The organism is Streptomyces sp. CA-146814 (assembly GCF_050942385.1).
In the GTDB taxonomy this organism is placed as follows: Bacteria; Actinomycetota; Actinomycetes; order Streptomycetales; family Streptomycetaceae; genus Streptomyces.
This window is the reverse complement of the sequence record NZ_CP192068.1, coordinates 4411611-4469281: the sequence shown is the minus strand read 5'-3', so window position 1 is coordinate 4469281 and position 57671 is coordinate 4411611. Positions and strand designations below refer to the sequence as shown.

The window sequence follows — 57671 nt, the reverse complement described above, 5'->3', positions numbered from 1 at the left end:
ACCCTGTCGAGTCCTGACGGAACGTCTACTGTTTGCCTGGTCCATGTAGTGCACAGGGGGTCGCATGCAAGGCGAAGACAGGTCCGGGGCGGGAGCCGGTGGCGACGGCCGTGGTGTTCCGGAGGACCGCTGGGCGGGCGAGGGCCTCCAGCGCGCGGACTCCGGGACCGCACAGGAATGGCCCAGGACACCGCCACGCGACCGCCCGCAGGGCCGCCCGCAGGTGGTGATCGAGGGCCGCTACGAGTTGCTGGAACCGATCGGCAGCGGCGGTATGGGCGAGGTGTGGCGGGCCCACGACCGGCGGCTGCGCCGCTTCGTCGCCGTGAAGGGCCTGCTCGACCGGAACGCGATGACCGCCGGAACCCAGGCCGCCGCGATGCAGCGGGCGCGCCGGGAGGCGGAGGCGATCGCCAAGATCGAGCACCCGAACGTGGTGACCGTCCACGACCAGGTCGAGACCGACAACCAGGTCTGGATCGTGATGAAGCTGCTCGAAGCCAGGTCCTTGGCGGATCTCCTGAGGTCCGAGCAGGTGCTCGCCGTCCCCAGGGCCGCGGACATCGGCCTCCAGATCCTCCAGGGCCTGCGGGCGGTGCACGCGGCGTCGGTCGTCCACCGCGATGTGAAGCCCGGCAACGTGCTGGTGCGGGACGACGGGCTGGCGATCCTGGTGGACTTCGGGATCGCCACGTTCGAGGGCGCGGCGCAGGTGACCCGGTCCGGCAGCGTGATCGGCACGCCCGCGTACCTGGCACCCGAACTCTTCACGCCCGGCTCCCCCGGCCCCACCCCGGCGTCCGACCTGTGGGCGCTGGGCATCACGCTGTACGAGATGGCCGAGGGCAAGGTCCCCTTCGCCGGCGGCGAGGTGTGGGAGGTCCAGGAGAACATCCGGCAGACCCCCGACCCGGCCCTCCGGTACGCCGGCCCGCTCGCCCCGGTGATCCAGGGCCTCCTCTTCCCGGACCCGGCCGAGCGGCTGGACGCGGCGACGGCGGAGGCGATGCTGCGGGAGGTGCTGGGCGCCCCGCTCGCCCGGAACGCGACGGCGGCGGGCGCGGCGACGCACTCACCGACGGCGGTCTCGGAACCGGCGCCCGACCCCTCTCCGAAGCCCCTCGGCCCACAAGCCCCGGCGCCTCAGGCAGCGGACGGACACCCGGTGCGTCGCCGCCCCTGGCTCAAGGCGGCGACGGCGGTGGTGTGCGTGGCCCTGCTGGGCACGGCGGGCTGGCTGGTGGCGCAGGGCGTCGGCGACGACAGCACGGGCAAGAGCGGCACCACCACAGCGGGTTCGGGCGGCCGGGGCGGTGGCACCACCGAAACGGAGAAGTGGAAGGCCGCCAACCCCCTCCTCAAGATCGGCGTCAAGGACGACCAGCCGGGCCTGAGCAAGTACGACAAGAAGACGAAAAAATACTCCGGTTACGACATAGACCTGGCCTATGCGATCGCCGGTCACCTGGGGTACGACCGCGACGAGGTCGCCTTCACCACGGTCCCGACCGACTACCGGAGCACCGCCCTCCGGACGAAGGGCGTGGACCTCGTCATCGCCTCGTACAGCATCACGCCCGAACGGAAGAGCGCGTCACCCGGCGGGGACAGCGTCGACTTCGCGGGCCCGTACTACGAGGCGAGCCGGAGCTTCCTGGTCCGCCAGAAGTCCAGCAAGTACACGATCAACGACTCCAGCGACCTGCGCCGCCTGGGCGTCGAGGTGTGCACGGCGAGGGAGTCGACGTACGAGACGGAGCTGCCGAAACGGGGCTTCACGATGACGGAGTCCCAGCCCAACACGTACCAGGACTGCCTGGACCAGCTGCTGGACGTGACGTCGGACGTCTACGCGGTGGCCTCGGACGACATCATCCTCGCCGGCTACGAGAAGGCGAACCCGGGCAAGGTGCGGCGCCTGGAGAACATCCAGGGCGCGGAGGGCTACGGCGTGGCGATGCGCCCCGGCTCCACGGGCCTGAAACGCGAGGTGTGCTCGGCGCTGCGAAAGATCCTTGCCGGGAAGGTCTGGGAGGACATGTACGAGAAGAACCTGTCGGCCCTGATGAACAACAGGACCCCACCGGGCCGACCGGACCTGACGGAGTGCAAGGGGTACTGAGACTTCCGGGCGTACGGGGGCGGGTCCACGGACCCGGGGCCAGGGTTACGGGTTACGGAGCCCGGCTCACGAGCCCGGGTCACGGATCCGCCCTCACCGCCCCGCCCTCACCGCTCCGGAAACCGCTCCCCGCACCGGCTGCAGAAGACCGGCGCGGAATCCTCGGACAACCGCCCGCACTCCGGGCAGACCCGGTCGAGCATGCAGGGCCCTTCGCCACCCTCGTACGCGGACACCGCGCTCGGCGCCTTGATGGCGAGGCCGGGCCGTCGGCGGTGGACGGTGAGATACGTGAGCCCGTCCACCCCCGCGACAAGAGCCCGCCGCGAGGTCCGAGGCAGCCAGAGAACGGTACGCGGCCCCAACACCAGCTCCCCGCCCGCCACCCGCACAAGCCCCCCGCCCTCCAGCACGACGAGCAGCACATCGAGCACGTCCTCCTGATGCTCCCCGACCTCCGCCCCACCCGGCAGCCGCACCAGATTCGCGTCCAACTCCCGCCCCTGCTCGGCAAGATGCCACAACGCCCCGCGCTGGTCAGGGGCGGCGGAGGCGAGGATGTCGTCCAGTACGGCGAGGATCCGAGGAGTCGCGTTCACGGCGGCCAGGTTACGCCTGGCCGTACGCGAAAATCGGTCCACCGAGAGCCAAGGGGCCGATACTCGGAGCACCTCCAAAACCCCAGTAGGCACCCAGAAAATCACCATGGGAAGGAATCCGGCCTTCACACAACTACTGGCCGCCGCGCCACCGAACGTGCGCGGCGCGACGCCCAGTACCATCGGCCATCCCGTAGGGAATCAAACGGGGCACCTAGCTCCAGGTCCCCCAGACCCCGGTTGCCGCCAACAGCAACAGAACCGGCAACGGCACAAGGGCCAAATCGAACCAGGTGAAGTCCGGAGAGCGGGTCGATGGCACACTGCCCTCGACCACCGCTCCCTTCTTCAGCACACGTCGCATCTGCGACGCAGCCCGTTCGGTCTGCCCGCGGTCCAGCATCGAGGCCGAGAAGGCGAATACGGACACCTCATGGCCGTCCGTCATCAGAACAGTCATTCCGCCTTCTGTGGAGATCATGCGGATGTCTCTCGCGTTGACCCAACTGCGCCCCGCCAGCCCGACAACGAAGAGCCCCTCAGCGTGTACCTCGATGCACGGCCTCCCTATAGCCCGCCAGATGAGGCGAAGCCCGCAGAGGAACATTGCCGCGATGACGGCCGCGTCCGACGACGAGTACTGTCCGCCGTATGCCGTGACCACATACACGGACAGAGGCCCCCCCACCACCACGAGCGAAATTCCCGCTATCCGCCCACTTTTTCGCCGAAGGGTAACCACGGGCTGCTTACGCGGTCGCCGCACGGGTCGAATCGTGTTGATCATCAACAAGCACCCGCTGCGCCACCGCTGAAGCCGCCGGCGCCGCATCCCGCCCAGGCCAAACCCGTGTTGGTACTCATGTTCATGGCTGTCTGCCTCGAATCCAGCACGCCCCTCGGAGCGGCCGGGCGTACATCACCTCGCCAAACCGGCGGGCGCGCCCCAGCGGGACCACGAACGAACGCACTGCCGCTCCAGCTACCGGCCAGGAACCTACCAGCTGCACCACCGGCGGCGACCCAGGCCGTCTGCTTGATGAGCTTGTTCTTGTCGAACTTCCCATTGATGACATCGGCACCGTTGTCCAGGATGACCAGAGCGACTCCTGCCGCCAGGCAGGCTCCGGCGGACGCCGCCACACACACTGCAAAGGCTGCTATCTGCGCGTAGCCGCGCCAATGTTCCCCGACGTGGCTGACCACCTTCCCACCACTATTGTTCCAGGCGGCTCCCCAGCGACCCTTCATGATGTTGCCAAAGATGCCGTCTTCCTTGCGCTGCTGAGCCGCCGCCTCTCGCGCACGCTTGTCTGCTGCCTTCTTCGCCTGCACCTTGAAGTCGGCTGCACGCTTCTGGGCGTGGTTGTCGTTGACCATGTAGGTGCTGGGGCTCGCCTTATAGGCCTTGTAGCGCTTCTTTGGCTCAGCGCCCCGCTTCGGGGTCTCCTTCCACACCCACTTGCCGCTCTTGAGTGTGTAGCTGGCGTACATCCCCCGGTCGGAGGCCCAGCGCTCGTCGCCCTTGACGTTGCCGACGGTGTCGTCGGGGCGTAGGCCCGTCGGGTCGGACTTGGTCAGGGGGCTGTTGTGGGCGTAGCTGTAGGCGTTCATCTGCGCCGGGTCACCGAAGTCGATGATCGGGTCGACGGAGACGAAGCGGCCCAGGACGGGGTCGTATTCGCGGGCGCCCAGGTGGGTGAGGCCGGTGGGGTCGTTGGTTCCGCCGACGAAGCCGCGGGGGCCGAAGACCGATGACTGGGCCGACCGGAGCTGGCCGAAGGGCAGTTGCTTCCTTCGCGTCAGGGCCAGGCTGCCGACCGCGATCGCCGTCATCGCCGTGCCCTGGTGGTCGTTGATCAGGTAGGCGATGGAGTTGCCGTTGCGGACAGCGACGGTCTCACCGTTGTGGGTGTAGTAACGGGTCGCGGTCTTGGTGCCGTTCGCCCCAAGCTTCAGTTCGTCTCCGTTGGGGAGGGTGAGGGTGCTGGAGCCGTCCCCGTTCTTGGCGATGATCCGGTTGCCGTCGGCGTCGTAGGTGTAGGCGGTCTCCTTGCCGGCCTCGGTGAGGGTGGCGAGCTGGCCCTCAGGGGTCCAGGTCAGGTCCTGGACCGTGGTGCCGATGGTCCGCTTGGTGGTGTTGCCCGCGTCGTCGTACTGGAAGGTACTGGTGCGCCCATCGGCCGGGCCGCCGGTGATTGATGCCTGCTGCACCGCGTGAGGACGCTTGGTCCCCGGGGACGGGTGCGTGTAGGTGGTCGTGGCGTCCGAGCCGCCGGCCGTGGTGGCGTGCTCGACCTGCTTCGAGCGGTTGCCGATCTTGTCGTAGCTGTAGCTGTGCCAGTACGCGTCCGGGCCGCCGACCGTCGACGCCGAAGGCACCGCCGCGCAGTCCGTCTTCGCCGTCCAGGCCTCGGAGAGCCGGCCCAGCGGGTCGTTGGTGAAGCACTGGGTGTCGGTGGACTTCTGTGCGTCCTGGCCGCTGACGTTGGTCACGCCGGTGACGTTGCCCGCCGGGTCGTAGGCGTACGTGGTGTCATCGACCCGCTGGGGAACGACGTCCCGGTCGGTGGTCTGCCGGGTCACCTGACCCGTGTGCTCGTCGTACAGCAGGGTCTTGTAGACCTTCTTACCGAGATCGGCGCTGAACTCGAGGCGGGTGGGGCGGGAGAAGACGTCGTACAGCGTGTTGGCGACCAGGGCGTCATACTGCCCGCTGGTGCGGAAGGCCAGGTCGTTGCTGTTGTAGTTCGTGGTCACCCGCTCGACCGGGATGTCGCCCACGGCAGGGTTGAGGGTCCAGAGCAGCGCCCCGGTCTCCTCGTTGTAGCCGTAGGTCCAGGTGTAGGTGCCCGCAAGGCCGCCCGCAGCGGCCGGAACCGTGGTGCTGGTCGACGTCGGCTGGTAGCGGTCGTTGAACCCGCCGGTGGCGGTGGTGTACTCGGCGCTGCCGATGTAGCGCGTGCTCTTGGTCAGTTGCCCCTTGGCCAGGGTGTCGTAGGTCCACTTGGAAAGGAGCTCGGTGCCCTGCCTGACCTCGTCCTTGCGGCCGAGCACGTCGTACTTCGTGGTGAGGGTGATACCCCGGTCGTCGGTCGTGGTGGTGGGGAGGCCGAGGTCGTCGTACTCGGTGAGTGTGGTGCCCTTGTCCGGGTCGATGGTCTTCGTCTTCTGGCCCCGGCTGTCGAAGGTGTAGGTCCAGGTGTTCCCGTCGGGGTCGATGACCGAGGACGGCTCGTCGTACTTGCCGTACACGTACCGGGTCTTCTCCGACGTGGTGCGTGCGGCGTCCGTGTACTGCAGGAGCTCGGTCGTGCGTCCGCGTGCGTCCGTCACCGTCGTGGTGGCCGTGCCGCCCTTGGGCGGGATGACCGTGGTGCGGTCACCCTCGTAGACCGTCTTCGTCCGCCACTGTTCGTCACCGAACTTCACGGACAGGGCGTCCGTGACGCGTCCCATTCCGTCGAAGAGGCTCTGTGTCGCGGTCGGGACCGTGTTCACCGCGGCCGAATTCAACGTTGCCGACGGCGCGTCCGTCGCGTAGTACGGCGCATACGTCTGCCACGGCCGGCCATGGGTGTCGTAGTGGGTCTCCGTCATGATCCGGTGCTGCGTGCCGATGGCCGGGGCCTGTGTCTGGCGCTCGCGCAGCAGTCCGTCGTAGAGCGTGTAGGTGGTGCGGTACTCGCCGTTCTGCTTGAGGGTCTTGGTGGTGACGGCGTTCGTCTCGGTCCGGGAGATCCGGTAGCTGTATTCGGCGGAGGGCTTGGCCGGGTTGGCAGCCTTGGTCCAGCCCGGCTCCCATACCTTCAGTAGCCGGCCCAGGCCGTCATGGACGGCATCGGTGCGCTTGCCGTTGGCGTCGACCGCGGCGGTGACCACACCCCGGACCGGGTCGTGCGTGGTGGTGGCCACGTGGTCCTTGGCGTTGGTCACGGTGACCGTGGTCGGTGCCTGGAGGGTTGCGGGGGTGTAGCCGGTCCGCGTGGTGGTGACCTTCAGCGCGTCGGTGGAGGTCTTCTCCCGGCCGTGCTGGTCGTAGGTGTGGGTCGCGGTGGTGAGGTACCCGGTGCCCTTGGCGTCCTGCTCGTCCAGGCGCGTCACATCGCCCCGGATCGGCGGGGTGGTCAGGGCGGTCGCGCCGTCGTAGTAGTAGCGCTCGGCCGAGACCAGGTCGGCCGGCAGGGCCGGCGTGGTGCCGCAGGGCTTGGCCACGGTCCGGGACTCGGAGATCGTGGTGAGGATGTTGAGCGTGGTGTTGCGGACGTAGGTGTTGGTGGTGCACTCCTCGTCACCGGACTTGGCCGTGTCGCCGAGCGAGGACTCCGTCAGCACCTGGCCGACCGGGTCGAAGGTGCGCTCCAGGCGCGTGGTGCGCCAGCCCGCTCCGACGGCGGTGCGGGTCTGCTCGATCTTCCCGCCTGTGGCGTACGCGTGGAGCGCGGGCAGCCCTTCGGCCCGGGTCTCGGTGGCGGTCGCGGCCGAGCGCCACGGCTCGTAGCTGGTGGTGGTCTCGAGCTTGCCGCCGTCGCCGTTGTAGGTGGCCTCCTCACGGGTCATGCCGGCGAAGGCCTCCCGGTCGGCGACGGCGATCCCTTCGGTGTCCTTGACCGAGGCCCCGTCGATACCGCGGAAGTAGCGGTACTCCTTCAGGGTCCGCTTGTCGGGTGCCGCACCCGTGCGGACCTGGACGCGGCCGTACCCCTTGCGGTCGCCGTACGTCAGGTGCTTGGCCACGGTGAACTCGTCGTCCTTCGACTTGGCCCAGGCCATGCCGTCGAGGTACGCGTAGTCGGTCCGCTTGGCAGGGGCGCCGCCGGTGACGTCGGTCTCCAGGACCTGGGTGACGACATAGGAGTGGAACCAGTCGAGATACGGCTCGTAGTTCGCCCCGGGAGCCTCTGGCGGGGACCACTTCACCGGATAGCACCGCCGGTTGTTGGACGTGGGGGTGGGGATGCTGCCCGCTGTGCAGTCGGTCGGCGAGTAGGTGACCCCGATCCGTCCGCCGGTCTCGGTGTTGATCCCGTAGACGCGGTAGCGCCAGAACGGCGGCACCGGGTCCGGCTTGCCGCCGGTGGTGGCACCTTCCACACGGTTGGGCCGTGTCTGCCCCAGGAAGGTCACCGCGGGGAGGGTGACGGAGCCGGTGCCGCCGTGACCGGTGCGCGTGATCGACGCCAGCCACAGGGCCGGGTCACTGCCGTCGCCCGGCGAGGGGAACTGGTGGGTGAAGGCCCAGGAGTCGACCGGCTTGAAGGCCGTGCCGATGAGGACCGACGTGTCGATCTTCGTCAGGCGCTTGCGGCTCCAGAAGGAGGGCGAGTAGCGGTCCTTGCACTCCGTGCCCGAGGCGCAGTAGCGGTCGAAGGGAACGTCGGGCCAGTTCTTGGCCTTGGCCTTGTCGAACGTTGCGCAGTCGCTCAGGCAGCGCTCGCTGTTGGTGAACTCCACCTTGGCAGCCGGCTGGGCGTAGAAGTTGCCGTCACGCAGGCCGTACTCGATCCGCTTGAGGTAGCCGCCTCGCGTGTAGGGAGTCGCGGTGGAGGCACCGGTGCTGGGGTTGACGTTGCGACCGTAGTAGTTGGTCTCCTTCTCCCAGTAGTACGACATGGCGTCGCCGTGCGGGTCGATGACCGCGTCGAGGTTCCACCGCCAGGCCTGCTGGCACCAGGCGTCCTTGAACGCCGCCGCATAGCACGGCTCGCCGGTCTGGTTGCCGAAGACCGGAACCGTCCACGCGGAGTTCGTCTCCTCCTTACCTGCGGCCCAGCCGGATGGACGGTTGTAGCCGAAGTAGTAGCGCGTGCCGTCCGGGGTCGTGATCCGCCAGTACTCTCCGTCGTTGTCGCCGTTGGGTCGCGCGGTGCTGGCTAGCTTCGCGACCTTGGTGCCGTCGTCACCTTCCAGCCGCCACTGGCCGGTGGTGTCGTCCTTGATGAGGGTGTTGGAGCGACCGCCGAGGTTGATGACGGCGTTGTCCTTCTTCCAGCACAGGTCCCCGACCTTGGCTGTGGTCGTACTGTTTTCGGTGTCATCGGTGCAGGCGATGTACTGGCGCTCGATGTAGCCCGGCTCCATCGACCAGCCGTCGCCGACGCTGTTCGCCTGGTTGTTCGTCGAGGCGGTACGCCCGTCGACCGCCTGGGAGGAGTAGCCGAGCTTCAGCTCCGGGACGGCGGAACCGGCGACGGCCGGAACGTCTATCGGGTAGGTCCAGGAGAACCCGCCGTTCGAACCACCGGCGGACCAGGAGGAGGACGGGGAGAGCGAAGTGGCCGCGAAGTTGCCCGACGGGCCGGCCGCCGCGGCGGTGGCGGCCAGGAGGACGGTACCGCCCGAGACCGCCTGCACTCCCGCCGACCGCGCCACCGGAACGGCACCCGCAGCCTGCGAGCCGGAGGCGGGGGCAGCCGCGGGCAGGGGAACCGAGGCCTTCAGCGTGCCCTCGCGAGCATCGTTGCTCGTGGTGAGGGACTCACCCGTGGCACAGCCCTTTCCCCCTGGTGTGGTCAACGCACAGGCAGGAAGCTTCCTCAAGGTGAGGCGGGACGCCCAGTCGCCGCCGTAGGCGTCTCGGAAACCGGAGTAGTCGACCTCGACGTCCACGCTCCCTTCGGCCCCGGCAGCGGGACGCAGGGCGAGCACAACACCCTCGACACCCAGCGACTCGGTGGTGGCCCGGTCCAGGACCTGGACCTGGACCTTCTGCGGCCCCGTGGCCCGGGGCTTGCCGGAAACGGAGGACAGGGCCGACGCCTTGGCCGAAGCCGCCGTCCCCGGTGTGGTGAGGCCCACGCTGACGGGCAGCGAACCGGCCTTCACCGGGGCTCCGTTCTCCCGGAGTGCGGGAGTCGCGGTGCCGGGCTCAGGCCAGGTGACCTTGGGCGACTTCCACGGATGCTGGGCCGCCTGGTCGGGCTTCGACGACAGCTGCTTCGCCACCTCCCGGGTCGGCACCGGGTCCGGCTTCTCCAGCTTCAGCAGATCCAGGTCGGCGGCGGCCGCAATCGGCCCACCGAGCAGTCCCGACAACAGGAACGCGGCCAGGCCGGCGGCTATCAGCCGCACCCGTCTCCTCACGCGTCCGGTAATGACGCCCCCACCCGAGAACATGCGCAGAACTCCCCACCCGTTGGCAAAATTTGGCAGACGAGCACGCAAGTTAGCAGGACTTTCACACCGTCAGCACACAGAATTCATAACGATTCGAGGCCTTTCAGCCGCCGACCAAAGGGAGAGGATGCTCAGTTCATTGTTATATGCACCGAAATGAGAAGAATAAGAGGCTTTAAATAGGCAACCTGACGCCTCATCAATGGTGCAAACTTTCGCCACACTTCCCTCACGTTCTAGGGTGCGAGTCGAACAGACCTGGGAGGGGACTTTTTGATGGAACTTTTGCGAAGCAAAACCAGATGGAGAACAAGGGGCGGCGTCACGGGAGCGGCGGCCCTCGCCGCCGTCCTGACACTCGGGGTGCCTCAGCACCTGCCGGAAGCCGCTGCCGCGGAATCCTCGACCGCTCCGCAGCCCACGGCGCCCAAGGCTGACGCTGAGGCCCTGGCGCAGACCGAGGCGGCGGAGAGCGGCCGGCCCGTGGAGGTGCTCGCCCAGCGCACCGAGGTGTCGCAGGTGTTCGCCAACCCCGACGGCACCTTCACCCAGGACACTTACGCGCTGCCCCAGTTCGTACAGCAGGACAGTCGACTCGTACCGATCGACACCACCCTCAAGGCGAACGCCGACGGCTCGCTGTCGCCGAAGGCCACAGAGGTGGACGTGCGGCTCTCCGGCGGCGGCGAGGGGCCGCTGGCGACCGTTGTACGCGACGGGCGCAGCATGTCCTGGACCTGGCCGCAGCCGCTGCCCGCGCCCGCTGTCGACGGCGACACCCTGACGTTCGGGGATGTCCTGACGGATGTCGACCTGAAGATCAAGGCGGGCCCGGCCGGCTTCTCCAGCCTCCTGGTCGTCAAGACCGCCGAGGCGGCGGCCGATCCGGCGCTGAAGCAGGTCCACTTCGGCCTGGACACCAGTGGCCTGGCAGTGAGCACCGACGCCCACGGCAACCTCACGGCGGTCAACCCGGCCGGCGAAGAGGTCTTCACCGCACCGACCCCGCTGATGTGGGACAGCACCACTGCCGCCGCGCCTGCCGCACCCGCGGCCCGCTCGGCCCGCAGCGCCCCCACCGGCCCGCCGCCGCCCTCCGACGAGTTCGAACCCGGTTACGGTGCGCAGCAGGCGGTCATGGGATTGGCGGTCGAGGACGGGAAGCTGAGCCTCACGCCGGATGAGGAACTCCTGACGGGTCGGGACACCCAGTACCCGGTGCTGCTGGACCCGGCGGTGTCCGGCTCCCGTCACTCTTGGACCATCGCCTACAAGAAGCACCCGAAGACCTCGTTCTTCAACGGCGCCAACTGGGACAAGGGCACCACAACCGCCCGCGTGGGATACGAGAACGAGACCGACGGGCTGGCCAGGTCGTTCTTCCGCATGAACACCGCCAACCTGTGGTCCACCAAGAAGCTGGTCTCCTCCTCGACGTTCCGGATCAAGAACACCTGGTCCTGGTCGTGCACGAACCGGACGCTCGAGGTGTGGGAGACCGGGGCGATCACCGCGTCCACCACGTGGGCCGAGCAGCCCGACTGGCGCACGAAGCTGGACTCGGTCAACGAGTCCCTGGGCTGGGGACCGAACTGTCCCGGGGGCAATCTCGCCTTCGACGTGACCGCCGGCGCGAAGGACGTCATCGCCAACAAGGGGCACACGCTCACCTTGGGCATGCGGGCGAGCAGTGAGAGCGACGTCTTCGCGTGGAAGAAGTTCGACGCCAATTCGGCCGTGCTGTCGACGACGTACAACACCGTGCCCAACGTGCCGAACACCCTGGACACGATTCCCAGTTCCGGCGGGTGCGACACGGTCGCTCCGTACACCACGATCGGCAACACCGACGTCACGCTCACCGCGAAGGTCTCCGACCCTGACGGCGGCACGGTCCGTGCCCAGTTCCGGCTGTGGGGCAGCAACAACCTCTCCGGCGGAGCCGAGATCTTCAACCAGATCGTCTCCGCCACCTCAGGGACCGTGGCCAAGGTCAAGATCCCCAAAGCCACCTTGCAGAAGTACCTGACGGCGGCCAAAGGCAACTTCGGCTGGAGGGTGCAGGCTCTCGACACGACCGCCGGTTCCGCCTGGGCTCCCGATGCGGCCACGTGCCGGTTCAACTTCGATCCCACCCGGCCCAGCACACCGCCCACCATCAGCTCACAGCAGTTCCCCGACGGATCCGACGGCTGGCCCGCCGTCACCGGACAAGCCCGAACCGCAGGAACGTTCATCCTCGGCAACGGGGGAGTCAATGATGTGAAGTCGTACGAGTACTGGACCGATTGGGACCACACCGTCCGCACCGTCACGCCCAGTACCGACCTCGACGGGGACGGCAGGATCGACGCCAAGCTCGTCCTGACCCCGACCTCAGCCGGATCACAGCGGCTCCACGTCCGCAGCCTCGACGCCGCACAGAACCGCTCCGACCGAGCCGCCTACCTCTTCTACGCCAACGGACTCTCCATCCCCGACAAGGCCGGCGACCTCAACGGGGACAACAACGCCGACCTCTACGGCGTACGCAGCAACGGCGAACTGTGGCTGTACCCCGGCCAGGGCAACGGATACGTCGGAACCGGCACCACCGCGAGCAACAGCGACTTCTCCGGAGCCAGCATCACCCGTCGTGGCGACTGGACCGGCGACGGCTTCGAGGACCTCATCGCGGCCATCCCGGGAGAAGACGGCAAGGCCCTCCAGCTCTACCCGAACAACGGCGTCGGCTGGGCCTGCACCGCGCAGGACGAACAGGCCGACGGGCACTCGCGTGCCTGCTTGTACGAGCGTCAGGAACTCGACGTCTACGACCGGGCCAACAACCACTGGAAGAACGCCGACCAGATCCTCGCCATCGGCGACGTCGACGGCCCCTTGGACACCGACAACGACGGCATCGTGGATGTCGCCGGCTACCCCGACCTCCTCGTCAAGGAGGGCAACTTCCTCTGGCTCTACTTCGGCTCCAAGTCGTTCTACCTGGATTCCGCCCGCGCCCCCGTCCTCGTCGGTAACGGGTCCTGGTCGAACTACGACCTGGCAGCACCGGGCGACCACTCCGGCAACGATCGCGTCGACCTCATCGCACGCCACAAGACCAACGGCGAACTCCGGCTCTATGAAGGCCGCGGACCTCTAGGTGAAGGACTCGGCAATTCCCACACCGTGATCGGAAGCGGGTGGACCAGCGCCCACCGGCCGCTGCTCACCGCTTTCCCCGATGCCGGCTCGGACAAGAAGGCCGACATCTTCGCCACCGGAAGTGACGGAAAGCTCTACTTCCACGCCAACCTCACCGGCAGCGGCGTAGTCGTCGGAAGCAGCGGATGGCTCGGATTCCAGTCCCTCAGCTGACGAAAGACAGCGCGGTGCACAGGGGCGCCCTCCGTCACCCCGACGGCGGGCGCCCCCGCTCCCGTAAGGTGGCTCGTTCACGAATTCACGCAAGGGGAGGCACCCGGTGGACCGCGTAACGCCGCCCGACGACCTGTACCCGCCGATCGAGCCGTACGACAGCGGCCTGCTGAACGTCGGGGACGGCAACCTCGTGTACTGGGAGGTGTGCGGGAATCCGGGCGGCAAGCCGGCGCTCGTGGTGCACGGTGGGCCCGGGTCCGGGTGTACGCCGCGTGCCCGCCGGTCCTTCGACCCGGAGCGCTACCGCGTCGTCCACTTCGACCAGCGCGGGTGCGGTCGCTCGACGCCCCACGCGAGCGACCCCGCGACGGACCTGCGGCACAACACCACGCACCACCTCGTCGCCGACATGGAACGCCTGCGGGAGCACCTCTCCATCGACAACTGGCTGTTGTACGGGGGTTCCTGGGGCTCCACGCTGCTTCTGGCGTACGCGCAGGCGCATCCGGAGCGGGTCACCGAGGCCGTCATCGCCTCGGTCACCACGACCCGGCGCAGCGAGATCGACTGGCTCTACCGGGGCGCGGGCCACCTCTTCCCCGAGGCCTGGCACGCCTTCCGTGCGGCCGTTCCCGAAGCCGCCGGGCCGGACGAGGTGGTCGCCGCCTACGCCCGTCGCACGGAGAGCCCGGACCCGGAGGTGCGGGAGCGGGCCACCGCCGCCTGGTGCGCCTGGGAGGACGCGGTCCTCTCGCTGGAGGCGAACCCGGGCCCGGCCCCGTACAGCAGCCGCCCGGGCCGTGCTCAGCAGGCCCTCGTACGGATCTGTGCCCACTACTTCTCCCACGGCGCCTGGCTGCGGGAGAACCAGCTCATCGACGAGGCCCACCGCCTGGCCGGCATCCCCGCCGCCCTCATCCACGGCCGCTTCGACCTCGGCAGCCCCCTGATCACCGCCTGGGAGCTCGACCGGGCCTGGCCGGAGGCCGAGTTGGCCGTCATCGAGGACGCGGGACACCTCGGCGGGCCCGCGACCCGGCGGGCGGTGCTGGCGGCGCTGGACCGGTTCGCGCAGTAGCCGCCCACAGCCTGTGGACAGCGCGATCGGCCGCCCCCCCTCCGCAGGGCGGCGGCCGATCGGCTCACGTCACGAGGCGCATCACCCGGCACATCACCAGGCGAAGGCCTCCGGCGACGGGCCCGGGCCCGGGAAGATCTCGTCCAGGCCGGTCAGGACCGCCTCCGGGAGTTCCAGCTCCAGCGCGCGCAGGGCGCTCTCCAGCTGCTCCGCGGTGCGCGGGCCGACGATCGGGCCCGTGACGCCGGGGCGGGTCAGCAGCCAGGCCAGGGCCGCCTCGCCGGGCTCCAGGCCGTGCTTCTCCAGCAGATCCTCGTACGCCTGCACCTGCGAGCGGACCGTGCTGTTGGCCAGGGCGTCGGCCGAGCGCCCCGAGGCGCGGCGGCCGTCCTTGGCCTCCTTCTTGATGACGCCGCCCAGCAGACCGCCGTGGAGCGGCGACCACGGGATGACCCCGAGGCCGTACTCCTGCGCGGCCGGGATGACCTCCATCTCGGCGCGGCGCTCGGCGAGGTTGTAGATGCACTGCTCGCTGACCAGGCCGAGCGAACCGCGCCTGGCCGCCTGCTCGTTGGCCTGGGCGATCTTGTAGCCGGGGAAGTTCGAGGAACCCGCGTACAGGATCTTGCCCTGCTGGACCAGGACGTCGATCGCCTGCCAGATCTCCTCGAACGGGGTGTCCCGGTCGACGTGGTGGAACTGGTAGACGTCGATGTGTTCCGTCTGGAGCCGCTTGAGCGAGGCGTCGACCGCGCGCCGGATGTTCACGGCGGAGAGCTTGTCGTGGTTGGGCCAGGCGTCGCCGTCGGGCGCCATGTTCCCGTACATCTTGGTGGCCAGGACCACCTTGTCGCGCCGACCGCCGCCCTGCGCGAACCAGGTGCCGAGGATCTCCTCGGTGCGCCCCTTGTTCTCGCCCCAGCCGTAGACGTTGGCGGTGTCGAAGAAGTTCAGACCCGCGCCGATGGCGGAGTCCATGATCGCGTGACTGTCCGACTCGTTGGTCTGCGGGCCGAAGTTCATCGTCCCGAGCACGAGTCGGCTGACCTTGAGTCCGGTGCGTCCGAGCTGTGTGTACTTCATGACGCCCCAGCCAACTCCTTCGAGTCCACTCCAGGCAAGCAGCCGTTCCGGACGACACGTCGGCCGGAGCGCCAGGGGCCCTCCTCAGCGGCAGCCCTCCAGCGTGATCACCAGCGTCCGCAGCAGCCGGTTCAGCTCCTCGCAGTCCGCCGCGGGCGGCGAGGCGGTCGATCCGGTTCGTCAGCGCGGCGGAGCTGACCACGACGTTGGCGGCGAGCTCCTTGGGCGTGAGCGGGCGGTCGCTGCGGCGCAGCGCGGCGAGGGGTCGACACCCCGCACACCGCCGCGCGCCGCACCGCCCGCCTCAGGCGCCGAAGGCGGCCGCCACGGCGACGACGAGGAACATGAGCACAAGCACGGCCGCCATGATGCGGTTTCTGGTCTTCGGGTCCACCCTTCGAGCGTAACCGCACCACCGGCCGGTCCCGAGCCCGGGCCCGTACCACCTCCCGGTCCTCGGCAGGCGTAGGCGGAGTCCGGGCGTGTCCCGGAGGCCAGGCCTATCGTTGTGCTACGCGGCTGCCGCACGCCCGTGCGGCAGCGGGGAGGAGCGGCACGATGACCGTCGTAGACACCGACAGGATCGACATGGCCGACATCAGCGACGAGTTCACTCTGGACGAGATGTTCGAGTGGCTTGAGCCCACCCCCGAGGGATTCAAGGTCGAGATCGTCGAGGGGACCGTCCACATGTCGCCGCAGCGGGACACGCACTGGCGCATCATTCTGGCCATCATCAAGCAGCTGCTGCCTCGGTTCGCCGAGGACCGGTTGCTCTCGGACGTACGCATCGACTTCGGCGAAGGCAACGGCTTCGCCCCCGACATCGTGAAGCTCTTCGACAAGGCGGCCAAGGACAGCCGCGGCCGCTGGCTCCCCGAGCACGTCGAGTTCGTCGGCGAGGTCATCTCCAAGGGCACGGCCGCGGCCGACTACGGGCCCAAGAAGGACGCCTACGCGGCCGCCGGGGTCCCCCTCTTCCTCATCGTCGATCCGTACGTGGGCCGCTGCCTCCTCCACTCGGAGCCGAAGGACGGCGGCTACCACAAGAAGCTCGTCGTCGACTTCGGCCTCGACGTCGATCTCACCGACACCTCCATGGACCTGGTCCTGAAGACCGACGCCTTCCCGCGCGACTGACCCGGACACGCGAAAGGCGCCCTCCCCCGATCGCTCCGGGGGGAGGGCGCCTTTCTCGTGCCCCTACGCAGCCGTCGCCAGCTGCTCGCGCGGTACGAAGCGCACGTGCGGCCGGCCCGGGCGGAGGTCGACCTTCAGGCGGAGGCCGCCCACGCGGGCCAGCGCGAAGCCGACGGCCAGCGCGGCGATCACCGAGATCGCGCCGCCGGACGCGAAGCCGACGCGGGCGCCGTACGTGTCGCTGATCCAGCCGACGATCGGCGCGCCCACCGGCGTACCACCGGCGAAGACCATCATGTAGAGGCTCATCACCCGGCCCCGCATCTCCGGGTCGGCGGCCATCTGGACGCTCGTGTTCGCGGTGATGTTCGTCGTCAGGCCCAGCATGCCGATCGGGACCAGGAGCAGGGAGAACAGCCAGACCGACGGGGACAGGGAAGCGGCGATCTCCAGCAGCCCGAACGCCGTGCCCGCCGCCACCAGCATCCGCAGCCGTGTGGAGCGGCGGCGGGCCGAGAGCAGCGCGCCGGCCAGCGAACCGGCGGCCATCAGGATGTTGAAGAACGAGTACATGCCGGCGCCGCCGTCGAAGATCTCATCGGCGTAGGCGGTGAGCCAGATCGGGAAGTTGAAGCCGAACGTGCCGACGAAGCCGACCAGGACGATCGGCCAGATCAGCTCCGGACGGCCACGGACGTACCGCAGGCCCTCGCGCAGCTGGCCCTTGGCGCGGGGCACGCGTACCGAGGCGTGGAGTTCGCTCGTCCGCATCATCAGCAGGCCGATGAGCGGTGCCAGGAAGGAGAGGCCGTTGAGCAGGAACGCCCAGCCGCTGCCGACCGTGGTGATCAGGACACCCGCGACGGCGGGGCCGATGAGGCGGGCGGACTGGAAGTTCGCCGAGTTCAGGCTGACCGCGTTGCGCAGCTGCGCGGGGCCGACCATCTCGGAGACGAACGACTGGCGGGCCGGGTTGTCGACGACGGTCACCATGCCGAGAAGGAAGGCGACCAGGTAGACGTGCCAGACCTCGACGACGCCGGAGAGGGTCAGGACGGCCAGCGCGATACCGCACAGGCCGAGCATGGCCTGGCTGACGAGCAGGATCTGCCGCTTCGGGAGGCGGTCGGCGATGACACCGCCGTACAGGCCGAAGAGCAGCATCGGAAGGAACTGGAGGGCCGTGGTGATACCCACGGCGGTCGCGGAACCCGTCAGGCTCAGGACGAGCCAGTCCTGCGTGATGCGGGACATCCAGGTACCGGTGTTGGAGATCACGGCGCCCGTGGCGAACAGGCGGTAGTTACGGATCTTCAGCGACGAGAAGGTCCCGCCGGTCGTGCTCTCGTGGGTGGAAGTCGGTGCGGGGGCGGAGTCTGCTCCGGGTCCCGTACTCAAAAGGGTTCATCTCCTCAGGCGTCTGCGGCGTGCGGTCCGACGAGGACGTGACGACGGGCGCTCCGGCGGTGATCGTCCGGGTCCGGTGATGTGCCGGTCCCGGCTGCGATCGCCTTCCCCGGACCGGCTGTCTCATCCGGTACGGGGACGACGTCACCGCCGTCGCGCCCGCGGGGTCACAGGTGGGCGAGCTTCTCCAGCACGGGCGCGGCGGCCCGCAGCGTCTCCCACTCGTCCTCGTCCAGGCCCTCGGCGAGGTGGGCCAGCCAGGCGTTCCGCTTGGTGCGGCTCTCCGCGAGCATGGCCTCGGCCTGCTCGGTCTGGCTGACCATCTTCTGCCGACGGTCATCGGGGTGCGGTTCCAGCCTGACGAGTCCCTTCGCCTCCAGCAGCGCGACGATGCGGGTCATCGACGGAGGCTGCACGTGCTCCTTGCGGGCCAGCTCACCGGGGGTGGCCGAGCCGCAGCGGGCCAGGGTGCCGAGCACCGACATCTCGGTCGGGCTCAGCGATTCGTCGACGCGCTGGTGCTTCAGGCGCCGGCCCAGCAGCATCACGGCTGAGCGGAGGGAGCTCACGGCGGCGGCACTCTCGCCGTCGTGGATCAGGTCAGGCATGTTTGTTAGCGTAACTCATTACCCAAACTAAATACCACCCGAGGGTACGCCCGCGAGAAACAGCTCACCCGAACGAGTGAGACGGAAGCGGAAAGTGACGCGAAAAGCGCCCCCGGGCGGCGACCCTGCTCGGTATGGGATCGACAGTGCTCAGCCTGCGGATAGACGGTGAGCTGCTCGACCGGCTCCGGCAGCACGCCGCGAAACGCGGAATGAGCGTCCAGGACTATGTGGTCCGGACGCTCATTCGCGACGACTTCGACGAACGCTTCAAGGCGGCCGTCGACGAGACGGAGAAGTTCTACGGGCCGACGGGCCCGACCGTGACCAGAGACCCGATCACGTGAGGCCGAGCGCCGGCATCGCGTAGTAGAAGACGAAGACCGCCGACACCACGTACATCGCGATCGGGACCTCACGGCCCCGGCCCGCCGCAAGACGCAGCACGGAGAAGGCGACGAAGCCGATGCCGATGCCGTTGGTGATCGAGTACGTGAACGGCATCATCACCATCGCCAGGAACGCCGGGACCGCGAGCGTGTAGTCGCTCCAGTCGATGTCCCGTACGGACCCCGCGATGATCAGGAAGCCGACCGCCAGCAGGGCGGGCGTGGCCGCCTGCGACGGGACCATGGTCGCCAGCGGTGTGAGGAACAGCGCCACCGAGAAGAGCAGACCGGTCACGACGCTCGCCAGTCCGGTGCGGGCGCCCTCTCCGACGCCCGCGGTGGACTCCACGAAGCAGGTGGTGGCGGAGGAGGAGCTCGCACCGCCGGCCGCGACCGCGATGCCGTCCACGAACAGCACCTTGTTGATGCCGGGGAAGTTGCCGTTCTCGTCCATCAGCTTCGCCTCGTCGCCGACGCCCAGGATGGTGCCCATCGCGTCGAAGAAGCAGGACAGCAGCACGGTGAAGACGAAGAGGATGCCGGTCAGCAGGCCGACCTTCCCGAACCCGCCGAAGAGGCTGACCTCGCCGAGCAGCCCGAAGTCCGGCGCGGAGACCGGGTTGCCCGGCCACGACGGCGTCGTCAGGCCCCAGGCGCCCTCCGGCAGGCCCGCCACCGCGTCGATGACCAGGGCGACCACCGTCATGGCGATGATCGAGATCAGGATCGCGCCGGGCACCTTGCGCACGATCAGCGCCAGCGTGAGCAGCGCGCCCAGCACGAAGACCAGGATCGGCCAGCCGGTGAGGTGGCCGTCGCCGCCGAGCTGAAGCGGCACGGTGGTCATGGCCGTGTCCGGGATGCGCGAGACGAAACCGGAGTCGACCAGGCCGATCAGCAGGATGAAGAGGCCGATGCCGATCGCGATGCCCTTGCGGAGCGAGCGCGGTACGGCGTTCATCACGCGCTCCCGCAGCCCGGTCGCGACCAGCAGCATGACCACGATGCCCGCGAGGACGACCATGCCCATCGCGTCCGGCCAGCTCATCCGGGGGGCGAGCTGGAGCGCGACGACGGTGTTGACGCCGAGCCCGGCGGCGAGCGCGATCGGCACATTGCCGATGACGCCCATCAGGAGCGTGGAGAAGGCCGCCGAGAGCACGGTGGCGGTGACCAGCTGGCCGTTGTCGAGCTGGTTGCCGTACATGTCCTTCGCGCTGCCCAGGATGATCGGGTTGAGCACGATGATGTACGCCATCGCGAAGAACGTGGCGAACCCGCCGCGCAGTTCGCGGCCGACGGTCGACCCCCGCTCGGAGATCTTGAAGAACCGGTCCACGCCGCCGGTGGGCTGTGGAGCCGAGGGCTGCGGGGAGTCGACCGGAGCGGTGGCCGAGGGGGGCATGGGTGACCTCAGTCGTACGTAGGGAGGTGAAGGAAAAGGGCGAAAGGTGATCGAAATTGGATGTTCGAACGAACAAATCGAGCCAGCCCCAAGCGAATTCAGTATGAATACATAAGGCGAAGATCGCTATCTCCGCGCGTAGACCCGCGTGGCGCCTCGGGTCGACCGGCCCGCGCACCCCCGATCGGGTGGGCCCATACACTGAACTCATGGAGAAGTGGACACCGAAGCACGAGGCGCCCGAGCCCCTGGAGGGCCCCGTCGTCTCCACCGTCGTCGGCGGCACGATCCTCTGGTTCGTCCTCTTCCTCGCCCAGCTCCCCTTCTACGGCTGGTTCGCCGACCGCGGCCACACCTGGTGGGTCTGGACCCCGCTGGCCGGAGCCGGTCTCGGACTGATCGGCATCTGGTACGTCCGAGGCCGCGACGCCGCCCTCAAGCGCCACGCGGCCCAGGCCGAGGCCAAGGACGCCGCCGGTGCCGAGGCGGCGGCGTCCAGCACCCTCGGCACCGACCGCCGAGCCTGACCGGAGAGCCGCCTCACCTGCACCCGGAGAGCCGCCTCGCCCGTACCCGGAGGGCCGCCTCGCCCGTACCCGGAGAGCCGCCTCGCCCGTGCGGGGACCGCGGGGCTGCCTCCCCTGTACGGGACAGGAGACCTCAGAGCTACCTCCTCCGTACGGGAACCTCGCCGCCCCCATACGACCACGGGACCGACTTGCTCCTCCCCTGGTCGGATCTTCCACCCCCCCAGCGGGTGATTCGCTCCGCACGCCCGTACCGTCTAATCCATGACGCAGCGGGCACTCGATTCCTCCGGGGAGCAGACCCCCGGATCCTCCCGGCCGGCCATGATCGACGCGGGGGCGGAACTCGACCCCGTGCATCCGGTCGAGCTACCGCCATCCGGCCATCGCGCCACCGGTCTCACCACGGCCGAGGTCGCCGAACGGGTGGCCCGGGGCGAGGTCAACGACGTACCCGTACGCTCCTCGCGCTCGCTCACCGAGATCGTCCGCGCCAACGTCTTCACCCGGTTCAACCTGATCATCGGCGTGCTCTGGGTGATCATGCTGTTCGTGGCGCCGATCCAGGACAGCCTCTTCGGCTTCGTGATCGTCGCCAACACCGGCATCGGCATCATCCAGGAGTGGCGGGCCAAGAAGACCCTGGACAGCCTCGCGGTGATCGGCGAGGCGAAGCCGACCGTGCGGCGCGACGGGACCGCCGCCGAGGTCTCCACCCACGAGATCGTCCTCGGGGACGTGATCGAGCTGGGGCCCGGCGACAAGGTGGTCGTGGACGGCACGGTCGCCGAGGCCGAGAGCCTGGAGGTCGACGAGTCGCTGCTGACCGGTGAGGCCGACCCGGTGCTCAAGCGGCCCGGCGACCCGGTGATGTCCGGCAGCTTCGTCGTCGCGGGCGGCGGCGCGTTCACCGCGACCAAGGTGGGACGCGAGGCGTACGCGGCGCAGCTCGCCGAGGAGGCGTCACGCTTCACGCTCGTCCACTCCGAGCTCCGCAGCGGCATCAGCACGATCCTGAAGTACGTCACCTGGATGATGGTGCCGACGGCGATCGGGCTGATCATCAGCCAGCTCGTCGTGAAGGACAACAACTTCAAGGACTCCGTCGCCCGGACCGTCGGCGGGATCGTCCCGATGATCCCCGAGGGCCTGGTGCTCCTCACCTCGGTCGCCTTCGCCATCGGCGTCGTACGCCTGGGCCGCAAGCAGTGCCTGGTCCAGGAGCTGCCCGCCATCGAGGGCCTCGCCCGGGTCGACGTGGTCTGCCTGGACAAGACCGGCACCCTCACCGAGGGCGGCATGGACATCACGGAGGTCCGGCCGCTGAACGGGAGCGACGAGGCGTACGTCCACCAGGTGCTGCGCTCCCTCGGCTCCTCCGACCCCCGCCCCAACGCCAGCCTCCAGGCCATCATCGACGCGTACCCGGCAAGCCAGGAAGCCGCCTGGACCGTCACCGACGCCCTGCCGTTCTCCTCCGCCCGCAAGTACAGCGGCGCCGCCTTCACCGAAACCGACGGCACCGCCTCCGCCTGGCTCCTCGGCGCCCCCGACGTCCTCCTCCCCGACGGCGACGCGACCCTCACCGAGATCGAGCACCTCAACGAGCAGGGCCTGCGCGTGCTGCTCCTGGCCCGGGTGCCGAGCGGCGAGCTGGACGCCCCGGACGCGGCCGACGGTGCCGTGCCCACCGCTCTCGTCGTCCTGGAGCAGCGGCTGCGGCCGGACGCGGCGGAGACCCTCAAGTACTTCGCCCAGCAGAACGTGGCCACCAAGGTCATCTCCGGCGACAACGCGGTCTCCGTCGGCGCGGTCGCCGGGAAGCTGGGCCTGGCAGGCGCCGAGAACACCCTCGACGCCCGCAAGATGCCCACCGACCCGGACGACATGGCCACGGCCATGGAGCAGAACGCGGTCTTCGGCCGGGTCACCCCGCAGCAGAAGCGGGACATGGTCGCCGCCCTCCAGTCGCGCGGCCACACGGTCGCGATGACCGGCGACGGCGTCAACGACGTGCTGGCCCTCAAGGACGCCGACATCGGGGTCTCGATGGGCTCCGGCTCCGAGGCGACGCGCGCGGTGGCGCAGATCGTGCTGCTGAACAACAGCTTCGCGACGCTGCCGTCGGTCGTCGCCGAGGGCCGCCGGGTGATCGGCAACATCACCCGCGTCGCGACCCTCTTCCTCACCAAGACGGTCTACTCCGTGCTGCTGGCGATCCTGGTGGTCTGCACCCAGGTGGAGTACCCGTTCCTGCCGCGCCACCTCACGCTGCTGTCGACGCTGACCATCGGCGTCCCCGCGTTCTTCCTGGCCCTCGCGCCGAACAAGGAGCGCGCCCAGCCCCACTTCGTACGCCGCGTCATGCGGTACGCGATCCCCTCGGGCGTCATCGCGGCGACGGCCACCTTCACCACGTACCTGGTGGCCCGCCACCACTACACCGGGCCGGGCGCCCTGGAGGCGGAGACGAGCGCGGCGACGCTGACGCTGTTCCTGACCTCGATGTGGGTCCTGGCGATCATCGCCCGCCCGTACACCTGGTGGCGGATCGCCCTGGTGGCGGCGATGGGGCTCGGCTTCCTCATCGTGCTCGTGGTGCCGTGGCTCCAGGACTTCTTCGCCCTGAAGCTGGTCGGCACGACCATGCCGTGGGCGGCGGTCGGCATCGCGGTGGCGGCGGCCGCGCTGCTGGAGCTGAGCTGGCGGCTGGTGGGCCGGCGGTTCGGGGCCTGAGGACAGCACGGAGAAGCCCCCGGGAGGTCGATGACCTCCCGGGGGCTTTCCGTATGGGCCCGCGGTCTTCCGTATGCGCCCGCGGTCTTCCGTGTGCGCCTGCCGCCCTCAGTCGAACCAGCGGTCCCGCGCCAGCTCCTCCGTACGCGACGGGTCCTCCAGCAGGGCCGCGACCTCGAAGCGCCTCGGCCACTGGCCCGCCGCCCAGGCCAGGCCCGCCGCGACGCCTTCCAGAGTCGCGGCGTGGACCACGCCGTCCGGGGTGCGGCGCCAGTCCAGTTCGACGCCGCCCGCGTGGAGCTCGGTGTGCTCGATGTACGTGTCCGGGGTGGCGGGGCCGAGCAGGACGCGGACGGAGTCCGGTACGCGGTGCTCCTCGCCCTCGCTGGTGACGCCCGCCTCGATCGTCTCGCCGAGCCGCCGCACCTGGAGCAGGTCCGCCAACTCGGCCGCCCGGGAAGGGGATACGGGGAGCAGAGGCAGGCCCTCGGTCAGCGGCAGCACGTCCGGCGCGTCCGCGATCACGGCGCCCGCCGCGTCGACCACGGCCACCTCACCGTCCACCACCGCGCGCAGCTCGTCCGGCAACGTCACCTGGTCCGGGTCGAGTTCGGCGAGAGCCGTGTAGAGCGCGTGCAGCTGTACGGGGGTGACGGGCCGCTCCTCGTCGGCCAGCCGGCCCAGCAACTCGGCCGCACCGCCCGGTTCGTCAAGGAGGGCGGCCACCGAGGTGCGCACCCCGAGGGCCCGCAGCACCTGGGCGTCGTCGAAGCCGGTGGCGTCCACCGCGTCGTACAGCCCGGCCAGCAGCGGGTCACCGCCGGCCGCGCGCAGTCCGGCGGGGCGGCGGCCGTCCAGTACGGGATGGTCGCGCAGCCACCACGCGGTGTACGGGCGCACGGACTGCGTCGTCCCGTCCGGCAGCAGCACCCGCACCGGCTGCGTCAGCGCGTCGCGCAACGGCGGCTGCGCCAGCAGGGCCAGCGCCTGCGGCCAGGCGTCGTCGTCCACCAGGTCCAGATCCCGTACGGCGACGATCTCCGTGGCGACCGGCGGCACCGGGGTCTCGGCCAGCTGGTCGAGGAGGTCCTCGCACCACACGTCGACGGCGTCCAGCAGCCCGGCGTCGTCGGGCTCGGCGAAGTCGCTGTCGCGGGGCTCCAGTTCGTCCGGGTCGAGGACGACGTCGGTGGCGCGGACGAGAGCGAAGGTGGCGAGCACTCCGCAGGCGGTGAGCGGCGCCTCGCCCCAGCGGTCGGCCAGCTCCTGGTCGACGAGGCCGAGTTCCCCCTCCCGCATGATCTGGGCGAACGGGCTTCCGGGAAGGACGAGTTCACCGGCGGGGGCGGGCTCACCCTCCTCGTCCGGGAGGGCGAGCGCGCCGAGCCAGGGTTCGTCGCCGGGGGCCAGTTCGGCGTCGCGTACGAGGGTGAGGACGGTCTCGGCCAGCTCGTCGCCGTCGAGCGCGTCCTCGTCCCAGATCTCGCCCGCGTCCAGCGATCCGGCGACCGCCGCCCGCACCTGGGGGGTCGTCAGCACGGCTCGCGGGGTGGCGGGCAGGGCGCCGAGCTTCTCCAGGAGCGGGTGGGCGGCGTCCGGGTGGGCGACCTTGAGGCCGAGGCGGGAGAGGCGGGCCAGTACGGGGCCGGTGAGGGCGTCCGGGAGCGGCAACAGGACCTGACGGGGGCCGATGGTGGTGCGCGGCGGGCGGCCCGCCTGCTCGTCCTCCGGGTCTCCGGCGAGCGGGACCGGGAGGCCGGTGAGGCGGTCGGGGTCGATGCCGGCGAGGCTGTCGTAGAGGCGGTGCCACCAGGCGGGGTCGCGCTCCAGGCCGGCGAGGCGGTCGATGGCCTCGGTGAGCGGGACGCGGGCGACGCCGAGCGTACGGAGTTCGGGGCGGCGCTCCAGGCCTGCGGGGAGCAGACAGGGCAGCACCTCGGCGAGGACCCGTACGGTCTCGGCCCCGACGCCTTCGACGACCTCGGCTTCGACGGGGCGGAGGGCGGTGGTGCCATCCGTACGGGGCTGGTCCTGGTCCCAGTCGTCCGCCCAGCTCTGCTCGGCCTCGGGGTCCCTGGGTGCGGCGGGCTCCAGGAACGCGACCCTCGGCAGCCGGGTCAGGATCGCGCCGCGCAGGGCCCCGTCCAGGCCGCCCTTGCCGAGCGGCCCCGGCACCAGGTCGATGGTCCCGGTCGACACGGGCTGCCAGGCGCCGAGCAGCTCCGCGTACGCGTCGGCCGCCCGCTCCACCAGGAAGTCGGTCAGCGGTCCGGGCGCCGGGTGGCGGCGGGCGGTGTCCAGCGGGAGGGAGGCGATGAGGAGGGCGGGGATGCCGAGGGGCTCGTCGGTGGGGGTCGGGGCGTGGACGACCGGGGACGTACGGGGCTGGAGCGGGGCGCCGGACTCGTCGACCGGGACCGCCCAGGTGACCGACCAGTGCGGGCGCAGGCGCTCCTCGACCGGGCGGTCGGCGAGGAGGGCCGGTTCGACCGGGCCGTGGTGGAAGACGGTACGCCAGCGGTTCAGGCCGTGCGCGGAGTCATCGATGTGCGTGTACGGGCCGTGGGCCGAGCGGCTCAGGGTCCGTACGCCCTGCGGGGTCTCGATGACGACCTCGTCCAGGCCGGGCAGGGTCAGCAGCAGCGCGTCGTCCACGGCGGCCAGCAGCCGGGCGGCCAGATCCTCGGCGGTGCCGTCGCGGAGCGGCAGGACGACGACGGTGTCGTACCCGTCCGGTGCGGAGCCCTCGGCGGGCAGCGGGAGGCGCAGCAGCGGTACGTGGCCGTCGCGGCGGCGCAGTTCGTCGCCGAGGCCCGGGGAGCCGACGGCCGCGTTCCGGGCCATCTCGCGCGCCTCGGCCAGCGACCAGCGGACGCCTCCGTGGCGGCCGAGCACGGCCGGTTCGTCGCTGACCGCGAGGACGGCGGCGAACCCGACGCCGAACCGGCCCACGGCGGACTCGTGGCCCTCGCGCTTGGCGGAGGCGCGGAGGGTGGAGAGCGACTCCACGCCGGTGGCGTCCAGGGGGGCGCCGGTGTTGGCAGCGGCCAGGACGCAGCGGCCGTCGGGGTCGCCGGGGGCGGCGGGGTGCAGGGTGAGGCGGAGCCTGCCGGGGACGTGCGCGCGGGCGGCGGCGTCGGCGGCGTTCTGGGCCAGCTCGACGACGAGGCGGTCGCGGTAGCCGCCGAGCGCGAGGTCCTCCTCGGCGTTGGCGTCCTCCCGGAAGCGGGCCGGGCCCGCGCCCCAGGCGTCGAGCACGCCGCGCCGCAGCCGTGCCGTCCCGAACGGATCGGCCCCCTCGGTCGCATTCATGCTCACGCTGTCGACTCCGTCCGCGGTGGGTGGTGGCCTGGGCCCGTACCTGCCGCCCAGTGTGCGCCCGAAGGTACCGTGCGCGCGGCGGGGGCCCCGTTTCAGCCCGTGCGGGACCGCACCTCCAGCCCGTCCGGGGCCCGTACTTCCAGCCCGTCCGACCACCCCAGCCGTCCGGGCCACCCTCAGCCCGTCCTGCGTCTGAGGATGGACCCCTCGCCCACCCTCAGCCTGTCCGGCGCTTGAGGACGGAACCCTCGTCCACCCCCAGCCCGTCCGGCGTTCGAGGACGGACCCCTCGCCAACCCCAGCCCGTCCGGCGTTTGAGGACGGAACCCTCGGCTGGGTGGGCGGCACAAGAACAGGGCCCCTGGGCCCAGCACCCCGCAGAGGCACCCCGACACCCCATCGACGGTTCCGTCCTCAAACGCCGGACGGGCTGAGAACACCGCCCCACGGGCTGAAAACGCGGCCCGCTACGAGTGGCCCAGGTCCTCCGACGCCCCGTCGGCCTCAGGCGGCACCGAACCCCCGTCACGCTCAGGACGCAACGCGTACGCGTCCACCCGCATCGTGTCCAGCGCATGATCCGCCGGCCGCACCGGCTTCGGCATCACCGCCGCCTCCGAGTGCCCCCCGCACCCGTACGCCAGCGACACCACATGCCCGTCCGCCGGACCGAACTCGTTCGCGCACACCCCGAAGGCCTGCTTCAGCGAGCCCGCCATCGGGATCAGGAACGCACAGCTCACACACGTCGCCGGCGCCGCCTGCGCCATCGGTGTCTTCGGGCCGAACGCCTCGTCCCAGCGGTCCGCCGCCTCGTACAGCCCGTACCGCGACAGCACCCGCGCCCGCCGCGTACCCAGCTCCTCGGCCACCGACGCGATCGAGCCCCTGCTGGTGGCGGCCACCGGCCGGTCCGTCAGCTCCGCGTCCTCCGCGTCGACGAGCTCCGCCAACTCGTCGGAGACGATCGAGTTCGGCGGCGGCTCGTCCTCGCCGCTCCAGCCCGGCTCCAGGCGCAGGTCCTCCGCCTCGGTCGGCAGCAGGTCGCCCGGGCCCATGTCGCCGGGGCGCAGCCGCTCGCTCCACGGCACCCACTCCGGCGCCAGGAGCGCGTCGGCCCCCGGCAGCAGCACCGTTTCGTCCAGGGTGACGTTCTTCGCGCGGGAGGCCCGCGCGACGGTCACCGCCCAGCGCCAGCCTCGGTAGCCGGGCTCCTTGGACTCGAAGTAGTGCGTGACGACGCGGTCCCCTTCGGAGACCACACCGACATGCTCGCCGACCACGCCTGGCGCGGCGGCTTCCTCCGCCGCCGCGCGGGCGAGGTCTACCGCCTCGGCGCACAGGCGGTCGGGAACGGGGGTACGGGCGGTACGGGCCGTACGGCTTCGCGTCGTCGCAGCACTCACAGGTCTTCGCTTCTCTCCATACGCCAGTCTCACGAGCGCGCCAGCTGCTGCACGATTGCCGTTTTCGGCCAGACAGTTGCGGGCGGAGCGGACCTGGGGGCCGCGTCGACGTCCACACCCGTTGTGCCTGCCTCGGGCGCGCCTTCTGCCACCCATTCTGCGGGATCGCGGAGAGGCGCGCGGCCAAGAACAACCGCCGGTGGCGCGTTACGCACGCTACCCTCTCCGCCGCTCCGCGCCCACCTGCCCGTCCCAAACGTGCCGTATCCGTCTCTCCGATATTCGGCCATCGCCGCTCCGGAGGGCTTGCGCGCCGCCGTCCGGCGGTGCTGACGCCCACTGGTCCGACAGGGCGTCACGCGCGAGTCCGCAGCCGATCACCGTTCATACCGGCCAGGGTTGGGGCACTATGACGGGGTGACTGCCGCCAGGTCGCACGACGGTCCCGGCCCGCTCCGCAGGGTGGGACGGGCGACGGGTCGTGCCCTGCGCACCCCGTTCACCGGCACGGCACGCGGGATCCGCAAGGCGACGCACGCCCATGGAGCCGGTGAGTCCGGCCTCGGAAAACTCATCGAGCTGCACGCGGTGAACGGCGCCGGTGACGTCATGATCACCGTCGCCCTCGCCTCCACCGTCTTCTTCTCCGTACCGACCGACGAGGCGCGCGGGCGCGTCGCGCTCTACCTCGCCATCACCATGGCCCCCTTCACCCTGCTGGCCCCGGTGATCGGCCCGCTGCTGGACCGGCTGCCGCACGGTCGCCGGGCCGCGATGGCGGGCGCGATGCTGGCCCGCGCGCTGCTGGCCATCACCATGTCGGGCGCGGTCGCCACCGGCGGCCTTGAGCTGTATCCGGCGGCGCTGGGGGTGCTGGTCTCCTCGAAGGCGTACGGAGTGGTGCGCAGCGCGGTCGTGCCACGGCTGCTGCCACCGAAGTTCTCGCTGGTCAAAGCCAACTCCCGGGTCACTCTGGCAGGGCTCCTCGCCACGGGGGTGGCGGCCCCGATCGGGGCCGGCCTCCAGACGATCGGCTCCGCCTGGCCGCTCTACGGCGCCTGCGCGATCTTCATCGCGGGCACCTTCCTCGCCTTCACGCTGCCGCACAAGGTCGACTCCGCCAAGGGCGAGCGCCGGGCCCGCCTGATCGACCCGCAGGACCACCCGCACCTCCCGCACCGCCCGGAGCCCGTACGCCGACCCGCCCCGAAGCCGAAGCGCAACGGGGAGAAGCCCCCCAGGGAGCGGCCGCCCGGTCTGCGGTCCGTCGGCGGGTCGGTGCTCCACGGCCTCCAGGCCAACGCCGCCCACCGGGCCCTCTCCGGCTTCCTGATCTTCTTCCTGGCGTTCCTGCTGCGCGAGCACCCGATGGCCGGCCAGAGCGCGGCGGTCTCGCTCGCCATCGTCGGCGTGTCGGCCGGGGTCGGCAACGCCTGCGGTACGGCGGTGGGCGCGTGGCTCCGGGCGCGCGGGCCCGAGGTGATCGTCGCGACGGTGCTGGCGCTCGCGCTCGGCACGGCGGTCCTGGCGGCGGTCTTCTTCTCCACCGCCGCGGTCGCCGTGCTCGGCGCGGTCGCCGGGTTCACCCAGGCGCTCTCCAAGCTGTCGCTGGACGCGATGATCCAGCGGGACGTCCCCGAGGAGGTCCGCACCTCCGCCTTCGCCCGGTCCGAGACGTTGCTCCAGATGGCGTGGGTGGTCGGCGGCGGGATCGGGATCGCGCTGCCGCTCAACGCGGTGCTCGGCATGTCGGTCGCCGCGGGCATCCTCGCCCTCGGCGCGGCCGCGTCCGTACGGGGTCTCCTCGGTGCCGCGCGGCGCGGCTCGCCGCACCCCCGCGTGGCGTGAGCGGAGGCGACCGATAGCCTTCCGCCCATGACCGTTGCGTTCTTCTCCGGTAAGGGCCGTCGAATCGGCGTCGCTCTTGGTGCCGTGTCCGCGGGACTCCTTGTCCTGTCCGCCTGCGACAAGCCGACGCCGCTCGCCACCGTGACGGTCGGCACGACCTCGGTGAACTCCGAGGCGGCCTGCTACAACGACGGTGAGGCGATCAAGGAGTCGCTGATCCAGGGCTGCCTCAACAAGAAGGCCGAGAAGACCATCGAGGTCGCGATGGACGACAAGGTCCGCTTCGGCGTCGACCCCGAGATCGCCGAAAAGGGCTGGACGCTCTTCATCAACGGCCAGCAGGCCGAGCAGGAGCCGTTCACGAAGACGTACCGGACGATCCCCGGTTCCGCGTTCTTCGCCAGCCAGACCGGCGAGCCCGCCAGCAAGACGAACGTCTCCATCGTCGAGACGAGCGGCAAGAAGCTCACCGGCATCTGGCAGTTCGAGCTCAAGAAGGCGTCCTGACCGCCCTCTCCGTGTCCCTGCCGTCCCTCCCGAGGCCCTGAGGCTCTCCCTGTGCGTGTGCTCGTCGTGACCGCTGTCCCGGTGGAACGGGACGCGGTCACGCGTGCGTTCGGGGGTACGCCGGAGTCGGTGATCCTGCCGGGCGCCGAGCTGCACCGCAGCGGTGCGTTCGACGTCCTGGCGGGCGGCGCGGGCCCGGCGGCGGCAGCGGCGGCGGCAGCTTTCGCCCTGGCGTCCACGCAGCACCCCTCGTCCACCCGGCACCCCTACGGGCTCGTCGTCTCGGCCGGCATCGGCGGCGGGTTCGCCCCCGCCGCCCCGCTCGGCTCGCTGGTCGTGGCGAGCGACATCGTCGCGGCCGACCTCGGCGCCGAGACCCCGGACGGCTTCGCGCCCGTCACCGCGCTCGGCTTCGGCCGCGACCGTTTCACGCCGCCGCCCGCGCTCGTACGGGAGGTGGCGTCGGCCACCGGCGCCGCGCCCGGCCCGGTCCTCACCGTCTCCACCGTGACCGGCACCGCCGACCGCACCGCCGCCCTGCTCGCCGCGCACCCGGACGCGCTGGCCGAGGCGATGGAGGGGTTCGGGGTCGCGGAGGCGGCCGAGCGGGCCGGAGTGCCCGTACTGGAGCTGCGGGCGATCTCGAACACCGTCGGCCCGCGCGACCGGGCCGCCTGGCGCATCGGCGACGCGCTGGCCGCGCTCACCGAGGCGTTCGGGAAGAGCGCACCCGTACTGGAAGGTTGGAACCGGCATGACCACTGAAGCGCACCCGGACCCGATCGAGATCGCCTTCTCGCCCTGCCCCAACGACACGTTCGTCTTCGACGCCTGGGCCCACGGCCGCGTCCCCGGCGCGCCCGCGCTCGACGTGACCTTCGCGGACATCGACCTCACCAACGGCATGGCCGAGCGCGGCGAGCTGGACGTCCTGAAGGTGTCGTACGCGGTCCTGCCCTGGGTCCTGGACGCGTACGCGCTCCTGCCGTGCGGCGGGGCGCTGGGCCGGGGCTGTGGGCCACTGGTCCTCAGCAAGGAGCTGGGCCTGGACCTGACGGGCCGGACGGTCGCGGTGCCGAGCGAGCGGTCGACGGCGTACCTGCTGTTCCGGATCTGGGCGGCGGAGATGGTGCCGGGCGGGGTCGGCGAGGTCGTCGTCATGCCGTTCGACGAGATCATGCCGGCGGTGCGGGACGGCAAGGTGGACGCCGGTCTCGTCATCCACGAGGCCCGTTTCACGTACCGGAACTTCGGGCTCCACAACCTGGCCGACATGGGACGCCACTGGGAGGACACCACCGGCCTCCCGATCCCGCTCGGCGCGATCATCGCCAGGCGCTCCCTCGGCGCCGAGACCCTGCACCGCCTGGCCGACACCATCCGCAGCTCGGTCCGGCTGGCCTGGGACCACCCGGAGGTCTCGCGGCCGTACGTCCAGGAGCACGCCCAGGAGATGGACCCGGCCGTGGCCGACCAGCACATCGGCCTGTACGTGAACGAGTTCACCGCCGACCTCGGCGAGGACGGCTACGCGGCGGTCCGCGGCCTGCTCACCCGCGCCGCGGCCGAGGGACTCGTACCGCCCCTCGGCCCGGACGCGCTGGCGTTCCCTGGCGACCGGGGCTGAGGCGGACCGGTGCACACCACCGCGTCCCCGTTCACCCTGACGTTCTGGAAAGAGGGCCGCGCCCACGAGCGACGGGAGGGCTACCGGGGCACGTCGCCGGAGTTCGGCGAGATCGTGCTCACCGCCCCGCTGCCCAGGAAGAACACCCCCGACAGCCTGGTCTCCGAGGTGCGCGGCCCGTCGATACCCACCGCGACCTTCGAGACCCGCGGCATCCACACCGAGGCCACGGACCTGCCGACGCTCAACGGCTCGGTGCTCAGGGTCGGCGACGCCCTGGTCCACCTGCGCCGCAACCGGTTCGGGCTGACGCACCGGGCCCGCGCACTGCACTTCCGGTACGGCGGGGACCGCTACCGGCTGTGGGCGGTCAACCGGAAGAAGTTCGTCCTGCGGCGGGAACCCGATGACGAGGAGGCCGGGTTCTCCGCCACGGCGGTCCGGTCCGGCTTCGCCGGGAGCAGGAAGGTGGTGGTGCGGGTCTCCGGGCGCGCCCTGGCCGCGGACCTCGCCCTCGTGACGCTCTTCATCGGTGTCGACCGGGCCCCGTTGACGCGTGGAGGCGCGGTGCGGTCCGCCCTCGCGAGGGCGGCACGGCTCTTCACGGAGAGCCAGGCCTGAAGCCGTACGGCCGCGAAGCCGTACGGCTCTCCACCGGCAGCGGCTACACGTCCAGCTGGTCCGCGACCGCGCGCAGCAGGCCCGCGATCTTGGCGCCCGCGGCCTTGTCCGGGTAACGGCCGCGCTCCAGTTGGGGCGTGATGTTCTCCAGGACCGTCGTCAGGTCCTGGACGATCGACGCCAGCTCGTCCGGCTTGCGGCGCTGGGCGGCCGCGACGGACGGGGTGGGGTCGAGGACCACCACGGACAGGGCCTGGTCACCGCGCTGACCCGCGACCACGCCGAACTCCACACGCTGGCCGGGCTTGAGTGCGTCGACCCCGGCAGGGAGTACCGACGAGTGCACGAAGACGTCGCCGCCGTCGTCGCGGGAGAGAAAGCCGAAGCCCTTCTCGCTGTTGAACCACTTCACCTTGCCGGTGGGCACGTCTGTCCCCGTCCTCGTACTCGTCACTGTGCGGAAAGAGCCGTGCTCGCCTGTGGGCACGGCTCCGGATAGCAGTACAGCGGGTCACCGTGACCCGCCTGGTCCCAGGCTAATGGCCCTGCGTCCGGTGACAAGACGTCGCCGGAGTGTTCCTCCGGGCAGGGAACTACCCTGGTGGCGTGACCACTACTCCTTCAGGCGCCGGCGACCGGCTCGTATCGATCGGCGCGATCGTCTTTTTCGTCGGCGCGCTGGCCACTCTGGTGACGGTCGCCCCGCTCTTCCTCGGCACGGAGCCGTTCCCTCCGATCGCGTACGGGGTCTGCATGTTCATGGGCGTCGGCTTCCTGATCGCCGGTGCGGGCGTCGTCCGCTCGGTCTGGCTCTCCTCACCCAAGCGGGCCGCGAGCCGCACCCAGGACGTGACCCAGAACGTGGCCTAGGGCGTGTCCTGCGGGTCAGGACACGTCCTGGTGCCTCCCGGATCTTTCGTCCGGATCACGCCGGTCGGCCGGGATGGTTAGGCTCGGTCGCGTGAAGCACGCAGGGCACGCCCTTCCGGTCCATCCCGCAGCCTGTGACGTCCCGGGCCGGGCCACCTCACACGTCGACGACCTCCTCGTCCAGATCGCGCACGGCAGCCGGGACGCACTCGGTGAGCTGTACGACCTGCTCGCACCGCTCCTGCTGGAGCTGCTGCGGGCCCGGCTGCCGGACGGCGCGGACGCGCGGTCCGCGCTCGTCGACGGCTTCAGCCGGGTCTGGCGGCAGGCACCGTCGTACGCACCGGGGCCGCACGGCATCGACTGGGTGATCGACCGGGTGGCCGACGCGCGGTAGGGCGCGGGGCGCTCAGGCCGACGCGCGGTAGAGGGCGGGGGGCGCTCAGGCCGCCGTGCGGTTCGCCTCGTACGCGCGCAGCCAGGCCGGGAACTCCGTCAGGTCCGCCAGCACCACGTCCGCGCCCGCCGCCCGCAGCTCCTGCCCGTCGCACGGGCCCGTCGTCACGGCGACCGACAGCGCCCCGGCCGCGCGCGCTCCTCGGACGTCTCCGACGTGGTCGCCCACGTACACCTGCGCCGCGTGCTCCTTCAGCGCCTCGCCCTTGGCCTCCGCCCAGAGCCAGCCGATCACCGAGTCCGGCTCGATCCCGAGGTGCACCAGGTGCAGCTTGGCGTTCGGCTCGTACTTCGCCGTCACGACGATCGCCCGGCCGCCGAGCGCCCGCACCGCCTCCACGGACTCCCGCGCTCCGGGCAGGGCCGTGCTCGGCGCTATCGCGTGGTCCGGGTAGAGCTCCCGGTAGCGGTCACCGGCGGCGGCCACCTGGTCGGCCGGGAACCAGTGCGCCAGCTCCTCCTCAAGCGGCGGACCGATCCGGCTCACCACCAGAGCGTCGTCGATGGGGACTCCCGTCTCCGCGGAGAGGGCCCGGTAGGTGGCGGCGATACCGGCCCGGGAGTCGACGAGCGTCATGTCGAGGTCGAAGCCGACCGTGAGGAGGGCAGCCGTGTGCGGGACGGAGGAGGGGGCCGGGTGGGGGCGCGAAGCCGTGGAAGCCATGCGGACCATTGTGCCGACCCGTCCGGTGGGGCCGTCGGGCCGGTGGGGCCGTCAGGTCCGTTGGGTCCGCCCACCGCCGTCCCCGGTGAACTCCCCGCCGCCTAGACTGAGCCCGCACTTAGCCAAGCCTTAGTAGGCCTCCCGCAGTTCCTGCCGATTGGTTCAGATGTCAGCGCCCGCGCCAGCACCGGCACCGGCCGTCGCGCCCCCGATACCCGGCGCACCCCGCCTCCCCCGGCGTGCGGCCGCCACGGTCGCCGCCGTCCTCGCGCTGCTGCTCGCCGTCCTGCTGAGCCTCGCGGTCGGCGCGCGCTCCATCCCGCCGGGCGAGGTGTTCGACGCGCTGCTGCACGGCGGCACCTCCGACGCGGCCGAGGTGATCCGGACCATGCGGGTGCCGCGCACGCTGATCGGGCTGATGGTCGGCGCGGCGCTGGCCCTCGCGGGCACGGTGCTCCAGGGCATCACCCGTAACCCCATCGCCGACCCCGGCATCCTCGGCATCAGCCAGGGGGCTTCGGTGGCGGTGGTGGTGGCGATCGCGTTCGCCGGGGTGCACACGCTGAGCGGGTACGTGTGGTTCGCCTTCGCGGGGGCCGCCGTCGCCTCGGTCGCGGTGTACGCCATCGCGTCCAGCGGTCGCGGCGGCGCGACGCCCGTGAAGCTCGCGCTCGGCGGTGCGGCGATCAACGCGCTGCTGGTCTCGGTGACGATGGGGGTCCTCACGACGAAGGCCTCGGCGCTGGACGAGTTCCGCTTCTGGCAGGTCGGGTCGATCGCCGGGCGGGAGGCGGACGTGGTCCAGCAGGTCTGGCCGTTCCTGCTGCTGGGCGCGGTGCTCGTGCTCTCGGTGGCCCGTGGACTGGACGCGCTCGCGCTCGGCGAGGACGTGGCGAAGGGGCTCGGGCAGAACGTGGCGGCGGTCCGGATCACCGGCGGGATCGGGGCGACCGTGCTGACCGGGGTCGGGGTGGCCGCCGCCGGGCCGATCGCGTTCATCGGGCTCGCGGTCCCGCACATCGCCCGCGCGGTCGTCGGCAACGACCACCGCTGGGTGCTGCCGATGGCCGCGCTGCTGGGGCCGGTGATGCTGCTCGTCTCGGACGTCGTCGGCCGGATCGTGTTCCCGCCGAGCGAGGTCCCGGCGGGGGTGATGACGGCGCTGATCGGAGTGCCGTTCCTGGTCGCCCTCGTACGCCGGAAGGCGGTGCCGGCGTGAGTGAGAGCCTCGTACGGGTCCGGCCCGCCGGGTACGCCGTCGTGAAGGCCGGGCCGCGTGGCCGGTTCCTGCTGCACCGGCGGGCGTCCGTCGTCGCGGCGGGCCTCGTCGTGCTGCTGGCCGCCGTCTGCGTCGCGTACCTCTGTGTCGGCGAGAGCTTCGTCGCGCCCGGCGAGGTCGTGAAGGTGCTCCTCGGGCAGCCGTCCTCCGCCGAGCTGGTCGTCGGCACGCTCCGGCTGCCGCGGATGGCCGTCGGGCTGCTGGTGGGCGCGGCCTTCGGGATCGCGGGCGCGCTCATCCAGACGGTGGCCCGCAACCCGCTGGCCAGCCCCGACATCATCGGCGTCAGCCAGGGCGCGAGCGCGCTCACGGTCGGTGCGATGACCTTCGGCATCACCTCGTACGCCGTCCTGCCCTACCTCTCCGTCGTCGGCGGCATCGCGGCCGCCGCCCTCGTCTACTTCTTCGCCTGGCGCGGCGGCCTGCACGCCACGCGCTTCGTCCTCATCGGCATCGGCTTCGCCATCGCGCTGCGGTCGGTGACCACGCTCTTCCTGACCAAGGGCGACTACCTGGTCGCGCAGCAGGCGCAGATCTGGATGACCGGTTCGCTGAACGGACGCGGCTGGCCGGAGGCCGCCCCGCTCGCCTGGACCCTCGTCGTCCTGCTGCCCGCCATCGCCTGGGCGGCCCGCGCGCAGCGGACCGTGACGATGGACGACGACACCGCGACCGCGCTGGGCGTGCGCCTGGGGCGCGTACGGCTCGGACTCGTCGCGCTCGGAGTGGTCCTGGCCTCCGTGGCGACCGGTACGGCGGGCCCGGTGGACTTCGTGGCGCTGCTCGCGCCGCAGATCGCGCGCCGGATGACCCGTACGGCACAGATCCCGCTGGTCTCCTCGGCGCTGCTGGGCGCGGTGATCGTGGTCCTGGGCGATCTGCTGGCCCGCAGGCTGTTCGCGCCGACCGAACTGCCGGTGGGCGTCCTCACGGCGGCGGTCGGCGCCCCGTATCTGATCTGGCTGATCATCCGCGGTCACCGAAGCCGCAGTGGAGGCACCGCATGAGCCCGAGCCCGACGACCGACGCGGCGCAGACGGGCTCCCGCCTCGCCGCCCGCGACCTGACCCTCGCGTACGAGGACCGCGCCGTCGTCCACGAGCTGGACCTCGCCGTGCCGGACGGGCAGGTCACCGTGATCGTCGGCCCGAACGCCTGCGGCAAGTCCACCACCCTGCGCGCGCTCGGCCGGCTGCTGAAGCCGCGCGGCGGGGCGGTGCTGCTGGACGGTACGGAGCTGGCGCGGATACCGACCCGGCGCATCGCCCAGTCCATCGGGCTGCTCCCGCAGACGCCGGTGGCGCCCGAGGCGATCACCGTCTCCGACCTCGTCGCCCGGGGCCGCCAGCCGCACCAGAGCTGGTGGCAGCAGTGGTCGGACGCGGACGAGCGGGCGGTGACCGACGCCATGGCCCGTACGGATGTGACGGCGCTGGCCGACCGGCCGGTGGACGAGCTGTCGGGCGGGCAGCGGCAGCGGGTGTGGATCGCGATGGCGCTCGCACAGGAGACGGACCTGCTGCTGCTGGACGAGCCGACGACCTATCTGGACATCGCGCACCAGGTGGAAGTCCTGAACCTGGTACGCCAGTTGGCAGCGCCTGCCGACGACGGCACCCGGGGCCGTACCGTCGTCACCGTGCTGCACGACCTCAACCAGGCGGCCCGGTACGCGGATCACCTGGTCGCCATGAAGGAGGGCCGGATCGTCGCGGAGGGCCGGCCCGGGGACGTCGTCACCGCCGAGCTCGTACGCGAGGTCTTCGGCCTGGAAGCGGTGATCGTCCCGGACCCGGTGACGGGTTCACCGCTCGTCGTCCCGGGCGCCCCCTGGACCCCGGCCACCGATGCTCCTGCCTCCGCTCCTCCTGCCTCCGTCCCGACTCCCGGAAAGGCCCTCTGAACCATGCCCCTCCTCCAGCCCCGCTCCCGTACGCTCGCCGCCGCGTCCCTGACCGTGGCCGCCGCGCTGGCCCTCTCCGCGTGCGGCTTCTCGTCCGATTCGGGCTCCGCGTCCGGCTCCTCCGGCTCCGAGGACGCCTCCGCCGGATCTCCTCGTACGGTGAAGACGGCGATGGGCGACGTGAAGGTGCCGGCCGCGCCGCAGCGGGTCGTCGTCCTGGACACCGCCGAACTCGACTCGGTCCTCACCCTCGGCGTGAAGCCGGTCGGCGCGACCCACGCGGACGTGGACTCCGGCTTCCTGAACTACCTGCCGAAGGACCAGGTCACCGGCATCACGGACGTGGGCCAGATGATGACCCCGAACCTGGAGGCCATCGCCGGCCTCAAGCCCGACCTCATCCTCACGAGCAAGATCCGGCACGGCGACAAGTACGCCGAGCTGTCGAAGATCGCGCCGACCGTGATGACGGAGAACACCGGCTACCCCTGGAAGGAGAACTTCCAGGTCCACGCGGAGGCTCTGAACAAGAAGGCCGAGGCGAAGATGGTCACCGACGACTACGCGCGGCACGTGGCCGATGTGACGAAGGCGCTCGGCGGCAAGGAGAAGGCCGGAGCGACCGAGGTCAACATGGTCCGGTTCGTCGAGGGCGCCGACATCCGCATCTACGGCACGAAGAACTACATCGCCACGATCCTCGCCGATGTCGGCCTCGGCCGCCCCGCCGTCACCGACCAGGCGAAGGACGGGTTCAGTTACGACGTCAGCCCCGAGAAGATCGACCTCGCGGACGCGGACGCGGTCTTCCACTCGACGTACGGCGACCCGAAGAAGGCCAAGGAGACGCAGACCACCGGCGGCGGTCTGTGGAAGAACATGGACGCGGTGAAGAACGGCAAGGTCTTCGCGGTCGACGACCAGCTGTGGATCCAGGGCATCGGCTACACGGCGGCCGACAAGATCCTGCACGAGCTCCAGACGAACCTGACGAAGTAGCCCCTGCCGCTACCCGCGCCTCCGCGCCCGCCACACCAGGTAGAGCGCGGAGGCGACGGCGGCGATGCGGACGACCACCGGCCAGGCACCGGTCAGCACCTCGCGCAGGCCGCCGTCCGCGATGGGCTCGCCCCACCGCCCGTCCAGCCGCCCCCACACCCAGACGAGCGCCCCGGCCACGACCACGCCCGGCAACCCCAGGGCCGCCCACTTCGCCTCCGTACGGGAGAGGGCCCGCGAGCCGTACGCGATGAGCCAGCCGCCCGCGAGCGGGATCCAGGACCCGGTGACGACCCCGGCGATGAGCAGCACGGCGGCCAGGAGCAGCAGCGGATGCGCGAAGCCGCGGGCGGCCGGTGCGGCGACTACGGGTTCGGCGACGACCGGCTTGCGGCGGCGGGGCCGGGGGATGCGGAGGGTGCGGCGGCGGGGGGCCTCCGGTGTGGCGGGTCCGTCGTCGGCCTCCTCCGCTTCCTGGTCGGCGGGTTCGGGCTTCGCCGGCCGCCTGCCGAGGAGTTCGGGGGCCTCGATGCCGCCGAAGAACCCGGGGACGGCGGTCCCGGCGTCGAACGGCCCGGGCTCCAGACGCCACCAGTCCTCGCCGGTGCTCTGCTGGTCGGGTCCGAGGACGTGCGGGGCGGAGGGGTGGGGCCAGGGGGTGGTGTCGGCGAGGGCGGGGGCGGTGGTGTCGTCGGGGCCGGTGGGGCCGGTGGGCTTCGAGAGGTTCGTACGGGGGTGGTCTCCGGAACCTGGCTCGGTACGGGAGTCGGGGTCACGGCCGGGCTCGGTACGGAAGTCGGGACCACCGCCGGACTCCGTACGCGGATCGGATCCGTGGCCCATCTCCGTACGAGGGTGAGGCCTGCGGCCGGCCTCCGTAGGGGAGTCGGGCGCGTATCCGGTCTCCATACGGAACCGGGCTTCGGTGCTTCCGGTGTCCGCGTCGCCGCCCTTGCCACCTCCCGTACCGCTCCCGCTCCCGCTCCCCGCCGGACGCCCGCCGCCCTTCCACGACGCGCCCCAGCCGGAACCCGCTTTCCGGCCGCCCGCCGGGACGCCCTCCGCCGCGGAACCGGGCGCCCAGCCCGGGCCCGGATCGGCGTCCGGCGCCTTCGGGCCCCTGCGGAGGAACCCGGTCCGGGGCCGGGGAACGGCGGCGTCCCCACCCGTCCCCGCCAGCGGCAGCGGCACCGACCCGTCCCCCGACTCCGCCGCCGCGCTGACCAGTTCGTCCGGGCTGCCGAGGCGGCCGATGATCCGCCGCACGGCCGCCGGGGAGTCCGCGCCCTCGCTCGCGCGGCGGCGGTCGATCTCGCCGCGCAGCGTCGAAACCAGCCGCATCCGGGCGCCCGAGGACAGCTGTTGCTGCTGCGCCAGGTCACCGACCCGGCTCAGGTAGTCGTAGACGAGCTGGTCGCTCTCGATCCCCACGCGGTTGCATCCCCTCTTGCGGCCCTGCCCCGACGGTAGCGTTTCAGCGGCTAACGTGGGACGGATGGGGACGACCACACCACCGCGCACGCTCGCCGAAGCCCTGCGCGCCCGGGGCGACGAATCGCTGGCCGGGCTGCTGCGCGCCCGCCCCGACCTCCTCAACCCGGTGCCGAACGACATCACCCAGCTCGCCACCAGGGCCGGCACCCGGGCCTCGGTGGTCCGCGCGCTGGAGCACCTGGACCGGTTCGCGCTGCAGACCGCCGAGGCGCTGGCGGTGGCCCCGGACCCGGCCCCGTACGACACGCTCCTCTCGCTCCTCACCGGCGACGGGCTGGACGACGGCGAGCAGCGCGACGACGCGGGTGCGGCGGTCACGGCCGCGCTGCCGGGCGCGCTGGCGACGCTGCGCGAACAGGCCCTGGTCTGGGGCGAGGACGACCGGCTGCGGCTGGTGCGTACGGCCCGCGAGCTGCTCGCCCCGTCCCCGCAGCACCCGTCCCCCACGGGCCTCGGGCCGACGGTCGCGGAGGCGACGGCCGGGATGTCGCCGGGCCGGCTCCAGGAGATCCTGACGGCGGCCGGGCTGCCCGCCACGCACGACCCGGTGTCGGCGGTGGCGGCGCTGGCGGCCCTGTTCACGGACCGGACGCGGATGGCGGAGCTGCTGGACACGGCCCCGGTGGAGGCGCTGTCGGTGCTGGACCGGCTGGTGTGGGGCCCGCCGTACGGGGAGGTCACGCCGAACCCGACCCCGCCCGTGAAGTGGCTACGGGACCGGGGCCTGCTGCTGCCGGTCTCGACGCGCACGGTGGTGCTGCCTCGTGAGGCGGCCCTGCACCTGCGGGCCGGCCGCGCGCACCGCGTACCGGAGCCGGTTCCTCCGGTCGTCGCGGCGGTGGCCGAACGTGATCCACAGGCTGTGGACAGAGCGGCGGCCGGGCAGGCGTTCACGGCGCTGTCGACGGTCGAGGAGCTGCTGAAGCTCTGGAACGGCGGCGGCCCGGCGATCCTGCGCGCGGGCGGCCTGAGCGTACGGGAGCTGAAACGCACGGCGACCGCGCTGGAGGTGTCGGAGCCGATCGCCGCATTCTGGGTCGAACTCGCTTACGCGGCGGGGCTGTTGGCGTCGGACGGGGAGAGCGACGAGCGGTACGCGCCGACGCCCGCGTACGACGAGTGGCTCGACCTCTCCGCCCCGGACCGCTGGACGCACCTGGCCACCGCCTGGCTCCCGGCCACGCGGGTCCCGGGCCTGGTCGGCGGCCAGGACGCGAAGGGCCGGGCGCTCTCCGCACTCGGCCCGGAGCTGGACCGCTCGGCCGCGCCGGAGGTACGCCGCCGGGTGCTGGCCCTCTTCGCCGAGCTGGCGCCGGGCACCGCGCCGGACCCGGAGACGCTGCTGCAACGGCTGCGCTGGGAACGCCCGTTGCGGGGCTCCTCGCCGACCGGAGAGGGCACGGACCTGCGCTCGCGCCTCGCTCTCTGGACCCTGAACGAGGCGGAGCTGCTGGGCATCACGGGCCGGGGCGCGCTGTCCTCGCAGGCCCGCGCGCTGCTGGAGGAGGGCGAGGAGACGGCGGCGGCCTTTCTGGCACCCCTCCTCCCCGAACCCCTGGACCATGTCCTGCTCCAGGCGGACCTGACGGCGGTGGCACCGGGCCCGCTGGAACGCCCGCTCGCGGAGACCCTCTCGGTCCTGGCGGACGTCGAGTCGAAGGGCGGCGCGACGGTCTACCGCTTCACGCCCGGCTCGGTCCGCCGGGCGCTGGACGCCGGGCAGGCGGCGACCGACCTGCACGCGTTCCTGGCCGCGCACAGCCGTACGCCGGTGCCGCAGCCCTTGAGTTACCTGATCGACGACGTGGCCCGGCGCCACGGCCACCTGCGGATCGGCGCGGCCTCCGCGTACGTACGCTGCGACGACGAGGCGGTCCTCAACGAGATCCTGGCCGACCGCCGCTCGACGGGCCTGCGCCTGCGCCGCCTCGCCCCCACGGTCCTGGCCTCCCAGGCCGACCCCGGCTCCCTCCTCGAAGCCCTCCGCGAGATGGGCTACGCGCCCGCCGCCGAATCCGCCGAGGGCGACGTCCTGATCACCCGAGCCGGCGCCCGCCGCACCCCGCCCCGCACCCCGCCGACCCCGGTCCCGGAAGGCCCACCGGCCCCCGACGCCACCCTGCTCGGCGCGGCGGTCCGAGCCATCCGCGCCGGCGACACGGCCGCCACGGTGATCCGCAAGGACCCGACGGAGGGCACGTCGGCCCCGCGCACCTCCTCCGGCTCCCTGCCCCGCACGACCTCGGCGGAGACCCTGGCCACGGTCCAGGCGGCCGCGATGACGGGCTCGGCGGTCTGGATCGGCTACGTCAACGCGGAGGGCGCGGCCAGCCAACGCGTGATCGCCCCGGTCCGCGTGGAGGGCGGCTTCGTCACGGCGTACGACCACACGGCCGACGAGGTCCGCACGTTCGCCCTGCACCGGATCACGGGGGTGGCGGAGCTGGCGGAGGAGGGGAAGGGGTAGGGACGCACCCTGCCCCCGGACGTTCCGATGTCGCTCCGCGTGATCACTCGTGCCCCTGCGGGTGTCTGCGCAGGTAGACGTTGCAGTCGGACACGGTGGTCATGTCGCCCACGGCACGCGCGCGGCTGCGCACGGCGGCCAGTTCGGCACAGCCGGCGCACCCCTCGACCGGCTCCGGGTCCGTGACGTCCATCCCCAGCGGCAGCTCGACAGGCGGGGCGCTGTATCGCATCGGTTCACTCATGCGGTGATCGTCACGCTCGTCACCAGGACGACGGAACCTCGTACGTTTCCCATTTCGGGACGTCCCGCAGCCTGTAAAACGTCCCTGACACGTCCGGAAGTGGAGGGGGAGACCGGGATGGCGAACGAGCGCTTACGTGCCGTCATGGCCGCCGGAGGATGGACTCACGCAGACCTCGCCCGCGTCGTCGAGGTAGATCCCAAATCCGTTGAGCGTTGGGTCAATCTCGGGCGTACGCCTCGGCGCGGCACTGCTCTCAAGGCCGCCGAGACGCTGGGAGAGGACGTGCACGCCCTGTGGCCCCAGCTCAGGCAGGCGCGATCGGCCCGGGCTGTCAGTCCCGAACTCGTCGCGCTGTACGAGCAACGGGCCGACCTGCCGGTGTCCGCTTTCGTCAATCTCCTCACTCAGGCGCGTCGGCAGATCGACGTACTCGTGTACGGAGCCGTCTTCCTTCATGAGGCGTACCCACGGCTCAACGACCTGCTGCGGGAGCGAGCTGCGAACGGGTGCGCAATCCGGATCGCGGTGGGGGACGCGGACGATGCCAACGTCCAACAACGGGGCCGGGAGGAGCGCTTCGGCCACGGCATCGAGTCCCGCTGCCGACTCGCGCTCATGCACTACCGCCCCTTGGCGAGCGAACCGGGCATCGAGATCCGTACGCATGGGACCACGCTCTACAACAGCCTGTACCGCGCGGACGACGAGATTCTGGTCAACGCCCACGTCTGGGGCGTCAACGCGTACGCCGCGCCTGTGTGGCACCTCCGGAGCAGCGGCAGCGGCAGCATGTTCGGCACGTACGAGGACAGCTTCGAGGCGGTATGAAAGTCCGCACAGCCAGTGGAAGGGTGACTTGATGGCACGGACCGAGTACTACGACGACCCCGACGCGCCCGAGCCCAACAGCATGGTCGTCGCGGCCTCCGCCGTCGTCACCGACGATCAGGGACGCATCCTTCTGCAGCGCCGCCGCGACAACGACCTGTGGGCACTGCCGGGCGGCGGGATGGACCTGAGGGATTCCCTCCCCGGCACCGCTGTGCGCGAGGTCAAGGAGGAGACCGGGCTCGATGTCGAGATCACGGGGCTCGTCGGCACGTACACCGACCCTCGGCACATCTTCGAGTACAGCGACGGGGAGGTCCGGCGGCAGTTCAACGTCTGCTTCACCGCCCGGGTGACCGGCGGCTTCCTGACCGTCTCCGAAGAGAGCACGGAAGTCCGGTTCGTGGCGCCGGCCGAGCTGGACACCCTGCCCATGCACCACACCCAGCGCCTCCGGCTGCGCCACTTCGCGGAGGACCGCGACCGGCCCTATCTCGGCTGAGGAGCGGGCCTTACGGGCCGCCCTGGCCCCCGGACACTCAAGGGAAGCTTAGAAGATCACGTCGAGGCTTGTCGCAGGTCACCCCGCATGGCATGTTCACTGTGCACCCCCACAGCCGATCTGCCGAGGAGATGAAGATGATCGGAACCCTGACCACCGGCGAGCAGATCATGATAGGGATCGTGGCCGTGGCCGTCCTCGGTCTCGCCGTACTCGGCTTCAGGCGAGCCAAGCGCACCGGGCAGCCGGGCGAGACCGAGTAGCGCCCGCCACCGGGCAGGTTTCGCCAGTTTCACGGGCGGGCCGTCTCCGATGGCGCGGTCTGCAATGCTGCGGGAATGCCCTTCGCTGACCGGGCCCCCGAGCCGAAGCCGGTATCGCCCCGACCGGCGGTGCCTGAGCCGGTATCGCCCCGACCTCCCGCCGCGCCGATGCGGCCGCTGCTCACACAGTCCTGGCTGGATCTGGCGTTCCTGCACTGGGCGGTCGACCCGGCGGACGTCGCGCCGCTGCTGCCGTCGGGGACGGTGCCCGACACCTTCGACGGGGCGACGACGTACGTGGGGCTCGTGGCGTTCCGGATGTATCGGGTGGGGGTGCTCGGGCTGCCGGGGATCCCGTATCTGGGGACCTTTCCCGAGACCAACGTCCGGCTGTACTCCGTTGACGAGCACGGCCGGCGCGCGGTGGTCTTCCGGTCCCTCGACGCCTCCCGGCTCGTCCCGGTCCTCGTGGCGCGGGCCGCGGTCCGGTTGCCGTACGTGTGGTCCCGAATGGGTATCGAGCGGTCCGGCGACACCGTCACGTACACGAGCAGGCGCCGGTGGCCCGGTCCTCGTAGGGCGAGGAGCAGGATCGTGCTCCGGCCCGGTGACACGATCGCCGAACCCACCCCACTGGAGCACTTCCTGACCGCCCGCTGGGCCCTGCACACCTCGCTCTTCGAGCGGACCGCCTATCTGCCCAACGTCCACCCCCGATGGCCGCTCCACCGGGCGGAGCTGCTGGAGTGCGACGAGGACCTGGTCGCGGCGGGCGGGCTGCCCGCGCCGGCCGGGGAGCCGATGAGCGTGCTGTACTCCCCGGGCGTCCCGGTGCGGTTCGGGCCGCAGCGGCGCGGGGCCTGATGCCGGGGCGGACCGGTCCGGCCGACCACCGGATCACAGAATTTCAGCGGGGAGATCAGATGGGGAATCCGCACAAGGACAGCGCGCAGGTCCAGAATCAGATCAAGGACGGCGTCTTCTTCAATACCGTGGTGCAGGGCAGCAACGTAACCCTTCAGCTGCCGCACGAGATCACACCTGCTCTCACTGGAATGCCTGCCCCCTCGTCGACCTTCACCGGCCGTGATGCCGTTCTGGACCTTCTGGTCGAGGAGTTACGTCCGGGCCGTCGGACCGACACCGGCCCCCTGGCCCACGTCGTGGCCGGTCTTCCCGGGGTGGGCAAGACGGAACTGGTCCTCCAGGTTGCGCACAGAGCGTCGCGGCAAGGATGGTTCCCGGGCGGAATCCTCTTCATCGACCTGCATGGATACGACGGTGACCGCCACATTAGTCCCAGCCGGGCGCTCGGCTCTCTGATCCGGGCCCTCGGGGTTCCCGATCAGTACGTCCCCGATGACCTCCAGGACCGCGCCCGCCTATACAGCAGCGTGCTGTCGGCTTACGCAGACCAGGGCCGGCGCATCCTGGTGATCGTCGACAACGCCCGTGACGACTCCCAGGCCGGGCCTTTTCTCCTTGCCAACAGCCGCGTCCCGGTGCTCGTCACGTCCCGCCACACGCTCACCGGTCTCAAGAACGCTCGCACACATGACCTCGGCGTCCTGGACCCCGCCTCCGCCGTGGAACTGCTCCGCAGGGACCTGCGCCAGGCTCGCGATCCCGATGATTCCCGTGTCGACGACGCTCCGGAGTCCGCCGCACACATCGCTCACCTGTGCGGGCATCTTCCGCTGGCCTTGCGGATCGTCGCAGCTCTCCTGGCAGACCTCCCCGCGCGCCCACTGGCCTCCATGGTGGACGCCCTCGGCGACGCTCGTAGCCGCCTGCAACGCCTGAGCCGAGGAGACCTCGCCGTACGGACGGCTTTCGAACTCTCGTACCACCATCTGAGCGACGCCCAGGCCCGGCTCTTCCGTCTTCTGCCCATCAACGCGGGGCCGGACATCTCCACGGATTCCGCGGGCCGACTCGCCGACCTGCCGTCCGACGAGGCGGACATCCTGCTCGGAGCCCTGGCGCGGGCACACCTGGTCGAGCCCCATGCGAAGAACTACGGCCGCTGGCGCCTGCATGACCTCCTGCGCCTGTACGCCGACGAGGAATGCGCCCTGCGGGAAGATGCCCACGAGCGCCGCAGCGCCACTTCGAGACTGCTCGATCACTATCTGACGACGGCAGCGGCGGCCGACACGCACGTTGATGTGGATACCGAGGCGACAGCGCGTTCTCCTCGCTTCCGCGATCGGGACGCCGCCCTGTGCTGGCTGGACGGGGAGCGGCACAGTCTGCTGGCGACAGCTCAAGCGGGTCCGGCTCTGGAGCGTCCCGATGTCCTGTTCGGCCTGCACAACGCGCTGGTCCACTATCTGTCATGGCGTCGGCACTGGAGCGATTACGAGCAGCTTTCGCAAGCGGCCCTGGATGCCGCACGATCATCCGAGTTCCCGCACCTGCGCGTACTGGAATTGACATTCCTTAATAATCTCGGACTTGCTCAACTCGAGTTACGTCGTTTCGATGATGCAGTAAGGTCCTATCGAGCTTGCCTGGCACAGGCCCGCCTGGCGGAGGACACCGACTCGACGGCCATGGCATTGAGTAATCTCGGGCGGGCTTACGAGGAGCTGCACGAGCCGGAAAAGGCGGTGGAGGTACTCCAGGAAGCCCTGACACTTCCTCCCCCCGACGGGAATATTCGAGCCAGGGGAATGACCTACACAAATCTGGGTCGCGCTCTGCACAAGTTGCGCAGGCTCGATGAGGCAGCGGAAGCATTCACCGAGGACATCACCATCTGTCGGGCAGTCGCCGATCTGAGCGGAGAGGCGATCGCGCGCAACAACCTGGGTCTGGCGATGCGGGACATGGGCCTACTCGACGCAGCCGTCGACCATCACCGCGGAGCCCTGGAAACCGCCAGAACAGCCAAGGACAACCACACAGCAGCACTGGCCCAAGCCAATCTCGCCGTGGAAATGGCTGCTTCCGGCCGCACCAGCGGGGTGGTCGACATGCTAGAGGCATCGCTCGCGGCACTTGAGGAACTGGGCGATAGCTACATGGCGACACAGTGCCGGATGCACCTCGGTCATCTGAAATACATGGAAGGGCTAAGCGAGGAGGCCATCGCATTTATCTCCGAGGCCGCAGAGGCGAGCCATGCGATAGGAGACCGGCGGACCGAAGGTAGAGCCTTGGGAGATCTGGGAACTTACCTGTTGCAGGAGGGGCGTCTCGTTGAAGCGATCGAGGCGACAAGGAGGGCGATCCCCCTGTACCACTCCTTCGGAGATATGGGAGGGAAAGGCGACTCTCTCCTGATTCTTGGAATCTCCCTCGACGCGACAAAACGTACCGATGAAGCGATCCAAGTCTTTCAGGCCGCCGTCGCCGCGTTCAAGGAATTCGGTGACTCGGAAAAGCTGACCTTGGCCATGGGATGCCTGAAGGAACTCGAGGACCTGAGCGAGTCCTGACCGTTACACGCCGAGAGGGGACGCCCCCGGGGCGTCTCTGACGACCTCCCGGTCGTCCACGCAGATCCCCGCTTCCGGGCCCACCCCGCCCCGCCCCCCGATGCGGCACACTGGACGTTTGGCCGCAGCCCTACCCGCATCCGTGGCCGCACCCCGCAGAAAGGGCCGAAGCGCGTGACCGGACCCCTCATCGTCCAGAGCGACAAGACGCTGCTCCTCGAAGTCGACCACGAGCTGGCGGACGCCTGCCGTCGGGTCATCGCGCCCTTCGCGGAGCTGGAGCGTGCGCCCGAGCACATCCATACGTACCGGGTCACCCCGCTCGGGCTGTGGAACGCCCGCGCCGCCGGGCACGACGCCGAGCAGGTCGTCGACGCCCTGGTGGAGTACTCCCGCTACCCCGTGCCGCACGCGCTCCTGGTCGACATCGCCGAGACGATGGCGCGGTACGGGCGGCTCACCCTGTCCAAGCACCCCGTGCACGGGCTCGCGCTCACCAGCACCGACCGGCCCGTGCTGGAGGAGATCCTGCGGTCGAAGAAGGTGCAGCCGCTCGTCGGCGCCCGGATCGACCCGGACACCGTGGCCGTGCACCCCTCCGAGCGCGGGCAGATCAAGCAGACGCTGCTCAAGCTGGGCTGGCCCGCCGAGGACCTGGCCGGTTACGTGGACGGCGAGGCCCATCCGATCGAGCTGGCCGAGGACGGCTGGGCCCTGCGGCCGTACCAGAAGCAGGCCGTGGAGGGGTTCTGGCACGGAGGGTCAGGTGTGGTCGTGCTGCCCTGCGGGGCCGGGAAGACCCTGGTCGGGGCCGGCGCCATGGCCGAGGCCAAGGCCACCACGCTCATCCTCGTCACCAACACCGTCTCCGCCCGGCAGTGGAAGCACGAGCTGGTGAAGCGGACGTCCCTCACCGAGGACGAGATCGGCGAGTACAGCGGGACGAAGAAGGAGATCCGGCCGGTCACCATCGCCACCTACCAGGTGCTGACCACCCGGCGTAAGGGCATCTACCCGCACCTGGAGCTCTTCGACTCCCGGGACTGGGGGCTCGTCGTCTACGACGAGGTCCATCTGCTGCCCGCGCCCGTCTTCAAGTTCACCGCCGACCTTCAGGCCCGGCGGCGGCTGGGGCTGACCGCGACCCTCGTACGGGAGGACGGGCGCGAGTCCGACGTGTTCTCGCTCATCGGGCCCAAGCGGTTCGACGCCCCGTGGAAGGAGATCGAGGCGCAGGGCTACATCGCGCCCGCCGACTGCGTGGAGGTACGGGTCAACCTCACCGACTCCGAGCGGCTCGCGTACGCCACCGCCGAGGCGGAGGAGAAGTACCGGTTCTGCGCCACCACCGCCACCAAGCGGAAGGTGACGGAGGCGCTCGTACGGAAGCACCAGGGCGAGCAGACCCTCGTCATCGGGCAGTACATCGATCAACTCGACGAGCTGGGCGAACACCTGGACGCGCCCGTCATCAAGGGCGAGACCAGCAACGCCCAGCGCGAGAAGCTCTTCGGTGCCTTCCGGAACGGCGAGATCAGCGTCCTCGTCGTCTCCAAGGTCGCCAACTTCTCCATCGACCTGCCGGAGGCCACCGTCGCCATCCAGGTCTCCGGGACCTTCGGGTCGCGCCAGGAGGAGGCCCAGCGGCTCGGTCGCGTCCTGCGGCCGAAGGCCGACGGGCACGAGGCGCGGTTCTACTCCGTCGTCGCCCGCGACACCATCGACCAGGACTTCGCGGCGCACCGCCAGCGGTTCCTGGCCGAGCAGGGGTACGCGTACCGGATCGTCGACGCGGACGAGCTGCTCGCGGAGAGCTGAGGAGGGCAAGGAGGGCCGACCGGGTCCAGGAGAGGGGCCGGCCGGGGTCCAGGAGAGGGGCGGGCCGTACGGACGGGTGCTTCAGTGGCCCCGGCGTACGCCCGCGCCCTCCGCGTACTCCCCCAGGACGACCACGCTGAACGCCGTCGTCACGAACACCTTCACGGCGCGCACCGCGTCTCCGAGGCGATGGGGTCGGTGGTGACCGGTGACCGCGGTCGCGCCGTGCGCGGGGCCGGTCCTGCTGGGGTTCAGGGTGGTGGTGCTCATGTATCCATGGTGCTCCCGTCACCCGTTCGGCCGCGTCGGCCCGCAGACGGAATCCGTACGCCGGGCGCGTAGGTCTCCAGTACCGCTCAGCCCGCACACATCCCCTACGGGTAGCCCTGGCCCCTCCTCCCCGGGGAGAGCCGGTAATCCGTTTCGCCGCCGGCCCGCCCTCTGGCTACAATCGCCGGTCTGCCCGCCTCCCGCGCCGCACCGACGGCCCCGGGAGCGCCGCCGACCGGACGGAAACCGGCCGACACACGCGAACGAACCTTCCGAGCGGACCGTCCCGCTCCGGCCCCCGGCCGGCGTCGGTGAACGGTCCGCCGTCCTGCGTCGAAGAGCCGTCGAAAGCCGTCGAGAGGTCGTCGACGAGCCGTTGAAGAGCCGGAGGCAACACCGTGCCCGCGCACGTAGCGACAAGCGATTCCCCCATCGACCCAGCCGACCCCCTGGCCCATGAACGCGCCCACCTCGCCGCGTCCCGGGCCGCCCTGCGCGCGATGCGTGAGGACGTCCAGGCCCTCGACATCCGCGATGTCACCGCGAACTGGGTCAACGCCGCCGTCCTCCAGTCCCAGATCGACGACCGCATCAAGGCGCTCGCCGACCTCTCCCACACCCCCCTGTTCTTCGGCCGTCTCGACTACCTCCACGCCGTCGGCGGCGAGTTCGCCGAAGGTACGGAAGGCGAGCGGTTCTACATCGGGCGCCGGCACGTCCATGACACCGCTGGCGACCCGATGGTCATCGACTGGCGGGCCCCGGTCTCCCAGCCTTACTACCAGGCCTCCCCCAAGAACCCCCAGGACGTCGGGCTCCGCCGCCGCTTCGGTTACACGGCCGGCGAGCTCACCGCGTACGAGGACGAGCACCTCACCGACCCGACCGAGGTCGCGCGGACCAGCCGGCTCCTCCAGGCGGAGATCGAGCGGCCGCGCGTCGGGCCGATGCGCGACATCGTCGCCACCATCCAGCCCGAACAGGACGAGATCGTCCGCAGCGGCCTCGGCGGGACCGTCTGTGTCCAGGGCGGTCCCGGCACCGGGAAGACCGCCGTCGGACTGCACCGGGTGGCGTTCCTGCTGTACGCGCACCGCGAGCGGCTCGCCCGTACCGGCACCCTCGTCATCGGGCCGAACCGGTCCTTCCTCCACTACATCGAGCAGGTCCTGCCCGCCCTCGGCGAGCTGGAGGTCAAGCAGGCCACCGTCGACGACCTGGTGACGGCGGACGTGGAGGTCAGGGGGGTCGACGACGCGGCCGCCGCCGTCGTCAAGGGCGACGCCCGGATGGCCGAGGTGCTGCGCCGGGCCATCCGCTCGCACGTCACCACGCCGGCCGAGCCCGTCGTCGTGGTGCGCGGGTCGCGGCGCTGGCGGGTGCCCGCCTACGAGGTCGAGGAGATGGTCGACGAGCTGCTCGCCCGGGACATGCGGTACGGCTCCGCCCACGAGGCCCTGCCGCAGCGGATCGCGCACGCCGTCCTCGTACGGATGGAGGAGGCCGGTGAGGCCCCCGACGACCGGGTGCAGAACACCGTGGCCCGCAATCCGGCGGTCAAGGCGGCCGTGAAGGCGATCTGGCCCGCCGTCGACCCGGAGAAGCTGGTGCTGCGGCTGCTGGCCGACCCGGAGTTCCTGGCCGTCCACGCGGACGGGCTGCTCAGCGCGGACGAGCAGAAGCTGGTCCTCTGGGCGAAGCCCGCCCGGAGCGTGCGGTCGGCCAGGTGGTCGGCGGCGGACGCGGTGCTCATCGACGAGGCCCGGGACCTGGTGGCCCGTACGCACTCGCTCGGCCATGTCGTGCTCGACGAGGCGCAGGACCTCTCCCCCATGCAGTACCGGGCGGTGGGGCGGCGGTGTTCGACCGGTTCGGCGACCGTGCTCGGGGACCTGGCGCAGGGGACGACGCCGTGGTCCACGGAGAGCTGGGACGAGGCCCTGTTCCACCTGGGCAAGGCGGACGCGGTGGTGGAGGAGCTGACGGCCGGGTTCCGTGTGCCGCGCGAGGTGATCGCGTACGCCTCCCGGCTGCTGCCCGCGATCTCGCCGGGTCTCGCGGCGGTGGAGTCGGTGCGGGAGTCGCCGGGGTCGTTGGTGGTACGAGCCGTCCCCGGGGCGGACGGCCTGGACGCGGCCGTGGTCGCCGCCTGCGAGGAGTCGCTGCGGCATGAGGGGTCGATCGGGCTGATCGCCGCCGACGCCCGGATCCCGGCGCTGGGTGCGGCGCTGGCGGCGGCGGGTCACGCGTACCTCTCGCCCGGTGAGGAGACCACCGCCGAGTCGCGGCTGACGCTGGTGCCCGCGTCGCTGGCGAAGGGCCTGGAGTACGACTACGTGGTGCTGGACGAGCCGGCGGCCGTGGTGGACGGCGAGCCGGACGAGCGGACCGGGCTGCGGCGGCTCTACGTGGCGCTGACCCGTGCGGTGTCGGGGCTGACGGTGGTGCACGCGGCGGCGCTGCCGGAGGCGCTGGGGTAGTCCCCCGCCCCCCCGGGAGGGGGAGGGGCGGGGCCCGTTGCGGCGCCCGCCCCGTGCCTCCTGGATCAGGCGTCGAGCGCCTCGCGCCACTCCCGTACCGCCGCCGCGTCCACCGGTGCCGACCAGCCGGACGGACGGGCCGCGCCGCCGATGTGGAACGCGTCGATCCCCGCCGCCAGCAGCTGCGGCACGTGGCGGAGCTGGAGACCGCCGCCGACCAGGATCTGCGGCTCGTACCCGGGCTCCCGCGTACGGGCGGCCTCGGCGAGCAGCGTCGGGAGGCCCGCGTCGACCCCGTCCGGCGAACCCGCCGTGAGGAACGTGTCCAGGCCCGGCAGGTCCGCGAGCTGCTTGCGCAGGGCGTCGCGGTCGGCGGCCCGGTCGATCGCACGGTGGAAGGTCCAGCGGGCGCCGTCCAGCTGGGCGACGATCCGCTCGACGGCCACGAGGTCGGCGTGACCGTCCGCGTCCAGGAAGCCGAGGACGTACTCGTCGGCGCCCGCCGCCCGCAGCTCGTGGGCCTTCTCGATCAGTACGTCGACGTCACCGGCGGCGAACCCGTCCGCCACCCTGAGCATCACGCGCAGCGGGATGTCCACGGCCGACCGGATCGCCGCGAAGGTCTCCCGTGACGGCGTCAGGCCGTCCGCGGCCATGTCGGTGACCAGTTCGAGGCGGTCTGCACCACCTGCCTGGGCGGCGACCGCGTCCTCCGCGTCGAGAGCGATCACCTCCAGGACTGCACGGTTGCTCATGGGTCCCCATTCCTCCGATACACAGCTATAGGTCTAGTCCAATGGCCAGCCTACGGGGCGGTCATGCGGCCGCGCAGCCCTCCATCTGAACGCATGATCGCGGACCTGCGCGACCCCGCCCGGCAGATGCCCTCCGGCGCGCCTTGCGTTTCATAGGGGTGGGGGGTATACATGGGGAGAGGAAAGAGATACCCCCTAGGGGTATCTGAACCCGCTTCGAGGAGGCTCCCGTGCCCACCCGCTCCACGACCACCGCCTCCGGTGCCGGCACCTCCGTCGAGCTGTCCATCGGCGGCATGACCTGCGCCTCCTGCGCGGCCCGCATCGAGAAGAAGCTCAACCGGATGGACGGCGTGGAGGCGACCGTCAACTACGCCACGGAGAAGGCGAAGGTGACGTACCAGGGCGAGGACGTCTCCGTACAGGATCTGATCTCCACCGTCGAGGCCACCGGCTACACCGCCCAGGAGCCGCCGCCACCGGAGAAGGCGGCGTCGAGGGGGACGGAGAGCGGGACGGCGGAGGCCGGACAGCCCGACCACGAACTCACCGCGCTCCGCCAGCGCCTCATCACCTCGCTCGTCCTCGCCGTCCCGGTGATCGCGATGGCGATGATCCCGGCCCTCCAGTTCGACAACTGGCAGTGGCTCTCCCTGACCCTCGCCGCCCCCGTCGTCACGTACGCCGGCTGGCCCTTCCACCGCGCCGCCTGGACCAACCTCAAGCACGGCGCGGCGACGATGGACACGCTGATCTCGGTCGGTACGTCGGCCGCGTTCCTGTGGTCGGTGTGGGCGCTGTTCTTCGGTACGGCGGGCATGACCGGGATGACGCACCCGTTCGAGCTGACCATCGCACGCAGCGACGGCGCCGGGAACATCTACCTGGAAGCCGCCGCCGGGGTGACCGCCTTCATCCTCGCCGGGCGCTGGTTCGAGGCCCGCTCCAAGCGGAAGGCCGGGGCCGCGCTCCGGGCGCTCATGGAGCTGGGCGCGAAGGAGGTCACGCTCCTGCGCGACGGCCGCGAGGTGACCGTGCCGACCGCCGAACTCCAGGTCGGCGACCGCTTCGTCGTACGCCCCGGCGAGAAGATCGCCACCGACGGCACGGTGGTCGAAGGCAGCTCCGCCGTGGACGCCTCCATGCTCACCGGCGAGTCCGTGCCGGTGGAGGTCGCCGCCGGTGACGCGGTGACCGGCGCGACGATCAACGCCGGCGGCCGCCTCGTCGTCGAAGCCACCCGCATCGGCTCCGACACCCAGCTCGCCCGCATGGCCCGCCTCGTCGAGGACGCCCAGAACGGCAAGGCAGCCGCCCAACGCCTCGCCGACCGCATCTCCGCCGTCTTCGTGCCGATCGTCATCGCGCTGGCGCTCGGCACCCTCGGCTTCTGGCTCGGCAGCGGCGCCGGACTCACGGCGGCCTTCACGGCGGCCGTCGCGGTCCTGATCATCGCCTGCCCCTGCGCCCTCGGTCTCGCCACCCCGACCGCCCTCATGGTCGGCACCGGGCGTGGAGCCCAGCTCGGCATCCTCATCAAGGGCCCGGAAGTCCTCGAAACCACCCGCCGCGTGGACACCATCGTCCTGGACAAGACGGGGACGGTGACGACCGGCAAGATGACGCTCCTCGCCGTCCACACGGCCGACGGCACCGACGAGGACGACGTGCTGCGGCTGGCCGGTGCGGTGGAGCACTCCTCGGAGCACCCGATCGCGCAGGCGGTGGCGGCGGGTGCCGTCGAGCGACTCGGCGGCGGATCCCCCCTCCCCACCCCCGAGGACTTCGCCAACGTCCCCGGACTCGGCGTCCAGGGCGTGGTGGACGGACACGCCGTCCTCGTGGGCCGGGAGCAGCTGCTGGCCGACTGGGAGATCCGGCTGCCGGAGGCGCTGGCCGGTGCCAAGGCCGAGGCGGAGCGCGCCGGGCGGACGGCCATCACGGTCGCGTGGGACGGGGAGGCGCGGGCGGTCCTGGAGGTGGCGGACGCGGTGAAGGACACCAGCGCCGAGGCCATCGAGCGGCTGCGCGCCCTCGGCCTCACCCCGATCCTCCTCACCGGCGACAACCGGGCCGTCGCGGAGGCGGTGGCGGCCGAGGTCGGCATCGGTGCCGATGACGTGTACGCGGAGGTCATGCCGGAGGACAAGGTCGACGTCGTCAAGCGCCTCCAGGCGGACGGCCGGAGCGTCGCGATGGTCGGCGACGGGGTCAACGACGCCGCCGCGCTGGCCCAGGCCGATCTGGGTCTGGCCATGGGTACGGGCACCGATGCCGCGATCGAGGCCGGTGACCTCACCCTCGTACGGGGAGACCTGCGGGCCGCCGCCGACGCCATCCGGCTCGCGCGCCGCACGCTCTCCACGATCCGGACGAACCTGTTCTGGGCCTTCGCCTACAACGTCGGCGCGCTGCCGCTGGCGGCGGCCGGGCTGCTGAACCCGATGATCGCCGGGGCCGCGATGGCGTTCTCGTCGGTGTTCGTGGTCGGCAACTCGCTGCGGCTGCGGGGCTTCAAGGGGGCATAGGAGTACGCGCGGCGGGGCTCACGCTCGTACGGAGAACCGCACCCGCGTTCCCGGAACCGCCTGCGCCGCCCCGGCGAGGGCGGTTTCCGGTACGACGCCGACGACCGGGTAGCCGCCGGTCGTCGGGTGGTCGTTGAGGAAGACGACGGGAAGGCCGTCCGGCGGGACCTGGACCGCCCCCAGCACCATGCCTTCGCTGGGCAGTTCGCCGTCGCGGGCCCGCTCCAGGGCGGGGCCTTCGGTGCGGAGGCCGATGCGGTTGCTGTGCGGGGAGACCCGGTAGGTGGCGGTGGTGAGCGTGCGCAGGGCGGCGGGCGTGAACCACGCGTGGCGTGGGCCGAGGTGGAGGGGCAGCACCAGCTCGGTGGGGGCGCCGGGCCAGGGGACGGGGCCTTGCGGTGGCCCGTCGGCCGGTTCGCCCAGGGGCAGCGTGTCACCTTCGCTCAGCGGGGCCGGGCCGATCCCCGAGAGGAGGTCGGCGGAGCGGCTGCCCAGGACCGGTTCCGGCTCCAGGCCGCCTGCGAACGCCAGATAGCCGCGTACGCCGGTGAGCGCGGGCCCCACGTCCAGCACCGCGCCCGCCGGAACCCGCACGGGCGCGCCCCACGCCACGGGCCGCCCGTCGACGGTCACCCGGCACCCCGCACCGCCGACGACGGCCACCACGGGCCGGTCCGGGCGGACGGCGCACCCGGTGACGGTGGTCTCCAGGAGGGCGGCGCCCGGCGCGTTGCCCACGAGCCGGTTGGCCAGCCGGGCGGCGGTCGCGTCGAGGGCCCCGGCCCGCCCGACGCCGAGATGCGCCCAGCCGGGCCGGCCCGCGTCCTGGACGGTGGTGAGGGCGCCGGGCCGGACGACGTGGAGGAGCTTGTTCCGTACGGAGGTCATCGGCCCGTCTCCGTACGAGGGAGAGGTACGGCCCCGGGTTCGGCAGCCACGAACCGCACCCGGGTCCCCGGCCCCAGCAGCGCCGCCGGTTCCCTGCCCGAGTCCCACAGCGCGGCCGCCGGGTCCGCCATGCGCCCGATGAGCTGCCAGCCGCCGGGCGAAGGGCGCGGGTAGACCCCGGTGTACGGCCCGGCGAGGGCCAGCGCCCCGGCCGGAACCCTCGTACGCGGGGTCGCGCGCCGGGGCACATGCAGGCGCTCGGGCAACCCGGTCAGGTAACCGAACCCCGGCGCGAACCCGCAGAAGGCCACCCGGAACGCGGTACGGGAGTGCAGCCCCGGCACCTCGTCGACGCCGACGCCCCAGAGCGCGGCGACCTCGTGCAGATCGGGCCCGTCGTACACGACCGGGATCTCGACCGCGTCCCGCTCCTCGCGGCGCAGAGGCGGAACGGACCAGGAGAGGAGGTCGCGGGCGAGCCGGTCACGAGCTGCGGGAATGCGGCCGCTGACCTCCTCGATACCGTCGAGCAGCACGGTCCGAGCGCCCGGCACGATCTCGCGTACGCCGGGAAGTGCGCCCCGCGCGCGGCGGCGGAGCAGCTCGGCGTGGAA

The 57671-nt window shown here is 71.2% G+C and carries 44 protein-coding genes (1 of these 44 only partly in view); 27 read left to right on the top strand and 17 right to left on the bottom strand.

Annotated features, from left to right (window positions below):
• Positions 1 to 64 precede the first annotated feature (64 nt).
• Complete coding sequence (locus ACQP09_RS19855) at positions 65 to 2122, top strand: serine/threonine-protein kinase (protein WP_433401572.1); 2058 nt, start codon at positions 65 to 67, stop codon at positions 2120 to 2122.
• Positions 2123 to 2229: 107 nt separating this feature from the next.
• On the opposite strand, the gene ACQP09_RS19850 is transcribed toward ACQP09_RS19855, so the two are convergent.
• The 3 genes from ACQP09_RS19850 to ACQP09_RS19840 form a co-directional block, all read right to left on the bottom strand.
• Positions 2230 to 2721, bottom strand: coding sequence for a hypothetical protein (locus tag ACQP09_RS19850; protein WP_433401570.1), 492 nt, complete (start codon positions 2719 to 2721; stop codon positions 2230 to 2232).
• Between the two features lie 214 nt (positions 2722 to 2935).
• Positions 2936 to 3202 (bottom strand): hypothetical protein, encoded by a 267-nt coding sequence (locus ACQP09_RS19845; RefSeq protein WP_433401568.1) that lies wholly within the window; start codon positions 3200 to 3202, stop codon positions 2936 to 2938.
• A 305-nt stretch (positions 3203 to 3507) separates the two neighbouring features.
• The gene (locus ACQP09_RS19840) at positions 3508 to 9792 is read right to left on the bottom strand and encodes an RHS repeat domain-containing protein (protein ID WP_433401566.1); all 6285 of its coding nucleotides are present in this window, start codon (positions 9790 to 9792) and stop codon (positions 3508 to 3510) included.
• A 408-nt stretch (positions 9793 to 10200) separates the two neighbouring features.
• Between ACQP09_RS19840 and ACQP09_RS19835 the strand changes: the two genes are divergently transcribed.
• On the top strand, positions 10201 to 13197 hold the full coding sequence (locus ACQP09_RS19835) for a VCBS repeat-containing protein (protein WP_433401564.1): 2997 nt from the start codon (positions 10201 to 10203) through the stop codon (positions 13195 to 13197).
• 106 nt (positions 13198 to 13303) lie between these two features.
• Positions 13304 to 14278, top strand: a complete 975-nt coding sequence (gene pip, locus ACQP09_RS19830) for a prolyl aminopeptidase (protein WP_433401562.1) — start codon at positions 13304 to 13306, stop codon at positions 14276 to 14278.
• A gap of 93 nt (positions 14279 to 14371) precedes the next feature.
• Here the strand turns inward: pip and ACQP09_RS19825 are convergent, their stop codons facing one another.
• Positions 14372 to 15361: an aldo/keto reductase gene (locus ACQP09_RS19825; RefSeq protein ID WP_433401560.1), complete on the bottom strand. Its 990-nt coding sequence runs from the start codon at positions 15359 to 15361 to the stop codon at positions 14372 to 14374.
• Between the two features lie 558 nt (positions 15362 to 15919).
• Between ACQP09_RS19825 and ACQP09_RS19820 the strand changes: the two genes are divergently transcribed.
• Positions 15920 to 16501, top strand: a complete 582-nt coding sequence (locus tag ACQP09_RS19820) for a Uma2 family endonuclease (protein WP_433401558.1) — start codon at positions 15920 to 15922, stop codon at positions 16499 to 16501.
• Between the two features lie 63 nt (positions 16502 to 16564).
• On the opposite strand, the gene ACQP09_RS19815 is transcribed toward ACQP09_RS19820, so the two are convergent.
• Both ACQP09_RS19815 and ACQP09_RS19810 read right to left on the bottom strand, forming a co-directional pair.
• Positions 16565 to 17899, bottom strand: a complete 1335-nt coding sequence (locus ACQP09_RS19815; RefSeq protein WP_432147442.1) for an MFS transporter — start codon at positions 17897 to 17899, stop codon at positions 16565 to 16567.
• Positions 17900 to 18075: 176 nt separating this feature from the next.
• The gene (locus tag ACQP09_RS19810; protein WP_404065405.1) at positions 18076 to 18516 is read right to left on the bottom strand and encodes a MarR family winged helix-turn-helix transcriptional regulator; all 441 of its coding nucleotides are present in this window, start codon (positions 18514 to 18516) and stop codon (positions 18076 to 18078) included.
• A 134-nt stretch (positions 18517 to 18650) separates the two neighbouring features.
• Here ACQP09_RS19810 and ACQP09_RS19805 point away from each other — a divergent pair, with 134 nt between their 5' ends.
• The gene (locus ACQP09_RS19805) at positions 18651 to 18863 is read left to right on the top strand and encodes a ribbon-helix-helix protein, CopG family (protein WP_404065407.1); all 213 of its coding nucleotides are present in this window, start codon (positions 18651 to 18653) and stop codon (positions 18861 to 18863) included.
• Here the strand turns inward: ACQP09_RS19805 and ACQP09_RS19800 are convergent.
• On the bottom strand, positions 18856 to 20310 hold the full coding sequence (locus tag ACQP09_RS19800) for an NCS2 family permease (protein ID WP_433401555.1): 1455 nt from the start codon (positions 20308 to 20310) through the stop codon (positions 18856 to 18858). The two genes, ACQP09_RS19805 and ACQP09_RS19800, sit on opposite strands and share 8 nt — an antisense overlap.
• A gap of 209 nt (positions 20311 to 20519) precedes the next feature.
• Here ACQP09_RS19800 and ACQP09_RS19795 point away from each other — a divergent pair, with 209 nt between their 5' ends.
• Both ACQP09_RS19795 and ACQP09_RS19790 read left to right on the top strand, forming a co-directional pair.
• The gene (locus ACQP09_RS19795) at positions 20520 to 20837 is read left to right on the top strand and encodes a DUF2530 domain-containing protein (RefSeq protein WP_433401553.1); all 318 of its coding nucleotides are present in this window, start codon (positions 20520 to 20522) and stop codon (positions 20835 to 20837) included.
• 264 nt (positions 20838 to 21101) lie between these two features.
• Complete coding sequence (locus ACQP09_RS19790) at positions 21102 to 23573, top strand: HAD-IC family P-type ATPase (RefSeq protein ID WP_433401552.1); 2472 nt, start codon at positions 21102 to 21104, stop codon at positions 23571 to 23573.
• A 108-nt stretch (positions 23574 to 23681) separates the two neighbouring features.
• Here ACQP09_RS19790 and ACQP09_RS19785 read toward each other — a convergent pair whose 3' ends face one another.
• The gene (locus tag ACQP09_RS19785; protein ID WP_433406672.1) at positions 23682 to 26885 is read right to left on the bottom strand and encodes a sacsin N-terminal ATP-binding-like domain-containing protein; all 3204 of its coding nucleotides are present in this window, start codon (positions 26883 to 26885) and stop codon (positions 23682 to 23684) included.
• Between the two features lie 476 nt (positions 26886 to 27361).
• Positions 27362 to 28300, bottom strand: coding sequence for a DUF3027 domain-containing protein (locus ACQP09_RS19780; protein WP_433401550.1), 939 nt, complete (start codon positions 28298 to 28300; stop codon positions 27362 to 27364).
• A 417-nt stretch (positions 28301 to 28717) separates the two neighbouring features.
• Here ACQP09_RS19780 and ACQP09_RS19775 point away from each other — a divergent pair, with 417 nt between their 5' ends.
• Genes ACQP09_RS19775 through ACQP09_RS19755 form a run of 5 tightly spaced genes read left to right on the top strand, consistent with a single transcriptional unit; the run spans position 28718 to position 32903 of the window.
• Positions 28718 to 30148, top strand: coding sequence for an MFS transporter (locus tag ACQP09_RS19775; protein ID WP_433401549.1), 1431 nt, complete (start codon positions 28718 to 28720; stop codon positions 30146 to 30148).
• A 27-nt stretch (positions 30149 to 30175) separates the two neighbouring features.
• Positions 30176 to 30655: a DUF2771 domain-containing protein gene (locus ACQP09_RS19770; RefSeq protein ID WP_433401547.1), complete on the top strand. Its 480-nt coding sequence runs from the start codon at positions 30176 to 30178 to the stop codon at positions 30653 to 30655.
• Between the two features lie 51 nt (positions 30656 to 30706).
• Complete coding sequence (locus tag ACQP09_RS19765) at positions 30707 to 31420, top strand: futalosine hydrolase (RefSeq protein WP_433401545.1); 714 nt, start codon at positions 30707 to 30709, stop codon at positions 31418 to 31420.
• Positions 31410 to 32282, top strand: a complete 873-nt coding sequence (locus ACQP09_RS19760) for a 1,4-dihydroxy-6-naphthoate synthase (RefSeq protein ID WP_433401543.1) — start codon at positions 31410 to 31412, stop codon at positions 32280 to 32282. Before ACQP09_RS19765 ends, ACQP09_RS19760 begins: the two co-directional genes overlap by 11 nt.
• A gap of 9 nt (positions 32283 to 32291) precedes the next feature.
• Positions 32292 to 32903: a hypothetical protein gene (locus ACQP09_RS19755; RefSeq protein WP_433401541.1), complete on the top strand. Its 612-nt coding sequence runs from the start codon at positions 32292 to 32294 to the stop codon at positions 32901 to 32903.
• Positions 32904 to 32946: 43 nt separating this feature from the next.
• Here the strand turns inward: ACQP09_RS19755 and ACQP09_RS19750 are convergent, their stop codons facing one another.
• Positions 32947 to 33330, bottom strand: coding sequence for a cold-shock protein (locus tag ACQP09_RS19750; protein ID WP_006126557.1), 384 nt, complete (start codon positions 33328 to 33330; stop codon positions 32947 to 32949).
• A gap of 179 nt (positions 33331 to 33509) precedes the next feature.
• On the opposite strand from ACQP09_RS19750, the gene ACQP09_RS19745 reads away from it, so the two are divergent.
• Positions 33510 to 33773, top strand: a complete 264-nt coding sequence (locus tag ACQP09_RS19745; protein ID WP_433401539.1) for a hypothetical protein — start codon at positions 33510 to 33512, stop codon at positions 33771 to 33773.
• Between the two features lie 91 nt (positions 33774 to 33864).
• Complete coding sequence (locus ACQP09_RS19740) at positions 33865 to 34170, top strand: hypothetical protein (protein ID WP_433401537.1); 306 nt, start codon at positions 33865 to 33867, stop codon at positions 34168 to 34170.
• Positions 34171 to 34215: 45 nt separating this feature from the next.
• Here the strand turns inward: ACQP09_RS19740 and ACQP09_RS19735 are convergent, their stop codons facing one another.
• Complete coding sequence (locus ACQP09_RS19735; protein ID WP_433401535.1) at positions 34216 to 34893, bottom strand: HAD family hydrolase; 678 nt, start codon at positions 34891 to 34893, stop codon at positions 34216 to 34218.
• A gap of 166 nt (positions 34894 to 35059) precedes the next feature.
• On the opposite strand from ACQP09_RS19735, the gene ACQP09_RS19730 reads away from it, so the two are divergent.
• From ACQP09_RS19730 to ACQP09_RS19715, 4 genes are read left to right on the top strand one after another with little or no spacing between them, the layout of a single operon-like run.
• Positions 35060 to 36112: a FecCD family ABC transporter permease gene (locus tag ACQP09_RS19730; protein WP_433401533.1), complete on the top strand. Its 1053-nt coding sequence runs from the start codon at positions 35060 to 35062 to the stop codon at positions 36110 to 36112.
• On the top strand, positions 36109 to 37179 hold the full coding sequence (locus tag ACQP09_RS19725; RefSeq protein WP_433401531.1) for a FecCD family ABC transporter permease: 1071 nt from the start codon (positions 36109 to 36111) through the stop codon (positions 37177 to 37179). Before ACQP09_RS19730 ends, ACQP09_RS19725 begins: the two co-directional genes overlap by 4 nt.
• Entirely contained in the window at positions 37176 to 38075 is a 900-nt protein-coding gene (locus ACQP09_RS19720; RefSeq protein ID WP_433401529.1) for an ABC transporter ATP-binding protein, read from the top strand. The genes ACQP09_RS19725 and ACQP09_RS19720 overlap by 4 nt, the downstream gene beginning before the upstream one ends.
• 3 nt (positions 38076 to 38078) lie before the next feature.
• Complete coding sequence (locus tag ACQP09_RS19715) at positions 38079 to 39074, top strand: ABC transporter substrate-binding protein (RefSeq protein ID WP_433401527.1); 996 nt, start codon at positions 38079 to 38081, stop codon at positions 39072 to 39074.
• Between the two features lie 9 nt (positions 39075 to 39083).
• Here the strand turns inward: ACQP09_RS19715 and ACQP09_RS19710 are convergent, their stop codons facing one another.
• Complete coding sequence (locus ACQP09_RS19710; protein ID WP_433401525.1) at positions 39084 to 40505, bottom strand: hypothetical protein; 1422 nt, start codon at positions 40503 to 40505, stop codon at positions 39084 to 39086.
• 64 nt (positions 40506 to 40569) lie between these two features.
• Between ACQP09_RS19710 and ACQP09_RS19705 the strand changes: the two genes are divergently transcribed.
• A complete protein-coding gene (locus tag ACQP09_RS19705) occupies positions 40570 to 43035 on the top strand; it encodes a helicase C-terminal domain-containing protein (protein ID WP_433401523.1) in 2466 nt (821 codons plus the stop codon).
• Positions 43036 to 43078: 43 nt separating this feature from the next.
• Here the strand turns inward: ACQP09_RS19705 and ACQP09_RS19700 are convergent, their stop codons facing one another.
• Complete coding sequence (locus ACQP09_RS19700; RefSeq protein ID WP_433401521.1) at positions 43079 to 43279, bottom strand: hypothetical protein; 201 nt, start codon at positions 43277 to 43279, stop codon at positions 43079 to 43081.
• A gap of 117 nt (positions 43280 to 43396) precedes the next feature.
• On the opposite strand from ACQP09_RS19700, the gene ACQP09_RS19695 reads away from it, so the two are divergent.
• From ACQP09_RS19695 to ACQP09_RS19670, 6 genes are all read left to right on the top strand, one after another.
• The gene (locus tag ACQP09_RS19695) at positions 43397 to 44110 is read left to right on the top strand and encodes a helix-turn-helix transcriptional regulator (protein ID WP_433401519.1); all 714 of its coding nucleotides are present in this window, start codon (positions 43397 to 43399) and stop codon (positions 44108 to 44110) included.
• Between the two features lie 31 nt (positions 44111 to 44141).
• Positions 44142 to 44612, top strand: coding sequence for an NUDIX domain-containing protein (locus ACQP09_RS19690; protein WP_433401518.1), 471 nt, complete (start codon positions 44142 to 44144; stop codon positions 44610 to 44612).
• A gap of 137 nt (positions 44613 to 44749) precedes the next feature.
• On the top strand, positions 44750 to 44875 hold the full coding sequence (locus tag ACQP09_RS19685) for a hypothetical protein (RefSeq protein WP_433401516.1): 126 nt from the start codon (positions 44750 to 44752) through the stop codon (positions 44873 to 44875).
• 75 nt (positions 44876 to 44950) lie between these two features.
• Complete coding sequence (locus ACQP09_RS19680; protein ID WP_433401514.1) at positions 44951 to 45739, top strand: YqjF family protein; 789 nt, start codon at positions 44951 to 44953, stop codon at positions 45737 to 45739.
• A gap of 59 nt (positions 45740 to 45798) precedes the next feature.
• Complete coding sequence (locus ACQP09_RS19675) at positions 45799 to 48318, top strand: ATP-binding protein (RefSeq protein WP_433401512.1); 2520 nt, start codon at positions 45799 to 45801, stop codon at positions 48316 to 48318.
• A 174-nt stretch (positions 48319 to 48492) separates the two neighbouring features.
• Positions 48493 to 50136, top strand: coding sequence for a DNA repair helicase XPB (locus ACQP09_RS19670; RefSeq protein WP_433401511.1), 1644 nt, complete (start codon positions 48493 to 48495; stop codon positions 50134 to 50136).
• Between the two features lie 81 nt (positions 50137 to 50217).
• On the opposite strand, the gene ACQP09_RS19665 is transcribed toward ACQP09_RS19670, so the two are convergent.
• Positions 50218 to 50406 (bottom strand): hypothetical protein, encoded by a 189-nt coding sequence (locus ACQP09_RS19665; protein WP_433401509.1) that lies wholly within the window; start codon positions 50404 to 50406, stop codon positions 50218 to 50220.
• 398 nt (positions 50407 to 50804) lie between these two features.
• Here ACQP09_RS19665 and ACQP09_RS19660 point away from each other — a divergent pair, with 398 nt between their 5' ends.
• Positions 50805 to 52886 (top strand): HelD family protein, encoded by a 2082-nt coding sequence (locus tag ACQP09_RS19660; protein ID WP_433401507.1) that lies wholly within the window; start codon positions 50805 to 50807, stop codon positions 52884 to 52886.
• A gap of 65 nt (positions 52887 to 52951) precedes the next feature.
• Here the strand turns inward: ACQP09_RS19660 and ACQP09_RS19655 are convergent, their stop codons facing one another.
• On the bottom strand, positions 52952 to 53641 hold the full coding sequence (locus tag ACQP09_RS19655; RefSeq protein WP_432147473.1) for a copper homeostasis protein CutC: 690 nt from the start codon (positions 53639 to 53641) through the stop codon (positions 52952 to 52954).
• Between the two features lie 296 nt (positions 53642 to 53937).
• Here ACQP09_RS19655 and ACQP09_RS19650 point away from each other — a divergent pair, with 296 nt between their 5' ends.
• A complete protein-coding gene (locus ACQP09_RS19650; RefSeq protein ID WP_433406670.1) occupies positions 53938 to 56169 on the top strand; it encodes a heavy metal translocating P-type ATPase in 2232 nt (743 codons plus the stop codon).
• Between the two features lie 18 nt (positions 56170 to 56187).
• Here the strand turns inward: ACQP09_RS19650 and ACQP09_RS19645 are convergent, their stop codons facing one another.
• Together ACQP09_RS19645 and ACQP09_RS19640 are read right to left on the bottom strand one after the other, a co-directional pair.
• Positions 56188 to 57057: a biotin-dependent carboxyltransferase family protein gene (locus tag ACQP09_RS19645; RefSeq protein WP_433401504.1), complete on the bottom strand. Its 870-nt coding sequence runs from the start codon at positions 57055 to 57057 to the stop codon at positions 56188 to 56190.
• Positions 57054 to 57671, bottom strand: the 3' portion of a protein-coding gene (locus ACQP09_RS19640) for a 5-oxoprolinase subunit B family protein (protein WP_433406668.1). It continues 84 nt past the right edge of the window; the window shows 618 of its 702 coding nt (coding positions 85–702); the start codon falls outside the window, past its right edge — the gene reads right to left on this strand; the stop codon is at positions 57054 to 57056. The genes ACQP09_RS19645 and ACQP09_RS19640 overlap by 4 nt, the downstream gene beginning before the upstream one ends.

Coding starts and splice junctions, on each gene's coding strand:
- ACQP09_RS19855 (WP_433401572.1), top strand. CDS start 65: ATGCAAGGCGAAGACAGGTCCGGGGCGGGAGCCGGTGGCGACGGCCGT.
- ACQP09_RS19790 (WP_433401552.1), top strand. CDS start 21,102: ATGACGCAGCGGGCACTCGATTCCTCCGGGGAGCAGACCCCCGGATCC.
- ACQP09_RS19785 (WP_433406672.1), bottom strand. CDS start 26,885: ATGAATGCGACCGAGGGGGCCGATCCGTTCGGGACGGCACGGCTGCGG.
- ACQP09_RS19680 (WP_433401514.1), top strand. CDS start 44,951: ATGCCCTTCGCTGACCGGGCCCCCGAGCCGAAGCCGGTATCGCCCCGA.
- ACQP09_RS19760 (WP_433401543.1), top strand. CDS start 31,410: ATGACCACTGAAGCGCACCCGGACCCGATCGAGATCGCCTTCTCGCCC.
- ACQP09_RS19650 (WP_433406670.1), top strand. CDS start 53,938: ATGACCTGCGCCTCCTGCGCGGCCCGCATCGAGAAGAAGCTCAACCGG.
- ACQP09_RS19795 (WP_433401553.1), top strand. CDS start 20,520: ATGGAGAAGTGGACACCGAAGCACGAGGCGCCCGAGCCCCTGGAGGGC.
- ACQP09_RS19665 (WP_433401509.1), bottom strand. CDS start 50,406: ATGAGCACCACCACCCTGAACCCCAGCAGGACCGGCCCCGCGCACGGC.
- ACQP09_RS19810 (WP_404065405.1), bottom strand. CDS start 18,516: ATGCCTGACCTGATCCACGACGGCGAGAGTGCCGCCGCCGTGAGCTCC.
- ACQP09_RS19655 (WP_432147473.1), bottom strand. CDS start 53,641: ATGAGCAACCGTGCAGTCCTGGAGGTGATCGCTCTCGACGCGGAGGAC.
- ACQP09_RS19690 (WP_433401518.1), top strand. CDS start 44,142: ATGGCACGGACCGAGTACTACGACGACCCCGACGCGCCCGAGCCCAAC.
- ACQP09_RS19805 (WP_404065407.1), top strand. CDS start 18,651: ATGGGATCGACAGTGCTCAGCCTGCGGATAGACGGTGAGCTGCTCGAC.
- ACQP09_RS19675 (WP_433401512.1), top strand. CDS start 45,799: ATGGGGAATCCGCACAAGGACAGCGCGCAGGTCCAGAATCAGATCAAG.
- ACQP09_RS19705 (WP_433401523.1), top strand. CDS start 40,570: ATGGGGACGACCACACCACCGCGCACGCTCGCCGAAGCCCTGCGCGCC.
- ACQP09_RS19720 (WP_433401529.1), top strand. CDS start 37,176: ATGAGCCCGAGCCCGACGACCGACGCGGCGCAGACGGGCTCCCGCCTC.
- ACQP09_RS19715 (WP_433401527.1), top strand. CDS start 38,079: ATGCCCCTCCTCCAGCCCCGCTCCCGTACGCTCGCCGCCGCGTCCCTG.
- ACQP09_RS19735 (WP_433401535.1), bottom strand. CDS start 34,893: ATGGCTTCCACGGCTTCGCGCCCCCACCCGGCCCCCTCCTCCGTCCCG.
- ACQP09_RS19845 (WP_433401568.1), bottom strand. CDS start 3,202: ATGATCTCCACAGAAGGCGGAATGACTGTTCTGATGACGGACGGCCAT.
- ACQP09_RS19685 (WP_433401516.1), top strand. CDS start 44,750: ATGATCGGAACCCTGACCACCGGCGAGCAGATCATGATAGGGATCGTG.
- ACQP09_RS19820 (WP_433401558.1), top strand. CDS start 15,920: ATGACCGTCGTAGACACCGACAGGATCGACATGGCCGACATCAGCGAC.
- ACQP09_RS19800 (WP_433401555.1), bottom strand. CDS start 20,310: ATGCCCCCCTCGGCCACCGCTCCGGTCGACTCCCCGCAGCCCTCGGCT.
- ACQP09_RS19700 (WP_433401521.1), bottom strand. CDS start 43,279: ATGAGTGAACCGATGCGATACAGCGCCCCGCCTGTCGAGCTGCCGCTG.
- ACQP09_RS19645 (WP_433401504.1), bottom strand. CDS start 57,057: ATGACCTCCGTACGGAACAAGCTCCTCCACGTCGTCCGGCCCGGCGCC.
- ACQP09_RS19695 (WP_433401519.1), top strand. CDS start 43,397: ATGGCGAACGAGCGCTTACGTGCCGTCATGGCCGCCGGAGGATGGACT.
- ACQP09_RS19825 (WP_433401560.1), bottom strand. CDS start 15,361: ATGAAGTACACACAGCTCGGACGCACCGGACTCAAGGTCAGCCGACTC.
- ACQP09_RS19730 (WP_433401533.1), top strand. CDS start 35,060: ATGTCAGCGCCCGCGCCAGCACCGGCACCGGCCGTCGCGCCCCCGATA.
- ACQP09_RS19770 (WP_433401547.1), top strand. CDS start 30,176: ATGACCGTTGCGTTCTTCTCCGGTAAGGGCCGTCGAATCGGCGTCGCT.